Annotated in this window: 39 protein-coding genes and 1 other annotated feature; of the genes, 22 read left to right on the top strand and 17 right to left on the bottom strand. The window is 43.4% G+C overall.

What is annotated here, in order from left to right; translation table 11 throughout:
- Positions 1 to 510 precede the first annotated feature (510 nt).
- From GVJ38_RS10400 to GVJ38_RS10420, 5 genes are all read left to right on the top strand, one after another.
- On the top strand, positions 511 to 1,200 hold the full coding sequence (locus GVJ38_RS10400; protein ID WP_159723098.1) for a response regulator transcription factor: 690 nt from the start codon (positions 511 to 513) through the stop codon (positions 1,198 to 1,200).
- Positions 1,190 to 2,365, top strand: a complete 1,176-nt coding sequence (locus GVJ38_RS10405) for a sensor histidine kinase (RefSeq protein ID WP_159723099.1) — start codon at positions 1,190 to 1,192, stop codon at positions 2,363 to 2,365. Before GVJ38_RS10400 ends, GVJ38_RS10405 begins: the two co-directional genes overlap by 11 nt.
- A 53-nt stretch (positions 2,366 to 2,418) precedes the next feature.
- Positions 2,419 to 2,630 (top strand) — a binding site (T-box leader).
- A gap of 48 nt (positions 2,631 to 2,678) precedes the next feature.
- Positions 2,679 to 3,959, top strand: a complete 1,281-nt coding sequence (gene serS, locus GVJ38_RS10410; protein WP_159723100.1) for a serine--tRNA ligase — start codon at positions 2,679 to 2,681, stop codon at positions 3,957 to 3,959.
- A gap of 202 nt (positions 3,960 to 4,161) precedes the next feature.
- Positions 4,162 to 4,665, top strand: coding sequence for a VanZ family protein (locus tag GVJ38_RS10415; RefSeq protein ID WP_159723101.1), 504 nt, complete (start codon positions 4,162 to 4,164; stop codon positions 4,663 to 4,665).
- Between the two features lie 66 nt (positions 4,666 to 4,731).
- Positions 4,732 to 5,274: a VanZ family protein gene (locus GVJ38_RS10420; RefSeq protein WP_159723102.1), complete on the top strand. Its 543-nt coding sequence runs from the start codon at positions 4,732 to 4,734 to the stop codon at positions 5,272 to 5,274.
- Positions 5,275 to 5,314: 40 nt separating this feature from the next.
- On the opposite strand, the gene guaB is transcribed toward GVJ38_RS10420, so the two are convergent.
- Entirely contained in the window at positions 5,315 to 6,799 is a 1,485-nt protein-coding gene (gene guaB, locus GVJ38_RS10425; RefSeq protein ID WP_159723103.1) for an IMP dehydrogenase, read from the bottom strand.
- 95 nt (positions 6,800 to 6,894) lie between these two features.
- Entirely contained in the window at positions 6,895 to 7,359 is a 465-nt protein-coding gene (locus GVJ38_RS10430) for a MerR family transcriptional regulator (RefSeq protein WP_235032869.1), read from the bottom strand.
- Positions 7,360 to 7,502: 143 nt separating this feature from the next.
- On the opposite strand from GVJ38_RS10430, the gene GVJ38_RS10435 reads away from it, so the two are divergent.
- Positions 7,503 to 8,975: an MDR family MFS transporter gene (locus GVJ38_RS10435; protein WP_159723104.1), complete on the top strand. Its 1,473-nt coding sequence runs from the start codon at positions 7,503 to 7,505 to the stop codon at positions 8,973 to 8,975.
- Complete coding sequence (locus tag GVJ38_RS10440) at positions 8,972 to 9,676, top strand: DUF4811 domain-containing protein (RefSeq protein ID WP_159723105.1); 705 nt, start codon at positions 8,972 to 8,974, stop codon at positions 9,674 to 9,676. Before GVJ38_RS10435 ends, GVJ38_RS10440 begins: the two co-directional genes overlap by 4 nt.
- Positions 9,677 to 9,786: 110 nt before the next feature.
- Here GVJ38_RS10440 and GVJ38_RS10445 read toward each other — a convergent pair whose 3' ends face one another.
- From GVJ38_RS10445 to rpmH, 13 genes are all read right to left on the bottom strand, one after another.
- Positions 9,787 to 10,515 (bottom strand): DUF1129 domain-containing protein, encoded by a 729-nt coding sequence (locus GVJ38_RS10445; RefSeq protein WP_159723106.1) that lies wholly within the window; start codon positions 10,513 to 10,515, stop codon positions 9,787 to 9,789.
- Between the two features lie 16 nt (positions 10,516 to 10,531).
- Positions 10,532 to 11,635, bottom strand: a complete 1,104-nt coding sequence (ychF, locus tag GVJ38_RS10450; protein WP_159723107.1) for a redox-regulated ATPase YchF — start codon at positions 11,633 to 11,635, stop codon at positions 10,532 to 10,534.
- Between the two features lie 2 nt (positions 11,636 to 11,637).
- A complete protein-coding gene (locus GVJ38_RS10455; protein ID WP_159723108.1) occupies positions 11,638 to 11,826 on the bottom strand; it encodes a DUF951 domain-containing protein in 189 nt (62 codons plus the stop codon).
- Between the two features lie 12 nt (positions 11,827 to 11,838).
- Positions 11,839 to 12,726 (bottom strand): ParB/RepB/Spo0J family partition protein, encoded by an 888-nt coding sequence (locus GVJ38_RS10460; RefSeq protein WP_159723109.1) that lies wholly within the window; start codon positions 12,724 to 12,726, stop codon positions 11,839 to 11,841.
- Positions 12,713 to 13,480, bottom strand: a complete 768-nt coding sequence (locus tag GVJ38_RS10465; protein WP_159723110.1) for a ParA family protein — start codon at positions 13,478 to 13,480, stop codon at positions 12,713 to 12,715. Before GVJ38_RS10465 ends, GVJ38_RS10460 begins: the two co-directional genes overlap by 14 nt.
- A gap of 48 nt (positions 13,481 to 13,528) precedes the next feature.
- Complete coding sequence (rsmG, locus tag GVJ38_RS10470) at positions 13,529 to 14,242, bottom strand: 16S rRNA (guanine(527)-N(7))-methyltransferase RsmG (protein ID WP_159723111.1); 714 nt, start codon at positions 14,240 to 14,242, stop codon at positions 13,529 to 13,531.
- Between the two features lie 603 nt (positions 14,243 to 14,845).
- Positions 14,846 to 15,607 carry a C39 family peptidase gene (locus tag GVJ38_RS10475; protein WP_159723112.1) on the bottom strand — a complete coding sequence of 254 codons (762 nt, stop codon included), beginning with the start codon at positions 15,605 to 15,607 and terminating at the stop codon, positions 14,846 to 14,848.
- 54 nt (positions 15,608 to 15,661) lie between these two features.
- Positions 15,662 to 17,554: a tRNA uridine-5-carboxymethylaminomethyl(34) synthesis enzyme MnmG gene (gene mnmG, locus GVJ38_RS10480; protein ID WP_159723113.1), complete on the bottom strand. Its 1,893-nt coding sequence runs from the start codon at positions 17,552 to 17,554 to the stop codon at positions 15,662 to 15,664.
- An 18-nt stretch (positions 17,555 to 17,572) separates the two neighbouring features.
- The gene (mnmE, locus tag GVJ38_RS10485) at positions 17,573 to 18,964 is read right to left on the bottom strand and encodes a tRNA uridine-5-carboxymethylaminomethyl(34) synthesis GTPase MnmE (RefSeq protein WP_159723114.1); all 1,392 of its coding nucleotides are present in this window, start codon (positions 18,962 to 18,964) and stop codon (positions 17,573 to 17,575) included.
- 364 nt (positions 18,965 to 19,328) lie between these two features.
- Positions 19,329 to 20,126, bottom strand: coding sequence for an RNA-binding cell elongation regulator Jag/EloR (gene jag, locus GVJ38_RS10490; RefSeq protein WP_159723115.1), 798 nt, complete (start codon positions 20,124 to 20,126; stop codon positions 19,329 to 19,331).
- Positions 20,127 to 20,140: 14 nt separating this feature from the next.
- Complete coding sequence (locus GVJ38_RS10495; RefSeq protein WP_159723116.1) at positions 20,141 to 20,962, bottom strand: YidC/Oxa1 family membrane protein insertase; 822 nt, start codon at positions 20,960 to 20,962, stop codon at positions 20,141 to 20,143.
- A 15-nt stretch (positions 20,963 to 20,977) separates the two neighbouring features.
- Positions 20,978 to 21,316: a ribonuclease P protein component gene (rnpA, locus tag GVJ38_RS10500; RefSeq protein WP_159723117.1), complete on the bottom strand. Its 339-nt coding sequence runs from the start codon at positions 21,314 to 21,316 to the stop codon at positions 20,978 to 20,980.
- Between the two features lie 253 nt (positions 21,317 to 21,569).
- Positions 21,570 to 21,704, bottom strand: a complete 135-nt coding sequence (gene rpmH, locus GVJ38_RS10505; protein WP_159723118.1) for a 50S ribosomal protein L34 — start codon at positions 21,702 to 21,704, stop codon at positions 21,570 to 21,572.
- A 502-nt stretch (positions 21,705 to 22,206) separates the two neighbouring features.
- Between rpmH and dnaA the strand changes: the two genes are divergently transcribed.
- The 14 genes from dnaA (at position 22,207) to GVJ38_RS10575 (ending at position 38,950) form a co-directional block, all read left to right on the top strand.
- Positions 22,207 to 23,544 carry a chromosomal replication initiator protein DnaA gene (gene dnaA / locus GVJ38_RS10510; RefSeq protein ID WP_159723119.1) on the top strand — a complete coding sequence of 446 codons (1,338 nt, stop codon included), beginning with the start codon at positions 22,207 to 22,209 and terminating at the stop codon, positions 23,542 to 23,544.
- A 160-nt stretch (positions 23,545 to 23,704) separates the two neighbouring features.
- Positions 23,705 to 24,835: a DNA polymerase III subunit beta gene (dnaN, locus tag GVJ38_RS10515; protein ID WP_159723120.1), complete on the top strand. Its 1,131-nt coding sequence runs from the start codon at positions 23,705 to 23,707 to the stop codon at positions 24,833 to 24,835.
- Between the two features lie 183 nt (positions 24,836 to 25,018).
- The gene (yaaA, locus tag GVJ38_RS10520; RefSeq protein WP_159723121.1) at positions 25,019 to 25,261 is read left to right on the top strand and encodes a S4 domain-containing protein YaaA; all 243 of its coding nucleotides are present in this window, start codon (positions 25,019 to 25,021) and stop codon (positions 25,259 to 25,261) included.
- Positions 25,248 to 26,369, top strand: coding sequence for a DNA replication/repair protein RecF (gene recF, locus GVJ38_RS10525; RefSeq protein ID WP_159723122.1), 1,122 nt, complete (start codon positions 25,248 to 25,250; stop codon positions 26,367 to 26,369). The genes yaaA and recF overlap by 14 nt, the downstream gene beginning before the upstream one ends.
- Positions 26,366 to 28,315 carry a DNA topoisomerase (ATP-hydrolyzing) subunit B gene (gene gyrB, locus GVJ38_RS10530; RefSeq protein ID WP_159723123.1) on the top strand — a complete coding sequence of 650 codons (1,950 nt, stop codon included), beginning with the start codon at positions 26,366 to 26,368 and terminating at the stop codon, positions 28,313 to 28,315. The genes recF and gyrB overlap by 4 nt, the downstream gene beginning before the upstream one ends.
- Positions 28,316 to 28,330: 15 nt before the next feature.
- Complete coding sequence (gene gyrA / locus GVJ38_RS10535) at positions 28,331 to 30,808, top strand: DNA gyrase subunit A (RefSeq protein WP_442896051.1); 2,478 nt, start codon at positions 28,331 to 28,333, stop codon at positions 30,806 to 30,808.
- A gap of 361 nt (positions 30,809 to 31,169) precedes the next feature.
- Complete coding sequence (gene rpsF / locus GVJ38_RS10540; RefSeq protein WP_159723124.1) at positions 31,170 to 31,472, top strand: 30S ribosomal protein S6; 303 nt, start codon at positions 31,170 to 31,172, stop codon at positions 31,470 to 31,472.
- Between the two features lie 43 nt (positions 31,473 to 31,515).
- On the top strand, positions 31,516 to 32,025 hold the full coding sequence (ssb, locus tag GVJ38_RS10545) for a single-stranded DNA-binding protein (RefSeq protein ID WP_159723125.1): 510 nt from the start codon (positions 31,516 to 31,518) through the stop codon (positions 32,023 to 32,025).
- Positions 32,026 to 32,043: 18 nt separating this feature from the next.
- Positions 32,044 to 32,277, top strand: coding sequence for a 30S ribosomal protein S18 (rpsR, locus tag GVJ38_RS10550; protein ID WP_159723126.1), 234 nt, complete (start codon positions 32,044 to 32,046; stop codon positions 32,275 to 32,277).
- A 285-nt stretch (positions 32,278 to 32,562) separates the two neighbouring features.
- The gene (locus GVJ38_RS10555) at positions 32,563 to 34,527 is read left to right on the top strand and encodes a DHH family phosphoesterase (protein ID WP_159723127.1); all 1,965 of its coding nucleotides are present in this window, start codon (positions 32,563 to 32,565) and stop codon (positions 34,525 to 34,527) included.
- Position 34,528: 1 nt separating this feature from the next.
- Positions 34,529 to 34,981, top strand: coding sequence for a 50S ribosomal protein L9 (gene rplI, locus GVJ38_RS10560; protein ID WP_159723128.1), 453 nt, complete (start codon positions 34,529 to 34,531; stop codon positions 34,979 to 34,981).
- A 90-nt stretch (positions 34,982 to 35,071) separates the two neighbouring features.
- Positions 35,072 to 36,433 (top strand): replicative DNA helicase, encoded by a 1,362-nt coding sequence (dnaB, locus tag GVJ38_RS10565; protein WP_159723129.1) that lies wholly within the window; start codon positions 35,072 to 35,074, stop codon positions 36,431 to 36,433.
- Between the two features lie 171 nt (positions 36,434 to 36,604).
- Entirely contained in the window at positions 36,605 to 37,897 is a 1,293-nt protein-coding gene (locus GVJ38_RS10570; RefSeq protein ID WP_159723130.1) for an adenylosuccinate synthase, read from the top strand.
- A gap of 186 nt (positions 37,898 to 38,083) precedes the next feature.
- Positions 38,084 to 38,950 carry a DegV family protein gene (locus GVJ38_RS10575; RefSeq protein WP_159723131.1) on the top strand — a complete coding sequence of 289 codons (867 nt, stop codon included), beginning with the start codon at positions 38,084 to 38,086 and terminating at the stop codon, positions 38,948 to 38,950.
- 30 nt (positions 38,951 to 38,980) lie between these two features.
- Here the strand turns inward: GVJ38_RS10575 and GVJ38_RS10580 are convergent, their stop codons facing one another.
- Positions 38,981 to 39,868 carry a LysR family transcriptional regulator gene (locus tag GVJ38_RS10580; RefSeq protein WP_159723132.1) on the bottom strand — a complete coding sequence of 296 codons (888 nt, stop codon included), beginning with the start codon at positions 39,866 to 39,868 and terminating at the stop codon, positions 38,981 to 38,983.
- A 251-nt stretch (positions 39,869 to 40,119) separates the two neighbouring features.
- Positions 40,120 to 41,748: an ABC-F family ATP-binding cassette domain-containing protein gene (locus tag GVJ38_RS10585; RefSeq protein WP_159723133.1), complete on the bottom strand. Its 1,629-nt coding sequence runs from the start codon at positions 41,746 to 41,748 to the stop codon at positions 40,120 to 40,122.
- A 154-nt stretch (positions 41,749 to 41,902) separates the two neighbouring features.
- Here GVJ38_RS10585 and GVJ38_RS10590 point away from each other — a divergent pair, with 154 nt between their 5' ends.
- Complete coding sequence (locus GVJ38_RS10590) at positions 41,903 to 42,280, top strand: PTS sugar transporter subunit IIA (protein ID WP_159723134.1); 378 nt, start codon at positions 41,903 to 41,905, stop codon at positions 42,278 to 42,280.
- Positions 42,281 to 42,450: the final 170 nt, after the last annotated feature.

The raw sequence follows: 42,450 nt of genomic DNA on the forward strand, positions 1-42,450 counted from the left end.
GAAACGCCCTACACATTTGGTTCGTCTTATTTCGTTCAGTTTTCAAAGGTCTACATGGTGTTTCGTGTTGCATCAGCAACTTTTACATCTTATCAGCTTTCCAGCTGAAAGTCAACAACTTTTTTAATTTCTTTTTTGAAGTTGTTTGAAGTGTTTGATGCGACTTTGTTAGAATACCTAATCTCAAGCTATTTGTCAATAACTTTTTTTAAGTTTTTTCTAAGCTCCCAAGTGAAGCAAAGCTCGCTTGGAACATGAAATAATATACCAGTTTTCGCGGGGCTCGTCAACGGAATTTCGCGATTTTTATGCACTCTTTTTCAGATGCGATGTATAAAAATGTATACCGGTTATTTCATTCGTTTTTATCGGAATAGATAGCTCTATCACCTGGCTTTGTTGCATTATTTTTCGTCTTTTTATCTTGCTTCTATTTAATGCTCTTTTTCGCCATCTGATCGAATCTTTGGTAGAATGAGGTTAACACAGTACAATGGGAGGAATTTGACTATGAAAATTCTAGTTGCAGATGACGATAAAGAAATCGTTGAACTATTGAACATTTATTTACACAATGAAGGCTATGAAGTCTTGAAAGCGTATGACGGCAAAGAAGCACTAAGCAAATTGCGGACCGCTTCAGACATCGACCTGTTGATCTTAGATATCATGATGCCTGTGATGGACGGGATGCAAGTGGTCAAAGAATTACGCAAAGAATCACAGATCCCGATCATCATGTTGACGGCTAAAACGACCGATATGGATAAAATCAAAGGACTCGTTGCCGGAGCTGACGACTACGTCACTAAACCGTTCAATCCGCTGGAAGTCATGGCGCGCGTCAAATCATTGCTCCGCCGCACGCAAATGCAAGTCGCGGAAGAACAACCAGATATTTTAGAGATCCAGTCTCTCATCATCAACAAAGACTCCCATGAAGTCAAGACAGTGGATGGCAAAGAGATCCAATTGACTGCATTGGAATTTGGAATCTTATATTTACTAGCAAGCCACCCGAATCGCGTTTTTAGTGCAGATGAAATTTTCGAACGCGTTTGGAAACAAGAAAGTATCGTCTCAGCTAAAACCGTCATGGTCCACGTTTCGCATTTACGTGACAAGATCGAAGAAGCGACTGACGGCGAAAAAGTGATCCAAACCGTTTGGGGAGTGGGTTATAAGATCGATGCAAAATAAACCTGCACCTCCAGAAAAACGTAAGCGGATCATCTTGACGTCAAAAGAGATCAGCGAGCTGATTGCCGAAGCCATCATCACGATCATCATTTTATTACTATTGAACGTCGCGATCATGGTAGTCTTATCGCAAATGTTGAACAACTCGCCTGATCTCAGTGAAGCGATCTACCGCTCGAAAAATATCTTTGCGAGTAGTCTTAATAGTGATTTTTTTTGGAGCGGCCGCAACTTTTTGTTCCCCTTCTTTTTCATTATTGATATTTTGATCGTCTGCTGGCGTCTGATTCGCCGTTACCGTCAAATGCAGTTACAACACATCATCCACGAACTGCATTATATCGCCAGTGGTAATTATGATTATCGGATCCCGTTTGAACTGCGCGGCGACCTCAGCAAAGTCGTCGATTCCATCAACGGCTTAGTCGACAGTACCGTAGCTGCGATTGAAGATGAACGAGCGATCGAAAAATCCAAAGATGAACTGATCACAAACGTCAGCCACGATATTCGCACGCCACTGACTTCGATCATTGGCTACTTGGGGCTGATTGAAGACGGTCAGACCCACAGTGAAGCGGAAATGAAAAAATACACCCACATCGCGTACACCAAAGCCAAACAGATGAAAGCATTAGTCGAAGATCTGTTTGAATACACCAAGGTCCGTCAACCTTCCGTTCCCATCAATATGGTCTCCTTTGATATGGTGCAATTATTGGAACAGCTGGCCGCAGATTATGAACTAGAAGCTAGCAAAAAAAACCTGCAGATTATGATCGAGACGCAAGAAACGACGCTTACGATGGACGGTGATACGGAAAAATTGGTCCGCGTCTTCAATAACTTGATCACAAACGCGTTAAAATACGGCGAAGGAGCCACCAAGATCGTGATCGAACTAGAAAAAAGTCAGACTGAAGCGATCATCACCGTTAAAAATGATGGCCGCCCGATCCCGCGCGAATCATTGGACCAACTGTTTGACCGTTTTTACCGGGCGGATCAATCTCGCTCACAAGAGATCAGCGGGACTGGGCTGGGACTTGCAATCTCGCAAAACATCGTCAATCTCCACGGCGGTTATATTTATGCGCAATCCAATCCGAAGTGGACGTCGTTTATTATCCACTTACCACTTAAAAATAACGTCGTTTCACATTAAGCCAGTTATCAGTTGACTTTTCATTTCAGCCTTTGTTATACTGTGATCAATTAAATGATGAACGCAGGAAACCAAGTACTTGCAGTCGATCTTGCAGAGAGTTGATGGTCGGTGAGAATCAACAGACGGTGTAGGGAAATCCAGTTTCATGATCTGTGTCTTTTGAAAGAAAGACCGGCCAGCAACCGATATCTGTTTTAATCAAGGGCAGCGCTTGCGCTGAACTTGGGTGGTACCGCGAATAACGCACCGTTTCGTCCCAAGAATTCAAGGGATGAGACGGTGCTTTTTTATATTTGAAGGAGGAAGAACGATGTTAGATGTAAAAATGATCCGGAACAATTTTGAAGACGTCCAAGAAAAATTAGCAACGCGCGGTGTCAAAGCGGCTGTCTTGCAAGAATTTTTGGAATTGGATGAACAACGCCGCCAGTTACTGGTGAAAGCCGAAGAATTGAAAAAAACGCGGAATGAAGTTTCTGGTGAGATCGCCAAAATGAAACGGGAAAAAATGAACGCCGATGACAAGATCGTCGAAATGAAAAAAGTCGGCGAACAGATCAAAGAATATGATGAAAAAGTGGCGGAGATCGACGAAAAATTAACTGGGATCGCGACGACTTTACCAAACTTGCCTCATGAAGATGTACCGATCGGAGAAGATGAAGACGACAATGTTGAGATGCGCCGCTGGGGTGCGGTCCGTAAATTCGACTTTGAACCAAAACCGCATTGGGAAATCGCGGAAAATCTAGGTATTTTAGATTTCGAACGAGGAGCTAAAGTCGCCGGCAGCCGATTTGTTTATTACAAAGGTCTCGGTGCGCGCCTTGAACGGGCCGTTTACAACTTCATGTTGGATCAACACGTCTATGAAGATGGTTATACAGAAATGATCACGCCTTATTTAGTTAATGACCAAGCGATGTTTGGTACCGGACAATTTCCAAAATTCAAAGCGGATGTCTTCCAAGTGCGCGATCGCGATCTGACGTTGATCCCGACTGCCGAAGTGCCTTTGACCAACTACTACGCGCAAGAGATCTTAGACGGCAAGGACTTACCGATTTATTTAACGGCGATGTCGCCTTGTTTCCGGTCTGAAGCAGGTTCTGCAGGTCGTGACACTCGCGGCTTGATCCGGATGCACCAATTCCATAAAGTCGAAATGGTAAAATTCAGTGATAAAGAACATTCTTATGAAGAATTAGAAAAAATGACTGGAAACGCTGAAAACATTTTACAAAAGTTGGATCTACCTTACCGGGTAATCACGTTGAGTACTGGCGATATGGGCTTTTCAGCTGCTAAAACATATGACGTGGAAGTCTGGATCCCTGCTCAAGATACGTATCGTGAAATCAGCTCTTGTTCAAACTGTGAAGATTTCCAAGCGCGGCGGGCGATGATCCGTTACCGCGATGAAAACAATAAGATCCAATATGCTCACACTTTGAATGGTTCTGGCCTAGCAGTTGGTCGGACAGTGACTGCGATCTTAGAAAATTACCAAAACGAAGACGGCTCTGTGACGATCCCCGATGTCTTAGTCCCTTATATGGGCAATACGAAAGTGATCAAAAAAGAAAAATAAGCTAGAAACTCAGGAAGGTCTAGTATGACCTTCCTTTTTTACAGCAAATAGATTGAACTAATCTACTCTAAATAATTTTATTCGTCACTTATTACTATTTCATAATTGATCAATGCTAATAAATCAGTCGCTAGTCGGATTTATTACGTAGGATTTTCATTTATGATCAAGTTAACAACTCGAATCATTTAGGAGAAATGACATGACAAAAAATTCAGGCTGGCTGTTACTTAGTCTGTATCTTGGGACACTCGTTTGGATTTTACTATTTAAATTTTCGATTTCACTGTCAGATCTGTCTGCACTTCATAATCAGTCTCGAAGTCTCAATTTGATTCCCTTTAGCCAATCAGGAATTGTCAACCATACACTCGATTGGAGTGAAATCATTGCGAATGTCATCATCTTTTTGCCATTTGGTTTACTCTTAAGGGCAATTTCTAATCTATCTATTACTAAAAGCGTTAGCCTCATTTTTGGTTTCAGTTTAGTGATTGAAATGTTGCAATTTGTTTTTTCACTAGGTGCTACTGATGTGACAGATTTATTGATGAATACTTTAGGTGGTATCTTGGGATTAGGTTTGTATGCTAGCTTAGCTCATTTTATTCCCACAAAAAGACTAAATCAGTGGTTGATTTATACGGGAACGCTCCTGTTCGCGATCGCGTTTGGTCTATTGGTCTTTTTGCTAGTAGTCAATTAACAAGTTTCTAAAAAACTCTCTGAGGATAAATTAACTAAAGCATAAGCAGCGGAAGGAATTAGTTTGATGCGTAAAAATGGCCTTTTAATCTACTGGAGTTTATATTTAATATTATTAGCTTGGTTCTCTTTAGGACATTTGTCTTTTTCAATCATCGACCTACTGCAACTACGGCAATTAGATCATTCTCTAAATCTAATTCCTTTTGAACATTTACCGCTCCGAAATCAACAAATTGATATTCAATTATTGATTTATAAAATAATCCTTCTCTTTCCACTAGGAATTGGTTTAAAGATAACATTTGACAACAAACAACACTTACTTAAGGATCTTAAAGTAGTATTTTTAGTTAGTTTGATGCTTGAAATTTTAGACTATGGGCTCGGACTTGGCAATTTTGATAGTACGACTGTCCTTATCTATACATTAGGTAGTTTTTTAGGAATTATGTTCTATCAAGTTATGCACTGTCTTTTACCGCGCCAACGATTAAATTCACTACTGACCAAGGGCGGTATTTGGGGATTTGGTAGTTTAACAGGTTTCATTATCACTCTTTTTATTTTTAATAGTCCATTGTATCGTTTTTTAAGTAACCTTATTTAAAAAAAGCGCCTTGACGAGCAATTCGTCAAGGCGCTTTTTCTTATTGTTCCACTGAATAGTTTGGCGCTTCTTTGGTGATTTGAACATCGTGAGGATGCGATTCCCGCAACCCGTTGCCACTCATTTGGACGAATTGCGCATTGTCACGTAATTCTTGTAAGTTGGCAGCACCGACATAGCCCATCCCAGCTTTCAAGCCACCGATCATTTGGAAAATGATGTCGGCTGCACTGCCTTTATAAGCGACCCGGCCTTCGATCCCTTCTGGAACTAATTTATTGGCTTCATTGACGCCACTTTGGAAATAGCGATCACTAGAACCTTTTTCCATCGCACCAAGTGAGCCCATACCACGATATGTTTTGAAGCGGCGACCTTGATAAATCTCAAATTCACCTGGTGATTCATCGGTCCCGGCCAACATTGAACCTAGCATGACCACATAGCCACCTGCTGCTAACGCTTTGACGATATCACCTGAATATTTGATCCCGCCATCTGCGATAATGCCTTTACCATATTGGCGTGCGACAGAAGCCGCGTCATAGATCGCTGTTAATTGAGGAACGCCCACACCGGCAACTACACGAGTCGTACAAATCGAACCAGGTCCGATCCCGACTTTGACTACATCGACTCCGGCATCGTATAACGCTTTAGCACCTTCTGCGGTCGCTACATTCCCCGCGATCAAGGTCGCTTCTTTAAAGGTATCGCGGATCTCACGAATCTTGCGCAAGACACCTGCGCTGTGACCATGAGCCGTATCGATCACGATCGCATCAGCTCCCGCTTCAAGTAATGCTTCCGTCCGTTCAAACGTATCACTGGTGACACCGACTGCTGCAGCTACTAACAACCGACCATGTTCATCTTTAGCTGCATTGGGGAACTCAATCACTTTTTCAATATCTTTAATCGTGATCAAACCGCTCAAACGACCTTCGCTATCCACGATCGGTAATTTTTCGATCTTATGTTGTTGTAAGATTTTTTCCGCATCTTTCAACGAAGTCCCGACTGGTGCCGTGACGAGATTTTCTTTGGTCATCACATCATAGATCGGCATTTGGAAATCAGTCACAAATCGCATGTCACGGTTAGTGATAATCCCGATCAATTTCCGTTCTTCTAATGAATCGACGATTGGTACACCACTGATGCGGTAACGGCTCATCAAATCTTCCGCCTCTTGGACTTTATGTTCTGGCGTTAAGAAAAACGGATCGATGATCACGCCGCTTTCAGAACGTTTGACTTTACGAACTTCGTCTGCTTGGGAGGCGACACTCATATTTTTATGGATAACACCAAGACCGCCTTGACGCGCCATCGCGATCGCCATTTTGCTATCGGTCACCGTATCCATGCTGGCACTCATAATGGGAATATTCAATTTCAAATTCTTTGCAAGCTGAACACTCATATCGACTTCATTTGGCAAGACGTGACTTTCTGCCGGGATCAGCAAAACATCATCGAACGTTAACCCTTTTTTTGCAAATTTCGTTTCCCAATTAGACATTGTTCGTAACCACTCCTTGGCTTTATTTTTAATTATGAAATTAACAGATGGCTTTCATGAAGTCAATCATTTATTCTTGAATCCTCATGCTCCCTTTAGTTTCCGTTTAGATTTAGTGTTTCGATCGTATCATTTGGCTTACCGACTTGAAACGTCACCTGTCCACTCGCTTCATCTTTGACCAAAAATAGTTGCCCCTCACAATCAAAATCAGCCAGCTGCAAAACCGTATAGCGATCCTCCACCGTTTGGATTCCTTTAAAGACTTGACGCAAAAGCTGTTTCGCTTCGTGGAAACTTTTTTGTTGCGCCGTCGCTTTTTCCACCGCCGTTCCTAATGTATACCCTTCATCTAAAAAGCGTTTGATCAATTCGACTTTCAAGACGATCGGCAGCCGATATTTCCGGTTGCCGCCGTCTTGTTGCAATGAATCGATGTAGCCTTTTTCTTCCCAATACCGCAATTGCCGCGGCGAAACATCAGTCATTTTACTCAACTCACTGATTCCAACCAATAGATCGTCACTTTGCAGTAGCTGCTTCATCATCTCTTTACTCACGGCAATCTCCCCTCTATGTTTGCCTTGATTATACTTTACCTAACGGATGTGTCAAGTAAGTTGACAAACTTCACGAACAGGCGTAGAGTAACACTCGGACATTTTATTTCAGAAATTTTCATTAATAGAGAGGACGTGAGATCGTGAGTCACCAACAATCGGTCGATATTTACGGCAAACCGTACAACCGTTCCTTACTAGTCTTAGTCTTACTAGTCGGAACGTTTTGTACCGTTTTGAACCAAACCTTATTAACAACAGCTTTTCCAACTTTGATGAAGACGTTTGATATTTCAGCGTCGAGTGTGCAATGGTTGACGACTGGCTTCTTACTCGTCAACGGGATCATGATCCCGATCAGTGCTTGGCTGATCAATAAATTCAGTTCCAAAAAATTGTATTTGACTGCGATGTCGATCTTTTTGATCGGAACGATTACGTGTTTTGTCGCACCAAGCTTTGCTGTGCTTTTGATCGGACGGCTCGTCCAAGCAGCAGGTGTCGGGATCTCCATGCCATTATTACAAAACATCATGCTTTCGATCTTTCCACCAGAAAAACGCGGATCCGCAATGGGGATGGCCGGGATCGTTATCGGGCTAGCACCAGCATTAGGCCCCACCTTATCTGGTTGGATCATTGACCATTACACGTGGCGAGATTTGTTCGGGATGGTCATTCCCATCGTCATTTTAGTCTTAGTCTTAGCTATCTTCTTAATGAAGAGCGTTATCAAACTTTCGAACCCTAGCATCGACATTTTATCCGCCATCTTATCTACCATCGGTTTTGGTGGGTTACTATATGGCTTTTCTAGTGTTGGGGATGCCGGCTGGGGCAGTGCCAAAGTCCTAGGCTTTTTAGTAGTCGGGGTCGTGTTCATCGCCATTTTTGCTTGGCGGCAATTACATTTGGAACACCCTTTCTTAGAACTGCGGGTCTTTAAATCTTCTACCTTTACGATCGCTGCTGTCTTATCAGGGGTCGTCAATATGGCGATGGTGGGCGCTGAAATGGTCCTACCATTATATATCCAAAATATTCGTGGCGAATCTGCCTTCCATTCCGGCCTGATGTTACTTCCGGGAGCCTTGATCACCGGGATGATGATGCCGATCACCGGGGCGATCTTTGATAAACACGGCGCCAAACGATTAGCAATCAATGGGATGCTGATCTTGACTGCCGCAACATTACCATTCGCCTTTTTGACTAAAGATACGCCGATTCCGATGATCGTCATTTTATATGCGATCCGGATGTTTGGGATCTCTATGGTCATGATGCCCGTTACCACTTCCGGGATGAACGCATTACCAATGAACTTGATCAGTCACGGGACTGCCGTCAACAACACTTTCCGGCAAGTCGCTAGTTCGATCGGGACCGCGATTTTGATCAGCGTGTTGACGAACGTGACCAAAGATAATCTACCAAGTTCTGGATTACTTAAAACATTGCCTTTACACTATAAAGACCAAGCGATCAATGCCACCCTGTCCGGTTACCATGCCGCCTTTTACACGGCCGTCGCCTTTGGTTTAGTAGGCTTTATCATCACCTTTTTCTTGAAACAAAAAGAAAGTCTCTCAGCTGAAGGAGGGATGAGCAAATGATCTTTATCATCATGATCTTAAGCCTGTTGATCTTTTCGTTACTGAACGTCTTTGCGAAAAAACGCTGGCAAACCGGTGTCTCATTGCTTTTTATCGCCTTGTTTCTCATCAGTTTAGCACTCGTAGTAGCCAATGATCATTACCACTTCGGGATGAAAAAACAAACTGAGACGACGACGCAAACGTTAGTTTCTAGCACACCGAATGCCCAAGCAAAACTTTTATTGTATCAGCCACTAGGAAACGGTACCGAAAAAGTTTATCTTTATCGGACCAATGAAAGTCAAAAAAAACCGCAACCAACTGGCACGGATCACGTTTCAAACCGCGTCGTTAAAAACAGCGCGCAAAATGAATTGACGACTAAAAAAACTTATTGGGTCTACAAAAACGATGCTATGAAGTTATGGTTCAACTGGTCGAGCAACAAGCAGTTTATCAGTGAAAAAAATACGTTTCATGTGACTGATGACTGGCTTGTCTTGAGTACGACCCAAGCGAAAAAATTAGCCAAACTCGTGGCCCAAAACAAACCACAAATGGAAAGCCAAGCTAAAGCGTTCGTCGCTGAAAAGGTCAAAGCTGCCATGCTGCAAAATCCAACACTTGACGATAGCGCAAAGCAACAAGTCGTTCAACAAGCCACGGCTGAATTTCAACAGCAAGCTATGGCGAAGCTCGTAGCTGAAGTAACCAAGTAAGACAAGCTGAAGCTAGACCGTTTTAGACTTTGGATGCTCAAAAAAAGCGTTAGTCCATACCTCAACAAAGAGGCGGACTAACGCTTTTTAAATTTGGTCAAGTAGATCGGCTATTTCTTTTTAGCAGTTGGTTGCGGGGTCCGTGGTGGAGCAGCCAGACTGCTGACGATATTGAACCGTTTTTTCAAATAGTAACGGCCTCCTAACGCGATTAGCGATAAGACGGCTAAGACGAATGGATCAATGATCGGATTCAACGTCCGCGGTAAAAGAGCCGCCCCGTTGAAGACTAAGAGCCAGACTAAAGTCACACAGGCGATCATCACCATTGATTTCCACGTCTTAGGCTTTTGCGAACGATCCGCGCCGGGATATTCAAACCGGTAGATGAACAAATACATCATGTAAAAGACGAGGCCACCTAGTGCGGAAGCCACTAACAATGCCGTCAGCCCATAACTAGCGGCTTGTGTACCTTTGGGGATGAACATTGCCATTACACCTGAGATCAAGCCTAACATTCCAAAGATCAATAAGAAATTATCTAACCACATCAGTGAAGCAGTCGTAGTGCGTTTTTGTTCGACTGGCTTATTGACGATCGCATCGGTCCGCTCAGAAACAGTCCCGTATAATTGGCGAGCCGTCTTACCGACTTTTTGTTCTTCCACCAATGTCGGCAACATCTCGTGTAAAGTGACTACTTTTTCCGTTTCCGTCAAATTCGCCGCTTCTAACGCTTTATTCAGATCAAAGATATATTGTTCATTTTTTTTCGTCAGCTGACTCCGCAACTGAGCATTTTCGTTTTGCATTGCTTGCAGTTTTTCTGCTTCCATCTCGCTACCCTCTTTTCTACACGTTAAATCTAAATAGCATGACGTCGCCATCTTGCACGACGTAATCTTTACCTTCCAACCGAACGCGGCCAGCTTCTTTCGCCGCATGCATGCTACCGTATTTATCTAGATCTTCAAATGAGACCGTCTCCGCGCGGATAAACCCTCGTTCAAAATCAGTGTGGATGATCCCAGCTGCTTGGGGTGCTTTCATCCCTTTTCTAAAGGTCCAAGCCCGTACTTCTTGCTCACCAGCAGTGAAGTAAGTCGCTAAACCTAATAGATCATAGGCGGCCCGGATCAATTGATCAAGCCCTGATTCTTCGATGCCCATCGCTTCTAAAAATTCTTTTTTATCCGCTTCATCATCTAATTCAGCGATTTCTTCTTCTGCTTCAGCACAGATCACGATCACTTCGGAATGTTCACTAGCTGCAAAATTCCGAACCGTTTGCACGTAGGCATTGTCATCTGGATCAGCAACAGTGTCTTCATCGACGTTTGCTACATACAAGACTGGTTTACTCGTCAATAGGAACAAGCCTTTGACGATTTTTTGCTCTTCTTCATCAAATTCGATTGAACGAGCTGATTTACCCGCTTCTAAAGTCGGTTGTAATTTGTCTAAAACCGCTAGTTCGGCCACCGCCGCTTTGTCTTTAGTCTTAGCGACTTTTGCCACGCGAGTGTAGCGTTTGTTGATCGTTTCTAGATCGGCTAAAATCAATTCTAGATTGATGGTTTCGATATCATCTAAAGGATCGATCCGACCTTCGACGTGGGTGATATTTTCATCATCAAAACACCGCACCACATGACAGATCGCATCGACTTGGCGGATATGGCTCAAAAATTGATTTCCTAAGCCTTCCCCTTTACTAGCACCTTTGACGATCCCCGCAATATCAGTAAATTCAAACGTCGTCGGCACCGTTTTTTTCGGTTTCACGAGTTCAGTCAATCGCTGCAAGCGCCAATCAGGTACTTCCACCATTCCGACATTCGGATCGATCGTCGCAAACGGATAGTTCGCGGCTTCGGCTCCCGCTTTAGTGATTGCATTAAACAAAGTCGATTTACCAACGTTTGGCAAACCCACGATTCCGGCAGTTAAGGCCATCTTTACTTCAACTCTTTCTTTTCCAGGATTTTTTTCATTTTCTTTTCAAATTCACGGCGCGGCAACATCACGATATGACCGCAGCCTAAACATTTGATCTTGATATCAGCGCCCATGCGGATGATCTCCCAACGATTCGTCTGGCAAGCATGGGGCTTTTTCATTTCGATAATATCACCTAAATCATACATCGTCCAAACCTCCTAAGCTTCATCGAACTGGATGTTTAAAATATCTAAGATCCGCGTCAGATCTTGCGGCGACAAATACTCGATCTCGATCTTGCCTTTGCCGTCTTTTTCAACGATCTCAACGCCTGTTCCAAATTTATCCATCAAGCGATCTTCACTTTCTCGCAAATAATACGGTTTTTCTTTCGTCAAACGCGGGGCTTTTTTCTTTTCTTTTTTGCCTTCGTTATATTCAGTCACAATCTGTTCTAACTGGCGCACGGTGAGATTTTCTTTCACGGCACGATTGGCTAGTTTTAAAATCTGATCTTTCTTTTTCAAACCTAACAGCGTCCGGGCTTGGCCCATGGAAAGTCGTTCGTCTTGGACCATCTCTTTAACTAGCTTTGGCAATGTCAACAACCGCAAGTAATTAGCGATATAAGGTCGACTTTTCCCGAGACGCGCTGCTACATCAGCTTGGGTCAATTTGAGATTTTTCATCAGCATCTCGTAAGCTTCGGCTTCTTCTAGCGGATTCAAATCTTCCCGCTGTAAATTTTCTAATACGGCAATCTGCATCATTGCTTCTTCATCAAAGTCACGAATGATGGCGGGGATCGTTTCTTTCCCAGCTAATTTAGAAGCGCGAAACCGACGTTCACCGGCGATCAGTTCATAGCCTTTAACGGCTGATTTTCGTACGATGATCGGCTGGAAGACACCGGATTGTTCGATCGAATGGGCTAATTCTTGCAGCGACGCTTCATCAAATGATTTCCGTGGCTGATAGGGATTGGGACGCAGTTCACTTAACGGCAGCTCAATGACTTGATCGTTTTTGGCATCGACTTCTTCGATCTCTGAAAGATCTTGGAACAACGCATCGATCCCACGACCTAAACCTTTACTTTTGCTCACGCGCTAACACTTCCTTTGCTAAAGCTTGGTAGACTTCCGCACCTTTTGATCGTGGATCATAATCGATGATTGGCATGCCGTGACTTGGTGCTTCTGACAAGCGAACGTTCCGTGGGATGATCGTATCGTAGACTTTTTCGCGGAAATATTTTCGGACTTCGGCGACGACTTCGGCCCCTAGGTTAGTCCGCGCGTCATACATCGTCAGCAACACGCCTTCGATCTCAAGTTCAGGATTAAAATGCTTTTGAACGAGGCGAACCGTATTCAACAATTGACTCAACCCTTCTAACGCATAATACTCACATTGGACAGGGATCAAGATCGCATCACTAGCGGTAAAGGCATTGATCGTCAAATGACCTAATGACGGCGGACAATCGATCAAAATAAAATCGTAGTCTGCAGTTACTTCCGCGATCGCACTTTTCAACCGTGATTCCCGTGCCATCATCGACGTCAATTCGATCTCCGCTCCAGCTAACTGTAACGTCGCCGGTACGATGTCTAAATTCTCGCGACTCGTCGGTAAGACCGCCTCTTGAATCGGCAACTCGTTGACTAACACGTCGTAAATGTCTTTTACCACATCTGGTTTTCTGACCCCGAGGCCGCTGGTCGCATTTCCTTGAGCATCGCTATCGATCAGTAGAACTTTTTTTCCTATGTAGGCTAAACAAGCGCCTAAATTAACGGTGGTCGTGGTTTTGCCCACCCCGCCTTTTTGATTTGCAACAGAGATGATCCGTGCCATGGTAGCTCCTCCTCCTAGTAAGGTGAAAATTTTGCTGCTGCCGGCCGTTTAGTTCAACGGCTGTTTATTCGGTGTCCCGGGTTTACGCGGGTACTTTTTCGGTGTATCTTTCGTTTTTTGGATCGTGACGATCTGGCGCAAGTCACCATTTGGCAATGAGACATCCGTCAAAGTAGCTAATTTCCCACCTAACAACGCGATCGCAGGCTTGGCTTCGGCTACTTCTTCTTCACTTTTGGCAGCTTTCAAGGCAAAAAAGCGACCGCCTTTTTTCACTAGCGGCAAACACAATTCCGTCAACACGTTCAACCGCGCGACTGCCCGGGCGGTCACGAAATCAAATTGACCACGAAAAGCTGGGTTTTGGCCAAAAGATTCTGCCCGATCATGATAAAAATGAACGCCAGTCAAGCCAAGCGACGTTTGCAACTGCTGCAAAAAGCCGATCCGTTTATTCAACGAATCCACGATCGTCACGTCTAGTTCGGGAAATAAGATCTTGAGCGGCAGACTCGGAAAACCGGCTCCAGCTCCGACATCACATAGCTGACCTTGACCGGTGAATTCCGGTAAAAAAGCTAGCGTCACTGAATCATAAAAATGTTTCAAGTACACCTCTTCTTTTGCCGTGATTGCGGTCAGATTCATTTTTTGGTTCCACTTCACCAAGAGTTGATAATAAAGCGCAAATTGTTCCAGCTGCTGCTTTGTCAAATCAAAGCCATGTTCAGCTAATTGCGCGCGAAATTCTTCTGGCTGCATAATGAGTCCTCTCTTTACGTGAAACAGCGATTGTTTCACAAACTAAGGTCTACTTTAACGCAAAAAGTAACAACTTGCAATGCTATCTGCGGGATTCCAAGCGGCCTTAAAAAAAACTATAACCGGCTCCTTGCTGCTTTGTCAGTGACCTTCGCTTTGGCTCCGGTTTGCGCTGCTCGACAAAGAGGGTTTTATTAGTATTATTACGATCTGTTATTATTAGTGCCTCGGTTTTGCGTGCATTCATTTTCCATGCACTCAAAATGAGGGGACGGCTTGTTCATTTGCTAGCTCGTACACTTAGATAAACGAATTATTTACCTCAAAATGAACCTTCCCGTTTAAATTCTCATCAAATTCTTTGATTCTAATTTCAAGGCAAATACGAAAATTTTTGCCAGTTGCTGCTCTGACTGCGGACTACGCAAAAAAGTTAGGCTTTCGTCGAAGTAGTGGGCAAAATCGAAAACTTTTTCAACCCTCAAAAAACAAGGTGGAGAAACAAAGCCTTTTTTAGCTTTAACTTCCCCTTATTTCCAAAGATAAAGCTAAAAAAGACGAGCAGCTGAACTACTCGCCGTTTTATGTTTCACGTGAAACATATTACGTTGCTTTTTGCAGATACAATGCTTGTTCATCCATTTGCTCATACATCTTTTTAAAGGTAGCCCAAGCGACTCCGCGATTTTTTTCACCATATGGATCGTTGACATACACGATCTTTTGTTGCCGATCAAAACCCGTCACGACCGCAGCATGGATCTGATCCGTGACATACAGATCGCCATTATCAGTAGGCCAAAGCCTGAAATCTGCATCAGCCGGCACTTTGAAATCAATGGTCGCGATCACCCAAACCGGTGTTTTAGCTGCGACGAGTGCGATCAAATGTTCAAAATCTAACTGCTGCCGGCTCGCTAGTACTTGATACCCTGTCGGAACGTTTTGCAACGCGACTTGCTGGATCGGTTCCACGCCGACGCCCATCGCTGCATTGCCACCGGTGATATCCCCGACAAACCCTTGCCGAGGATCACCGTATTTGCCAGTAGTTGTCGTCAGAGGTTGATAGGCTAATTGTTCGGCTAACATATTTTTATTCGTCTTGACACCATAGTAGCGCAACAGCATGGAAAGCGCCGTAATCTCACAACCATTGCCTAGCGCATCCCCGTCATTTTGATTTTCGATAGGGACATCTAACAAGACTTGCTGGGTGAAACGACCTTTGACCACTTCCGCCCAACTGATCGTTGCCGCAAATTCTTGTTTCAGCTCATGGTACACCTTCGTGGGAGCCGCTAACAGCCAGGCACCGCAACCTAATAAGACTGCCAGCACCACGAGCCAGCCTTTTTTCTTCACTCGGATCTCCTGCCTTTCCTAGACTGAGTTTAACAAGAAATCCTTAACCTGAGCTTAAGCTTCGACCTTTGCGATCTTGCCTTGTTCGATGTAGACCATCAAAATACTGATATCAGCGGGATTGACACCACTGATCCGACTTGCTTGAGCAATCGTTTCTGGTTGGATCTTTTGCAATTTTTGGCGGGCTTCTGTTGCTAGACCATTGATCGCTTCATAATCGATTTGAGCCGGGATCTTTTTAGCTTCCATTCGTTTTAATTTATCTACTTTTTCTAACGCTTTTTTGATGTAACCTTCATACTTGATCTGGATCTCCGCTTGTTCGATCTCTTTTTCCGTTAATTCAGGATCAGCGGGAATAAACTGCAATAGATCTTGATAGGTGATCTCGGGCCGTCTCAAAAAGTCCGCTGCCAAGACACCATCTTTTAAAGCGGGACTGCCTTTCGTTTCTAAGAACGCTTGGACTGCAGGTGTTGGTTTGATCCGAATCCCTTTTAAGCGAGTGATCTCTGCTTCGATGTGGGCTTTTTTAGCCAAATACTGTTGGTAACGTTCTTCTGGCACTAAGCCGATTCGATAGCCGGCTTCTGTCAACCGCAGATCAGCATTGTCATGTCGCAAAATCAACCGATACTCCGCACGTGAAGTCAACAAACGGTAAGGCTCATTCGTTCCTTTGGTCACTAAATCATCGATCATCACACCGATATAGCCATCGCTGCGTTTTAAGATCAGCGGGTCTTGCCCTTGGATCTTCAAAGCCGCGTTGATGCCGGCGATCAATCCTTGACCGGCCGCTTCTTCATAGCCGCTCGTCCCATTCGTTTGACCAGCCGTATAAAGGTTTTCGATCACTTTCGTCTCTAAAGTCGGCCGCAATTGATGGGGTGCGATCATGTCATATTCGATCGCATAACCCGTCCGCATCATCTCAGCTTGTTCCAAACCTTCGATCGAATGTAACACGTCGTTTTGCACATCTTCTGGCAGCGAAGTTGACAAACCTTGGACATAGACTTCTTCTGTATGTAAGCCTTCCGGTTCTAAAAATAGTTGATGACGGTCTTTATCGGCAAACCGAACGATCTTGTCTTCGATCGAAGGACAATAACGAGCGCCTACCCCATCCACGATCCCGGTAAACATCGGCGCCCGATGCAAGTTTTCACGAATAATGGCGTGACTGTCAGGATTCGTATACGTCAACCAACAAGGGATCTGATGCGTGTTGTATTGACTATCCGGCGTTTGGTAACTGAAATGATTCGGTGTTTCATCTCCCGGTTGGATCTCGGTTTTACTATAATCAATCGAGCCTGATTTCACACGAGGTGGCGTTCCCGTTTTGAACCGATGGATCTCAAAGCCTAGTTCTTTCAAATTATCCGCTAATTTGACGGCCGGTTGAGAATTATTCGGACCAGAAGAGTATTTCAACTCCCCGATGATGATCTCGCCCCGCAAAGCCGTTCCGGCCGTGATGATGACCGCTTTACCGCGATAGATCGCGCCCGTTGACGTCACTACTCCGCGACATGCGCCCGCTTCAACTACCAGTCGATCCACGACGCCTTGTTTTAATGTCAGATTGGCTTCTTTTTCGATCGTATGTTTCATCTCTTGCGCATACGCATGTTTATCTGCTTGAGCTCGTAGCGCGCGAACAGCGGGACCTTTGCCCGTATTCAACATCCGCATTTGGATGTAAGTCTGATCAATATTTTTCCCCATCTCGCCACCTAATGCATCGATTTCCCGCACGACGACCCCTTTTGCGGGACCCCCGATGGACGGGTTACACGGCATAAAAGCGACCATATCTAAATTCAATGTGATCAATACGGTCTTTTGCCCCATTCTGGCAGCCGCCAGTGCCGCTTCTGAACCGGCATGTCCGGCTCCGACAACGATCACATCATAATTTCCTGCTTCGTATTCCATGGCTCTACTCCTTTGAGTTTATTTTCCTAAACAAAATTGGCTGAACAATTGCGTGATCAATTCATCTTGGACACTGTCGCCGACAATCTCACCTAAATAATCCCAACAACGCGTCATGTCGATCTGCACCAGATCAACCGGCATCCCGGCTTCGATCCCTGTTTTGACATCATTTAAAGCTTGACCTGCTTTTTCCAATAACGCGATATGCCGTGTGTTTGAGACATACGTTGCATCTTTTTCACCGGTTTGACCGCCAAAAAATAAAGCGGCGATCGCTTGTTCCAGTTGGTCTAAGCCAGCATTTTGAAGAACTGAGATGGCAAATAGCTGGTCAGCTCCAACCAATTTGGCTAGTTCCGCTTGGTCTAACTTTGCAGACAAGTCCGTTTTATTCAATAAAATGATCCGTTTCAAGCCGCTCGTTGCAGCTAAAAGATCACGGTCTTCTTTAGTCAAAGGTTCACTTTGATTTAAGACTAATAAGATCAGATCGGCTTCACCTAATGCTTTGCGGCTCCGCTCGACACCGATTTTTTCCACTAAATCTTCCGTATCGCGAATTCCGGCTGTGTCAATCAATTTCAGTGGGACCCCCCGCACATTGACATACTCTTCGATTACATCACGAGTCGTACCGGCAATATCTGTCACGATCGCTTTTTCTTCATGCAGCAGATAATTCAACAAACTCGACTTGCCGACATTTGGCCGGCCGATGATCGCCGTGCTCAATCCTTCACGTAAAATCTTGCCTTGTTGCGCATTTAATAACAACGTATCGATCTGGCGGCTGACAAAATCAGCCTTTTCCAATAACAGCTGCGTCGTCAATTCTTCCACATCATCGTATTCAGGATAATCAATATTGACTTCCACTTGAGCCAGTGTTTCTAAGATCGTCTGACGCAATTTTCGGATCAATTGTGAAAGATTGCCATCCAATTGATTCAACGCGACATTCATCGCTTTATCCGTCTTAGCGCGGATCAGATCCATCACCGCTTCGGCTTGGGAAAGATCCACTCGGCCGTTTAAAAAGGCCCGTTTAGTAAATTCACCTGGTTCAGCTAGCCGAGCTCCTTCTCGCAGTAGCAACTGCAGCAATTGATTGACCACTACGATCCCGCCGTGACAATTGATCTCCACGACATCTTCCCGGGTAAACGTTTTCGGTGCCCGCATCACGCTTGCCATCACTTCATCAATGACTTGGTTGGTCGCTGGATCGACGATGTGTCCGTAATGAATCGTGTGGCTGGGAACCTCAGCTAAGGCTTTCCCTTTAAAGACCGCACTTGCGATCTTGACCGCTTGATCACCGCTCATGCGAACGATACTGATCGCGCCTTCACCCGGCGGCGTAGAGATCGCCGCAATCGTATCAAATTCTAATGTAATTTCAGCCATAAATCCGTTCCACTCCTTTTCAAGACACAAAAAAAGTGCCCACTCCACCTGTTAATAAGCTGGGTTAGCACTTTGACTGCTAGTTTAAAAATTCTGTCGTTAGATTAGCATACTCACGGTCGTATTTCAAGCTGAACTGCTCAAATGCCGACTGGTACTTAACACTTTTTTAACTGCCGCTACGAACCGAGGTATCTGTAAACACAAAAAAACCCCCGCCAAATCGAGGGTTACTATCAAAGTCGGAACCACTTAGATCGTCTACTTTGATAAGAATGATTTCTAACCAAATATACTTGCTTTTACCCGCTTTGTCAATCCACGGCTCAAATAAAAAACCGCGTCAGAACGACACGGTAAACGGTTAAAAATATTTTTTTTGAGGTTCGACAACGAGGTAACGGTAAGGCTCTTCGCCTTCAGAATGCGTTTTGACATAGTCGTCAGAACTCAAAACAGAATGGATCATTTTACGTTCAAAAGCCGGCATCGGTTCCAGAAAAACTGGCCGTCCAGTCTCTTTGACTTTTTCAGCTGTGCGTTTAGCTAGCCGAGTCAATACTTCTTCGCGTTTTTGGCGGTAATTGCCGACATTGACGACGACCGATAATTTATTTTTAGCTACGCGATGAATGAAGACTTGAGCTAAATACTGCAAAGCATTTAAGATCTTCCCGTGCTTGCCGATCAAGATCCCTTGTTTGTCCGTTTCCAAATGCAATACGGTCAGCCGCTCGGTGCGATCGATTTTGACTAGTGCTGGCACGCCCATCTCTTGGGTGATCTTCGTCAAATAAAGCGCTAGTTCTTTGATCGCAGCTTCATCAGTTAGTTCAGTTGCTTCATGGTCGGCAGTGGCAATCCTATCAGCAGCTGGTGCGACTGTTTCAGCTGGCGGTGCTGCTTTTTCAACCGGTACTTCGACGGTTACAACTTCAGCTGGCTCAGCCACCACATCGGCGACTGTTTCTTCCACCGCTTCACTGATATCTTCTGCTACAGTCGGTTCGATTGAGACCCGAGCATTTTTTTTACCGACTCCCAAGAAACCTTTTTTTCCTTCATTCAAGATCTCGATTTTTACTTCATCTTTTTTTAACGCTAACGCACGTAACCCTTTTTTGATCGCTTCATCGATCGTTGGACCTTCATAAACAGGCATTTGGACTGACCTCCTTATTTTTTACGTTTTTTATTCGGATGTTTCGCTCTTTCCAACGCACGTTCTTTTTCCCGTAGTCGTTGTTGTTCTGCACGCCGCTCTTGTCTGATCTTAAATGGGTTGTTGATCAAAAGCGTTTGAACGACTTGGAACGCATTTGAGATCACCCAGTATAAGGATAAGCCACTGGCAAGATTTAACGCCATGACAAAGATCATTACCGGCATCGCGAAGTTCATGATCTTCGTAGATGGATTGGACTCCAACTGACTCATGCTGGATAGATACGTGCTAGCAAAGGTGAACAACGCCGCTAAGATCGGTAAGATAAAATACGGATCAGCTTGGCTGAGGTTCAACCATAAAAAGTGGCCTTGTCGTAGCTCAGGTACCCGCAAGATTGCTTGGTACAACGCCATCATGACTGGCATTTGGACAAGTAGCGGTAAACAGCCAGCATACGGATTGACGTTGTTAGCCGCGTAAAGCTTCTTCGTCTCTGCTTGCAGCTTTTCTTGCGTCTCGCGATCTTTTGAAGCGTAGCGTTTTTGCAATGCTTTGAGCTGAGGTTGCAGATCTTGCGTCTTGCGCATGCTTTTTGTTTGGAAATGCATCAGCGGCATCAAAATGATCCGGATGATGATGGTGAAAAGGATGATCCCGATCCCCACATTACCAAATGACAAGCCTTTGATTGCTTCGCCAAAATAAAACACGACATACCGATCCCAAAAACCATTACTACTTTGGGTAACGTCACTGGTCCCACAAGCTGACAACAAGACAACTAAACTCAACAGTCCCGCCAGCAATACTATTCGATTGTATTTCTTCACTTAATAAAATCCCTTCTACCTAATTATTTTCGCTAATTTTAACACATGTGTTAGATTCGAACGTATTTCAGCGTACGAAAGTTCACTCGTTTGCGGCCGCGCGATCACAATGAAATCGACATGCGGATCGATCTGGGGTTTGATGTCTTTCAATACCGCCCGGATCAAACGCTTGACGCGATTGCGCATCACCGCATTTCCGACTTTTTTCCCAACTGAGATCCCGACTCTGAAATGGAATTGTTCAGACGGCGGCAAGCGATACACGACGAACTTCCGATTCGCAAAGGAAGACCCTTCTTGAAAAACCGTTTGAAATTCCCGCTCTTTTTTAATTCGATATGCTTTTTTCATCCAGCTTCCTTCGTTTCTATTAATCTATACTCCCCAATCATACCATATTTCAAAACGAGGAATCAGCTATTTTGTGAAGAAAAACGCGTTGGCGCACAACCTGTTAAGCCGCAACACTAAAATTTTGGCAAGAACGTTCTCATCGCCTGACTTTATCCGTAGTTCTTCCAATAAAAAAAGCGATCTGCCCCGCTCAATCGACGAGTCAGATCGCTGCTATAAACAAATAAAAAAACCACTGATCGGCAGTGGCTTAAGCTGAAAGGACTTTTCTTCCTTTACGACGACGGCTAGCTAAGACGCGACGGCCGTTTTTTGTGCTCATACGTTTACGGAAACCGTGAACTTTTGAATGTTTACGTTTATTTGGTTGATACGTTCTTTTCATTTATTCCACCTCCAAGTGATTAACGTAGATAGACATACTTTAGTAGTATAACGACTCTACCTAGGTTTTGTCAATCAGAAAAAAAGGAATTTTGCAAGAGATTGTCCACATTTTCTGGGGATAACCATTCACAGATTGGGGATAACTTTGCGAGCGATTTTTTTATTCACGATTTTTCGACAGCTTTTTCCCCGAAAATTTTCAACGTTAACAAGTTATACACAAGGTGGATAAGTTATGTGGATATTCTCGCTACTTTCGATTACCTCAAGCTTACTGCCTTCTAGATTTTTGTGGAAATACTTGGGAATAACTCACTTTTTCCTCACTCTTTGATCCGTTCGATTAACCGACTGTATACAGCAATGTATAAATATACAATTCATTTGTGAACACTTGTGGAAACTTTTTTATTTTCTTTTTTTGCGCTCGCCCTGTGGAAAACTTTCAAAAAAAATGCTACAGTGTTTTTACCTAACTTTATAAATAGGAGGCGTCATATTTGACCTCAAAAGAAGAGCTTTGGCGAGAGCTAACAAAGACCTATAAAAAAAACCTCACCGCTGTCAGTTATGACACGTGGATCCGCGTCGCTAAACCGTTGACTTTGGAAAACGGCAACTTGACGATCGAAGTCCCCAGTGAGTTGCAAAAAAATTATTGGGAAAAAAATCTAGCCTCAAAAGTGTTAGAGATTGGCTTTCAAGTAACGGGACAAGACATCACGCCGATCTTTGTTACACCGGATGAACAACCAGCAGAAACGCTTGATTTAAAAGAAGCCCCAAAAGAAGCGGCTCTACCTGAGAAAAAAAATAAAAAAGCGTTGCTGAATCCCCGCTATACGTTTGAGACATTTGTCATCGGGAAAGGCAACCAGATGGCGCACGCCGCTGCTTTAGCCGTCGCAGAAGAGCCCGGTTCCCTTTACAATCCGCTTTTTTTCTATGGTGGTGTCGGTTTAGGGAAAACCCACTTGATGCATGCGATCGGAAACGAGATGCTGAGCTTAAATCCCAGCGCGCGCGTTCGGTATGTCTCCAGTGAAACCTTTGTCAATGATTACATCAATTCGATCCAAAATAGCGAGACGGAGCAGTTTCGACAAGAATACCGCAACGTTGATCTCTTATTAGTCGATGATATTCAATTTTTCGGTGACAAACCCGGAACACAAGAAGAATTTTTCCATACGTTTGAAAGTCTGTATAACGAAAACAAGCAGATCGTTTTGACCAGTGATCGTTTACCAAATGAGATCCCAAAACTCCAAGAGCGACTCGTTTCGCGTTTTGCTTGGGGCTTATCCGTTGATATCACACCGCCCGATCTAGAAACCCGGACCGCGATCTTACGGAAAAAAGCGCAAGCTGAAAATTTAGAGATCCCAGATGACACCTTGAGTTATATCGCCGGCCAGATCGACTCTAATATCCGCGAACTAGAAGGAGCATTAGTCCGGGTGCAAGCTTTTGCGACCACTAACAAGACTGATATCACCACTAGTTTAGCCGCCGATGCCTTGAAATCATTGAAGAGTCTCGGCAATTCTCAGCTGACGATTGAGCAGATCCAAGAAGTCGTCGCGAAATATTACCACCTACAAGTCAAAGACCTCAAAGGGAAAAAACGCGTCAAAATGATCGTCGTCCCACGCCAGATCGCGATGTATTTGGCCCGCGAGTTGACGGACAGTTCACTGCCGAAGATCGGCAAAGCATTTGGCGGTAAAGATCACACGACAGTCATGCATGCCTGTGATAAAATAGAACACCTCGTCAAAAGCGATAGTGAGATCAAAGATAATATCGCGGAGATCAAAAATCTGCTGTTAACCTGATTGTGGAAAAGTCCGAAAAAATCTGTTGACTTTTCCACACGATTTCCACAAGTGGAAAAGTCGAGTTTATCGCTTGTTTTTTAGTTTTCCACATGATTAACAGGCCCTACTATTACTACTGACTTATTAATAAACTAAATCAATAAAAAGGAGTTTCCCTATGAAATTTACAATTAACCGTGCTCGCTTCATTCAAGAATTACAAACTGTACAACGTGCTATCTCCACCAAAACGACGATCCCGATCTTGACTGGGGTCAAAATCGTCTTAACGGCTGAAGGTTTAAACTTAACCGGTAGCAACGCAGACATCTCCATCGAAACTTTTTTAACTGCTGATGATGAAAAAGCGGCGTTAACGATCGAATCGACAGGACAAGTCGTTTTACAAGCGCGTTTTTTTAGTGAAGTCATTCGGCGTTTACCTGAAACGACCTTCACGCTAGAAGTTTTAGACAGTTATCAGGTGTTGATCACATCAGGCGCAGCCGAATTTACCGTCAATGGCTTAGACGCTGAAAATTATCCTCATTTACCTGTGATCGAAGAACAAAATCAATTGAGCTTACCTGTCCATGTATTGACGAAATTAATCAGTGAAACTGTCTTTTCCGTTTCGCAACATGAAAGTCGTCCGATCTTGACCGGGGTTCATTTCATGTTGAAAGGTTCGGATCTGTTAGCCGTAGCGACAGATTCCCATCGCTTGAGCCAACGCATGATCCCGATCGAACAAGCGGGTAGTGAATTTGATATCGTGATTCCAGGAAAAAGTTTGACGGAACTTGCGCGTTCATTGACAGATGAAGAAGAAGAAGTGGAGATTTCCATCATGGAAAACCAAGTCTTGTTCAAAACGAAAAATATGTATTTCTACTCGCGCTTGTTAGAAGGGAACTACCCGGATACGAACCGCTTGATCCCAACTAGCTTCAATACAGAGATCACTTTTTCGGTGCCGACATTTTTAGCTGCCATTGAACGGGCGTCGTTGTTGTCGCATGAAGGACGTAACAATATCGTTCGGTTAGCGATCGAAGCAGATACTGTCACCCTTTACGGAAATTCTCCTGAGATCGGAAAAGTCGAAGAAGAGTTGATCTATGAAGCAGTGACTGGTGATCCGTTAGAGATTTCCTTTAACCCGGATTACATGAAAGATGCTTTACGAGCTTTTGGCGATATGACGATCACCATCAAATTCATCTCGGCGATCCGGCCGTTCACTTTAGAACCAAGCGTTGGTGAAAATGCCTTTATCCAATTGATTACACCGGTTCGAACGAATTAAAATGATTCATTTTAGAGAAAAAGGTCTTAAAATCGATTTTAAGACCTTTTTCTTGTTTTCTAACAAAAATATCGAAACGGACTAAAACTTCTTAAATCGAAAATCTAACGGGAAAATTTGTTTTCTAGTTGAAAAAAGGGTATAATAAGAGGGTGTTTCTAAGTTGAAAATGAGGGATGCCAATTGAAACAAACGATCTATTTAGCAACTGAATATATGACGCTGGGTCAACTGTTAAAAGAGATCAATCTGATCTCTAGCGGAGGACAAGCGAAATGGTTTTTAGCCGAACAAACAGTCTTTGTCGATGGGGAATTAGAAAATCGTCGGGGTCGCAAACTTTATCCCGGTATGATGATTGAGATCCCAGAGGTAGGCACTTTTTTTATGGCAAAAAATAAGGAAAACAGCGATGCAGCTGAATAGCTTAAGCTTAAAAAATTACCGTAATTACGCGGATTTAACGTTGGAATTTCCCAACCAGTTAAATATCTTTTTAGGTGAGAATGCCCAAGGAAAGACCAATTTGTTAGAAAGTATCTATGTCTTAGCGTTGACGCGCAGCCACCGAACGAGTTCGGAACAAGAATTGATCGGTTGGGATGCTGATTTTGCGCAATTAAAAGGGCAGTTGACCCGCAAGACGAGTCGGGTGACGTTAGAACTTTTATTGACGAAAAAGGGCCGTAAGTCAAAGGTCAATCATATCGAACAAAAGCGTTTGAGTAGCTACATCGGACAATTGAATGTGATTTTGTTCGCGCCAGAAGATCTTTCACTAGTCAAAGGCAGTCCCCAGATGCGGCGACGGTTCATCGATATGGAACTCGGTCAGATCAATCCGGTTTATTTATATGACTTAGGGCAGTATCAAAAAGTCTTGAAGCAGCGGAATCTGTATTTGAAACAGCTGGCGGAAAAGAAGCAGACTGATGAACTGTATTTGGATATCTTGACGGAGCAGTTAGTGGAATTTGGCAGCAAAGTCTTAGTCAATCGCTTGAAGTTCATCAAACGCTTGGAATATTGGTCAAATACGTTACATCAACGGATCACGGATCATAAAGAAGCATTAGCGATCCACTATGCCGCTAGTTTTAAACTTCCGGCTGAAGATCTCGAAAGTGTCCAAGTTGCGTTTAGTCAAGAATTACAAAAAAATCGGAAACGCGAACTCTTTAAAGGCACGACTTTTTTAGGGCCGCACCGAGATGATTTGTTATTTTTCGTCAATGAAAAAAATGTTCAGACTTATGGCTCGCAAGGTCAGCAGCGGACGACGGCGTTAAGCATCAAACTCGCTGAGATCGATTTGATGAAAGAAGAGACGGGAGAATACCCGATTTTATTATTAGATGATGTGATGAGTGAACTGGATGACAATCGCCAGATCCACTTGTTAGAAGCGATCGAAGACAAAGTCCAAACGTTTTTAACGACGACGACCCTCGATCACGTCAAAGGAAAGATGACAGTCCATCCTGACATCTTTTACGTCCACAAAGGACAGATAGAAAGGAACGAAACTGAATGACAGAAGAAGAAAAGAGTTTACAAGAACGGGCTCAAGAATATGATGCCAGTCAGATTCAAGTACTAGAAGGTTTAGAAGCGGTAAGAAAGCGTCCTGGGATGTATATCGGTTCAACTAGTACAGAAGGTCTGCATCATTTGGTTTGGGAGATCGTCGACAATTCTATCGATGAAGCGTTGGCTGGTTTTGCTAAAAGTATCCATGTCATCGTTGAAAAAGACGACAGTATCACCGTTAGCGATGACGGTCGGGGGATCCCGGTCGATATCCAAGCTAAAACGGGTCGCCCAGCGGTTGAGACGGTCTATACGATCTTACATGCCGGCGGGAAATTCGGCGGTGGCGGCTATAAAGTTTCCGGTGGTCTTCACGGGGTCGGCGCTTCGGTAGTCAATGCGCTTTCGACTAAACTAGAAGTCCGCGTCTTTAAAAATGGCAAAGTCTATTATCAAGAATACCACCGTGGTGCAGTCGTCGATGATTTAAAAGTTATCGGTGATACTGACAAACATGGGACGACGGTCCATTTCATCCCTGATCCTGAGATCTTTACGGAAACGACGGAATTCAATTTTGAAAAACTAGCAACTCGCGTTCGAGAATTAGCCTTTTTGAATCGGGGCTTGAAGATCTCGATTGAAGATAAACGCCCCGCAGAACCAGTCTTGCGGGAATATCATTACGAAGGCGGGATCAAAAGTTATGTTGAGCATTTAAATGCTAACAAAGCGGTCTTATTTGACGAACCAGTCTATGTAGAAGGTGAGCAACAAGATATCACGGTGGAAGTCGCGATGCAATATACGGACGGTTACCATACGAATATTTTGAGTTTTGCTAACAATATCCATACGTATGAAGGTGGGACCCATGAATCTGGGTTCAAAACGGCATTGACGCGGGTGATCAATGACTATGCTCGTAAACAAAAGTTGATGAAAGAAAACGAAGAGAATCTTTCCGGTGAAGATGTCCGGGAAGGCTTGACTGCTGTAATCTCTATCAAACATCCCGAACCGCAATTTGAAGGCCAAACGAAAACGAAACTTGGGAATTCAGAAGTTCGGACAGTCACGGATCGCCTATTTTCGGAAAGTCTATTGAAGTTTCTGATGGAAAATCCTAATGTCGGTCGTCAAATCGTTGAAAAAGGGATGCTCGCTTCAAAAGCGCGCCAAGCAGCTAAACGAGCACGGGAAATGACTCGCCGCAAAAGTGCATTAGAGATCAGTAATTTGCCCGGAAAATTGGCGGATTGTTCCTCTAATGATCCAGAAAGATGCGAACTGTTCATCGTCGAAGGAGATTCGGCCGGTGGTTCAGCTAAACAAGGCCGTAACCGGGAATTTCAAGCGATCTTACCGATTCGCGGCAAGATTTTGAACGTGGAAAAAGCCTCGATGGACAAAATTTTAGCCAATGAAGAGATCCGGTCATTGTTTACAGCGATGGGGACTGGGTTTGGCGCTGATTTTGATGTATCAAAAGCTCGTTACCATAAACTAGTCATCATGACCGATGCCGATGTCGATGGCGCCCATATTCGGACGTTGCTGTTGACGCTGTTTTATCGGTATATGCGGCCGATCGTGGAAGCTGGTTATGTGTATATCGCGCAGCCACCGATCTACGGGATCAAACAAGGCAAAAATATCACCTATATCCAACCTGGTAAAAACGCCGAACAAGACTTAAAAGACAAAATGGCGGCATTACCTAAGTCGCCTAAACCGAATGTCCAACGGTATAAAGGGCTTGGGGAAATGGATGATCATCAATTGTGGGAAACGACGATGGACCCTGAAAATCGGGTGATGGCACGGGTCACAGTCGATGATGCGATCGAAGCCGATCAAGTTTTTGAAATGCTGATGGGAGATCGAGTCGAACCACGGCGAGCGTTTATTGAAGAAAATGCGCATTATGTTAAAAATCTAGATATTTAGTGAGGGGGATCGATTTTGGAAGATCGGAGAGAAAATGTTCATGACGTCAATCTAACCAGTGAAATGCGAGAATCCTTCATTGATTATGCGATGAGTGTTATTGTAGCGCGGGCATTACCAGATGTGCGGGATGGCTTGAAACCTGTGCATCGCCGGATTTTATACGGGATGAATGAATTAGGGGTCACACCTGATAAACCCCATAAAAAATCGGCCCGGATCGTCGGGGATGTCATGGGGAAATACCATCCCCATGGCGATAGTGCGATCTATGAATCGATGGTTCGGATGGCACAACCGTTTAGTTATCGGTATATGCTAGTCGATGGTCACGGAAACTTTGGCTCGGTCGATGGTGACGGAGCTGCTGCGATGCGGTATACCGAAGCGCGTTTGAGTAAGATCGCGATGGAAATGCTACGAGATATCAATAAAGATACAGTGGATTACCACGGCAACTACGATGACAGCGAGCAAGAGCCTGATGTTTTGCCGGCGCGTTTTCCCAATTTACTCGTTAATGGCGCAACGGGAATCGCGGTGGGAATGGCGACAAATATCCCACCTCATAACTTAAATGAAGTGATTGCCGGGATCGATCTACTGATGAAAAATCCTGAAGCGACCACGCAAGATTTGCTGGAAGTTATTCCCGGACCTGACTTCCCGACTGGTGGTCTAGTCATGGGGAAATCAGGCATTCGACGCGCTTATGAGACGGGGAAAGGCTCGATCACAGTTCGGGCTCGCATCGAGATCGAAGAGCAAAAAAATGGCAAAGAACGGATTTTAGTCACAGAATTGCCTTATATGGTCAACAAAGCGAAATTAATCGAACGGATCTCTGAATTACACCGTGATAAACGAGTGGAAGGGATCACCGATCTGCGTGATGAATCGTCACGTGAAGGGATGCGAATCGTGATCGATGTCCGCCGCGATGTCAGTGCTTCGGTTATTTTGAATAATCTGTACAAAATGACAGCGTTGCAAACCTCTTTTAGTTTCAACATGTTGGCGATTGAAAATGGTGTGCCGAAGATTTTGACTCTGAAACAGATTTTAGAAAATTATATCGCCCATCAAAAACATGTCATCACTAGACGGACGATCTTCGATAAGAAAAAAGCTGAAGCCAGAGCTCACATTTTAGAAGGTCTACGGATCGCGTTAGATCACATTGATGAGATCATTCGCATCATTCGAGGGTCTGAATCCGATGATGTCGCTAAAACGACGTTGATGGAGCAATTCAAATTGTCTGATCGACAAGCACAAGCCATCTTAGATATGCGTTTGCGGCGGTTGACTGGTTTGGAACGGGAAAAGATCGAGCATGAATACCAAGAACTATTGAAATTCATCCAAGATATGGAAGATATTTTGGCTCGGCCTGAACGAGTGGAAGAAATCATTCAAACCGAATTAGGCGAAATTGCTGCTAAATTTGGCGATGCTCGCCGGACGGAACTCTTGATCGGTGAAGTCTTGAGTCTTGAAGATGAAGATCTGATCGAAGAAGAAGATGTCGTGATCACCTTGACGAATAACGGTTATATCAAACGCGTGGCGGCCAGTGAATTTAGAGCACAGCGCCGTGGCGGTCGTGGCGTGCAAGGAATGGGCATCCATGATGATGATTTCGTTAAGAGTTTGACTGCTTGTTCGACTCATGACACGTTGTTGTTCTTTACGAATACTGGACGGGTTTATCGGGCAAAAGGCTATGAGATTCCTGAATATGGCCGAACAGCAAAAGGGATCCCAATCATCAATTTATTGGGGATCGATTCTAGTGAAACGATCCAAGCGATTATCGGTGTTACCGGGCAAGCCGAAGCGGGCCACTATTTGTTCTTTGTGACGAAAAATGGAACGGTCAAACGCACGAGTGTAACGGCCTTTTCAAATATCCGTAGCAACGGACTAATCGCAATCAGTCTAAAAGCAGAAGATGAATTGGTGAATGTCGTGATGACTAATGGCGAAGAGCATTTGATTCTAGGAACGCATCTAGGCTACTCTGTGACCTTTAAAGAGACGGATGTCAGAGATATGGGACGAACAGCGAGCGGCGTGCGAGGCGTGCGTTTACGGCCGTCTGATTACGTTGTCGGAGCTGCAGTCTTGAAACCTGATCAAGAAGTCTTAGTCATTACCGAAAACGGCTATGGCAAGCGGACTAAAGCGGCTGAATATCCTGTTAAAGGCCGAGGCGGAAAAGGGATCAAAACAGCTAATATCACCGCGAAAAATGGTCCATTAGCTGGCCTGACGACTGTCAATGGCGACGAAGATATCTTACTGATCACAAACCGTGGTGTCATCATCCGCTTCAATGTTGCCAGTGTTTCCCAAACGGGGCGCGCAACATTAGGCGTTCGTTTGATGAAGATGGAAAATGATTCCAAAGTTGTCACTATGGCGATCGTTGAAGAAACAGTAGTCGATGAACCAGCAGAAGACCTGTCATCGACTGAACCAACTGAATAATCAAATGAGGCTGGGAGTGATCCCAGTCTTTTTTTGACTAAGGGAACACAAGGCTAAAAAGGTCTAGCTTCACGAACTAGCACTGAAGAAATAAGCTGAAGACTTATGGCAAAAAATGCCCTGTTGCTCCATTTGTTTTTTAGGAGCTGAGGAAGTTCATTTAGCTTTTCTTACTCGGTTAAGATCAGACGGAGGTAAAATAGAGCTAAAGTGCGTATCTTAGATTAGTAGCAAAGAAACGATTGATTTTTAACGTTCAATGATGTATAATGAAAAATTGTGAGTAGTCTATTAATTTTAGATCGCTCTCCTTGCTCTTAGCAATCTAAGAGCCTTATAGTCCACAGGGAGGTGAAAATCAATGAGTCAAAACACGAAGTATGAAATCACATACATCATTCGTCCGAACATTGATGAAGAAGCAAAAACTGCTTTAGTAGAACGTTTCGATACGATCTTGAAAGATAACGGAGCTGAAGTTATCGATTCTAAAGATTGGGAAAAACGCCGTTTCGCATATGAAATGAACGATTTCCGTGAAGGTATCTACCATATCGTCAATGTGACTGCGCCAGCTGATGCTAGTGCAATCAATGAATTTGATCGTCTTGCTAAGATCAATGATGATATCATTCGTCATATGATCGTTAAGATTGAACAATAATTGTTTCACGTGAAACAATTGACGAGAAAGGAGCTGGCTTCAATTGATTAACAATGTTGTCTTAGTTGGCCGTTTAACCAAAGATCCTGATTTGCGATACACTTCCAATGGTACAGCGGTTGCGACGTTTACCTTAGCGGTTAATCGTAACTTTACCAATCAAAGTGGAAACCGTGAAGCAGATTTTATCAATTGCGTCATTTGGCGTAAATCAGCCGAAACGTTGGCAAATTATGCTCGCAAAGGAACTCTTTTAGGGGTAACTGGGCGGATTCAAACTCGGAATTATGAGAATCAACAAGGTCAACGTGTTTACGTGACTGAAGTGGTAGCGGATAATTTCCAATTGCTTGAATCGCGTAATGTAAGTGAACAGCGTCAACACAGTGAGAACAGCGGAGAGTCAAATTTCCAAAGCTCAAACAATTTCAACAACAACAACTTTGATCAATCTTCTCAGTCAGCAAAAAATACGATGCCTGACTTCGATCGAGATTCAGATCCATTCAGTGGGTCCTCAATCGACATTTCAGATGATGATTTACCATTCTAATCTAGGAGGGAAAACGAAATGGCACAACAAAGAAGAGGCCGCAAACGTCGTAAAGTCGACTATATTGCAGCAAATCATATCGAATACATCGATTATAAAGATATCGAATTGTTAAAACGATTCATTTCAGAACGAGGCAAAATTTTACCTCGTCGTGTAACAGGTACTAGTGCTAAAAACCAACGTAAATTGACTGTTGCAGTCAAACGCGCTCGGATCATGGGCTTACTACCTTTCGTATCTGAAGAATAAAATCATAAAAGTAGATGGTCGAACTTTCGATTATCTGCTTTTTTTGTCGACTGATTTAATCAATCTCGATAGTTAAACAGTCGATCAAAAAAGCTGAAAACAAAATAACCTTCTCCTGCTTTACTGATACAATCAAGTGAGATAAACAACAGATTCAATTGTCATCTAGGTGAGCCGTTAGCAGTGAGGGCTAATGAGGGGGAGCGTTTGTTTCACGTGAAACAAGAATTAAATTCGCTTGCTAGGGCTGGGTATGCTAAAATTGCTTTAGCAGGAGGAAAATAAATGAATAAGAAGATTAAACATCTGCTGCCAATCGTTTTGTTTTTTATTTTGTTGTTGGTACAACTAGCGGTTATTTTTATTATCCGGATTCATTTTATAACAGCATTAGTCGTCGCTGTGATTGATTGTTTGTTTTTAGCCCAAATGATCGTTCAGCGTCACCGGCTCCAGATCAGTAACCGGCATAAGATCCAACAAGCGTCACGGATCGCCGAACATTCATTAGAATTTGTTTCCGTCGATATGCCAGTTGGGGTGATCGTGTGGCAAGCTGATTTTAGCTTTGCGTGGACGAACCCTTACATCGCAGATCAAGTGGCGGATCTCCAACTGGAAGATCAGCAAGACATGATCAATGAATTGATCCAGCGAGCAGGAAAGAACAAATCGATTTATCGGATCGGCGATGTCTTATATCAGTTTCAATTGAATTTAGAAAAGCAAATCGTTTATTTTATCGATATTACAAAAGAGATCGAATTAGATGAAAAAGAACAGCAACAACAGACGGTAATCGGTTTTGTTTCCGTTGATAATTATGATGATGCCATCGACCGGCGCGATGATAAAGAGATCTCTTATTTAAATTCGTTTATCACGACCATTATTTCTGACTGGATGGATTCTTATCATGTCTTTTACAAACGGATCAATGCGGAACGCTTTTTCTTCTTTGCTCGTCATGAAGATTTGGAAAAGATGATCCAGTATAAGTTTGATTTGTTGGAGCAGATCCGAACCGCAGCGGAAAAAGAAAATATCCCAATCACGATCAGTATGGGGATCGGCTATGGGGATCAAGCATTAGAACTAGTCGGTGAGACCGCGCAAAATAATCTAGACCTTGCCTTGATTCGTGGTGGTGACCAAGTGGTGGTCAAAGATGCTCGTGAAAAGGCCAAACCAGTTTTTTACGGCGGAAACTCAGCTAGTACCGTCAAGCGGACACGGGTGCGTTCACGTGCGATGTCTACCGCTTTAAAAAAAGCGTTTAAAGAGACCGGCGATGTGTATATCATGGGGCATCGTTTTCCAGATATGGATGCGATTGGTTCAGCATTCGGCGTCGCTTGTTTAGCGCGTTTTCATGAAAAAAAAGCGTATGTAGTCATTAATGAACAAGAGACGATTCCTGATGTAGATCGCTGCTTAGCGGTGATCCACAAAGATGAAGAGTTAAAAGATTTATTAATCTCGCCAGAAGTTGCCATCAAGCAACTGCAGCCGAATGATCTATTAGTGATGGTGGATTATCATCGGCCGTCACTTTCGATCTCCCAAGCATTATATGATCAATTTGATAATATCGTGATCATCGATCATCATCGTCGCGGGGAAGAATTTCCGACTAAACCGTTACTGACGTATATCGAATCCTCGGCTTCCTCAGCTTCTGAATTAGTGAGTGAGTTGATCCAATTTGAAAGCAATAGTCGTCAGAAGATGACGAAAATGGTAGCTACATTATTGTTAGCGGGGACCACGGTCGATACGAAAAACTTTGCTGTTCGGACTACGGCGCGGACATTTGATGTCGCAAGTTATTTAAAAACTTGTGGGGCGGATGCTTCTTTAGTACAATACTTATTGAGTACTGATATCCAGTCGTATTTAGAGATCAGCAAGCTGGTAGGCGAAAGTGAATATATTTCTAAAGATATCGTCATCGCAAGCGGCAGTGATGAAAAAGAATATGATAGCGTGACCGCCGCGAAAACAGCTGACACCTTGCTTTCAATGGTGGATATCAATGCAGCTTTTGTGATCATCAAGCGTAATGATGGTGTGATTGCTATCAGTGCCCGCAGTTCGGGAAAGATCAATGTCCAAACGATCATGGAAGCATTAGGCGGTGGCGGGCATTTTACGAATGCAGCTGTTCAGCTGAAAGATCTAACAATCGCACAAGCGCGCCAAAAATTGCTTGCCGCGATCCATAATCAATTGTCGGAAGGAGTCAATTAAAATGAAAGTTATTTTTTTACAAGATGTTAAAGGTAAAGGTAAAAAAGGGGACGTCAAAGAAGTTCCAACTGGTTATGCGCAAAATTATTTGTTAAAAAATAATTTTGCTAAAGAGGCTAATAAAGGAAGCATCTCAGAACTCCAAGCTCAAAAAAAAGCTCAGGCTAAAAAAGAAGCTGAAATTTTAGCTGAAGCCAAAGAACTAAAAACATTTTTGGAAAAAGAAGAAACAGTCGTGGAATTAAAAGCCAAAGCAGGTGAAGATGGTCGTTTGTTTGGTTCAATCCCTTCTAAACAGATCGCAGAAGGATTAAAGAAACAATACGATTTGAAGTTAGATAAACGTAAAATTGAGTTAGCCAATCCGATCCGTTCGATGGGGTATACGAAAGTGCCCGTTAAGTTGCATCCGGAAGTTATCGCGACGATCAAAGTCCACGTTAGTGAAGAATAGATTAAAGGCTGAGGCAAATGCCTCGGCCTTTATTGTATTTTGGTTCGGGATTTTGTAAAATAAGTGGACGGAAAAGGAGCGAGAGCCAGCATGAATGAACTATTACAAGATCGAGTGCCGCCGCAAAATATCGAAGCAGAACAATCGACGTTAGGCGCCATTTTGTTAGATGTCGACGCGTTGATCACTGCCCGAGAATACATAGAACCGCAAGACTTTTATCGCCGTAGCCACCAAGTGATCTTTCAAGCGATGATTTATTTGAATGATCGCAACGAAGCCATTGATGTGGTAACGGTCAAAGAGCAGCTGGAGCAAGATAATCTATTAGAAGACGCCGGTGGCTTGAGTTATTTGTCTGAACTAGCTATAACTGTTCCGACTGCTGCAAATGTCTCGTATTATGCGAAGATCGTAGAAGAAAAAGCCTTGCTGCGGAATTTGATCCAAACTGCTACCAATATCGTCACTACCGGTTATGAGCAAGACGGTGACGTTGAGAGCATTTTAGATACGGCTGAACGTGAGATCATGGAAGTCTCAGAAAAACGTAACAAGAGCGGTTTTTTGGCCATTAGTGATGTCTTGAATACCGCGATTGAAAATATCGATCAGCTGGCACGCAACAATGAGGCGATCACCGGTTTACCCACGGGCTATGTCGCGTTGGATAAAATGACAGCTGGCTTGCAAGCTGAAGAGTTGATCATTTTAGCTGCGCGGCCCGCTGTCGGAAAAACGGCATTTGCTTTAAATATCGCGCAAAATGTCGGGACAAAAACGGATAAATCCGTTGCCATTTTCAGTTTAGAGATGGGGGCGGAATCTCTAGTCAATCGAATGCTGTGTGCAGAAGGTTCGATCGAAGCGAGTCATTTGCGAACCGGTCAGCTATCGGAAGAAGAATGGCAAAATCTGATCGTGGCCATGGGGAGTTTGTCGCGAGCAAATATTTTTATTGATGATACACCAGGGATCAAAGTTTCAGAGATTCGAGCGAAATGTCATAAATTAGCCAAAGAAAAAGGCAATCTCGGCTTGATTTTGATCGATTATTTGCAATTGATCGAAGGGACTGGTCGTGAGAATCGGCAACAAGAAGTGTCTGAGATCTCGCGCCAACTAAAAAAATTAGCCAAAGAGTTAAAAGTTCCGATCATCGCGTTATCTCAACTTTCGCGGGGCGTGGAGCAACGGCAAGATAAACGACCGGTTTTAAGTGATATTCGGGAATCAGGTTCGATCGAACAAGATGCCGATATCGTAGCGTTTTTGTATCGCGATGATTATTATGAACGTGAAGGCGAAGAAGAGGAAGAGTCAGCTTCTAATCGGAACGTGATCGAAGTCATCATCGAAAAAAACCGAAGCGGTGCCCGAGGAACGGTCGAATTGTTGTTCATCAAAGAATACAACAAATTTTCTTCTTTGACACCACGGGATGAATTTTAAAGAGAGTTTTCGGCTCTCTTTTTTATTTTGCACCTTTTTTAAAATAATGTTCGTGATCTGCTGTGATTTCGATAAAAATAATTATGATTATTCGAATTTCATTTGAAAGCAGCCCACGGACCTGATACAATGGTTCAGGATTATAAATAATAAATTAAACGAGGTGTTCAGATGTCATCTGTAGTAGTGGTAGGTACCCAGTGGGGCGATGAAGGAAAAGGAAAGATTACCGACTTCCTCAGTGAAAATGCTGAAGTGATCGCACGCTATCAAGGTGGAGACAATGCCGGGCATACGATCAAGTTTGATGATGTGACGTACAAATTACACTTGATTCCTTCAGGGATTTTTTACAAAGATAAAATCAGTGTGATCGGAAATGGTGTCGTGGTCAATCCGAAGTCTTTAGTCAATGAATTGGCTTACCTTCACGAAAAAGGCGTTGCCACTGATAATTTACGGATCTCTGATCGCGCGCATGTGATCTTGCCGTATCACATCAAATTAGACCAATTGCAAGAAGATGCGAAAGGTGAAAATAAAATCGGAACGACGATCAAAGGCATCGGACCAGCTTATATGGATAAGGCGGCTCGAGTTGGGATTCGGATCGCGGATCTATTGGATAAAGAGATTTTTGAAGAGCGCTTGAAGATCAATTTAGCCGATAAAAACCGTCAATTTACGAAAATGTATGACAGTGAACCGTTGAATTTTGCGGATATTTTTGAAGAATACTATGCCTATGGTCAAGAGATCAAACAATACGTGACGGATACTTCCGTTATTTTGAATGATGCATTAGATGAAGGCAAACGAGTTTTATTTGAAGGAGCGCAAGGTGTCATGTTAGATATCGACCAAGGGACTTATCCGTTTGTGACTTCTTCTAATCCAGTCGCTGGCGGTGTTACGATTGGTAGTGGCGTGGGACCTTCTAAGATCAATAAAGTCGTTGGTGTTTGTAAAGCCTATACTTCACGTGTTGGTGATGGTCCTTTCCCAACTGAACTATTTGACGAAGTTGGAGATCAAATTCGAGAAGTCGGTCATGAATATGGAACGACTACCGGCCGGCCGCGTCGGGTTGGTTGGTTTGATTCAGTCGTGATGCGCCATTCAAAACGCGTGTCAGGAATCACGAATCTATCTTTGAATTCCATCGATGTGTTAAGTGGCTTGCAGACGGTTAAGATCTGTACCGCGTATGAATTAGATGGGGAACTGATCTATCATTATCCAGCTAGCTTGAAAGAGTTGAATCGTTGCAAACCAGTCTATGAAGAACTTCCTGGCTGGCAAGAAGACATCACCGGTTGTAAAACATTAGCCGACTTACCGGAAAATGCGCGGAATTATGTTCGTCGCGTTTCTGAATTAGTCGGTGTCCGGATCTCAACTTTTTCAGTTGGACCAGATCGGACTCAAACGAATATTTTGGAAAGTGTTTGGGCCCAGATCTAAACAATCACAAAGAGCGTTGAACAGAAAAAGTGCTGTTCAACGTTTTTTTGTAGCATACCCCAATAAATAGGGTAGTGTCAGTTCTAAAATTGCGGAGTTTGTCCAGCTTTTCTAGTCAAAGGTGACGACAATTGTGACATTATCGAGTAAAATAGAAGAGAAATGGGAGAGCTTGGAGGGTAAAAAATGTATCAGATTTTAACGGATTCATGTTGTGATATTCCGTATCAAGTCTTAAAAGAAAACCAGGTCGATTTTATTTCGATGCATGTCGATGTGGCCGGAAAAGAATTGGTCGATGATTTAGGTAAAGATTTTGTGATCGATGATTTTTATGAAGAGATCAAACAAGGTGCGATGCCAACGACTTCACAAGTCAATGTTGGACGCTATGTCGAATTTTTCAAACAATATGCGAGTCAACAAGTACCAGTGCTATATATTTGTTTTTCATCAGGTTTGAGCGGCTCTTATCAAAGTGCGATCCAAGCTGTTGAACTTGTGAAAGAAGAGCTACCGGAAGCCCAGATCCACGTCTTTGATTCACTGGCAGCTAGTGGCGGCGAAGGGCTGATGGTTTATGAAGCGGCTAAACGCCAACAAGCTGGAATGAGTCTAGCCGATCAATTGACTTGGCTAGAAGAAAATCGCCTGACCTATCAACATTGGGTGACAGTTGATGATTTGAATCATTTGCAGCGCGGCGGTCGAATCTCGAAAACGAGCGCTGTTTTAGGTGGTTTAATGAACATCAAACCAATCATTTACGTTGATCCAGCGGGGAAATTAGAAGTGACGGAAAAAGTTCGCGGGCGCAAAAAAGCGTTGCAGCTCTTAGCAGATCGGATTGTAACCGCGACGCAAGAACCTAGTGAACAATCGATTTTCATTACGAATAGTGCAGCTAAAGCAGAAGCTGAGGAATTAAAGACATTGATCGAACAAAAGATCCAACCAAAAGAGATCCGGATCTTCCCCTTAGGACCTACGATTGCCAGTCATACTGGGTTAGGGTGTGTGGCAGTCTTTACGCGTGGAAAGCGGCGGGATTAAAAATAAGGTTGAGCTGTTCCAGGCTCAACCTTATTTTTTTTGCGATAGTTGTCGGATCAACTGACTGATTTTTTTGCGGTAGACAGAATCTAAAACTTGTTGGCGCTGCACTAATGAGATCAAAAAACTGACTTGTGGTGAATCTTCAATCGGTAATGTCACGAGATGATCATCGGGATTGATTGCCAGTTCAGCTAAAAAACCGATCCCGACGTTTTCTTTGATCATCCCTTTTAAAATATTCAAATCATTGTTTTGATAGATGATCTTAGGTGTAAAATGTGCTTGTTGCGCAAAATTTTGAAAAGCAGCAGGATGCACATAATGTTCATTTAACAAGACGAATTGCTCCGCTTGTAATTCATTAAAAGCCACACTTTTACGGCTGGCAAGCGGATGATCAGGACTCGTTACGATCATGAAGCGTTTTTCCACCAATAGCTCACTGATCAAAGAATCATCACGAATCGGTTCCGTGGAGCCTAAGAGTGCTAGATCGATCTTTCCGCGTCGTAACAGGGTAAATAAATCCCGTGATCCGCCATCTACTAAATGGATATGGCTCATCAGGTCGTGCTTGAATAAATAAGCGGACAGTTTCGGGAAATAATAATTTCCGATGATTGGCGGCAAGCCAAATTCGATCGTTTCTTCTTTCAGCCTTCCGATCTCAGCTTTTGCAATCTGAAGTTCATTGAGAAGTGCTTTGCTGTGCAGATTTAAAATTTTGCCCGCTGGTGTGATGATGACCGCTTTATGGGAACGATCGCGGTAGATCAATTCGGCACCAAATTCAGTTTCTAAACGTTTGATGGCATACGTCACAGTTGGCTGACTGACGTGAAAAGCTTGAGCGACTTTTGTAAAACTTTTTTCCTGGACTAACCGTTGAAAATATTCGAGATCGCGTACATTCATCAAAAGATCCTCCTGTTTTCCACTTGTGGATAAAACTGATTTAATCAAGCAACTAAGTCAGTGAATAGCAGTACTTTATCATATAAAAAATAATTATCCTACTTAAATGACTCATCTAGTCAGCTAGGAAGTCACCGCAAATAAAAAAATCGATCCGCAGTCAGCAGATCGATTTTTTAGTTTACGCTTAAAATTCACGTCGCAGTTCGCTAGTTGAGATAGAAACGAGAGTATTTAACTAGAGGCGTGGTTTAATTTCCAACTAATAAGTGGCTTAATTTTTGTTGGACATCAGGATTTTCTAAAAATTCATCATAGGTCGTTTCGCTGCGGTCCACTACGCCATTTTCTGTCAACGCAATGATTCGGTTAGCGATCGTTTGAATAAATTGATGGTCATGAGAAGCAAATAATAATGAGCCTTTATAGGCGATCAAACCATCATTTAAAGCTGAGATCGATTCGAGATCCAAGTGATTGGTGGGATCGTCTAAAACTAAAACATTCGCTTTTGACAACATCAATTTTGACAACATACAACGAACTTTTTCGCCTCCGGACAAGACATTGACTGGCTTCAAGACTTCATCACCAGAAAAGAGCATCCGTCCTAAGAAACTCCGTAAAAACGTATTGTCATCTTCTTCTTTGCTGGCGTATTGCCGTAACCAGTCTAAGATCGTCAACGAATTATTGAATTCACTAGAAGGATCTTTAGGCATATACGCTTGGCTTGTCGTCACGCCCCAGCGAACAGTTCCGGTATCCGGAGTCAATTCTCCGGTGATCACTTTGAATAAAGTTGTCGTCACGATATCACTTTCAGCGATAAATGCTACTTTGTCGTCTTTGTTCAGTGTGAAGGAAACATTTTCCAAGATCTTTTTACCATCGAGGGTGACACTGACATTTTCGACTTGCAACAAATCATTGCCGATCTCGCGTTCTGGTTTGAATTGGACGAATGGGTAGCGTCGAGACGAAGGTTGGATATCATCCAAGGTGATCTTATCTAACATTTTTTTTCGCGAAGTGGCTTGTTTTGATTTTGAGGCATTCGCAGAAAAACGCGCGATAAATTCTTGTAACTCTTTGATCTTTTCTTCTTTTTTGGCGTTAGAGTCTGCCGTTAATTTCGCAGCTAACTGACTGGATTCTAACCAAAAGTCGTAATTTCCCACATATAATTTGATCTTACCAAAATCAAGATCGGCCATGTGAGTACACACTTTATTTAAAAAGTGCCGGTCATGGGAGACGACGATTACGGTATTTTCAAAGTTGATCAAAAATTCTTCCAACCAATTGATAGATTGGATATCTAATCCATTGGTGGGCTCGTCTAGAAGTAAGACGTCGGGTTTGCCAAAGAGTGACTGGGCTAGCAAGACTTTGATTTTTTGACCCGCAGTTAACTCACTCATTTTTTGCTGGTGCAATTCTTCAGGAATGTTCAAACCTTGCAATAAGACGGCCGCTTCTGGCTCAGCTTCCCAGCCATTCAATTCTGCGAACTCGCCTTCTAGTTCTGCTGCTTTGATCCCATCTTCATCGGAAAAATCTTCTTTCATATAGATGGCGTCTTTTTCTTTCATGACTTCATAAAGCCGCGCATGCCCCATGATGACAGTCTCGATGACGGTATGATCTTCATAATCAAAATGATTTTGTTTTAAAGTTGCTAACCGTTCATTTGGACCTAATGTCACATTTCCAGTCGTTGGTTGGATCTCACCTGCTAAAATTTTTAAAAAAGTTGATTTCCCGGCACCATTCGCACCGATCAAGCCATAACAGTTTCCGGGCGTAAATTTGATATTTACATCATCAAATAACTTACGATCAGAAAATTGTAAACTGACATCACTTACTGTAATCAATGAATTTCCTCGCTTTTTTCTTATTTTGTCTGCTGCATTTAAATGACAAATCTCTTTGCATTATAAAGGCGACTAACCAAACTTTCAAGGAAATGACTATCAATTTACTTGTCTTTTAAAATAAGTTAGACTAAATGCGAAAGGACGTGGGGATATGATTGGGATTATTATAGCGGGACATGATGATTTTGCGAAGGCTTTAGCTGATACCGCGCAAGCAATCATGGGACAACAAGCCGCGTTAGAAACGATTGGTGTAAGAGCGAAACAAGAAGATCTGGCTGTTGTTTTTCAAACGGCCTTGGAAAAAGTAAAACAGAACAATACGGAAATCTTATGGCTCGTTGATATTTTCGGTGGAACGCCCTTTCATTATGCTAGCCGGCTCGTCGTGAAAGATGCACAACAACACCTTGTAACAGGCGCGAACTTGCCAATGGTCTTGCAGGCACTGGCCAACCGTGAAGAAGGGGCTGCTGAGCTAGCTGCAGAATTAGAAAGAGAAAGTAAGACGGCGATTCGGAGCATGTAGCGAGAAAATTAAAAAAGTGGAAGGACCTTTTCAGGCCCTTCCACTCAGACTGTAGACAAAAGATTCATAGAAGGTGTAGAAATCCAATTTCTACGCCTTTTTTGTACACTCTACTATATGTAAGTTCAAAAAAAGCCAAAAAAATAAAGGCCTACTGCCTTTTGTATAAC

The organism is Enterococcus sp. CSURQ0835 (genome assembly GCF_902706605.1).
Lineage (GTDB): Bacteria > Bacillota > Bacilli > Lactobacillales > Enterococcaceae > Enterococcus_A.

Excerpts from the sequence above, each read along its gene's own strand:
- GVJ38_RS10400 (WP_159723098.1), top strand. The coding sequence starts at position 511 with ATGAAAATTCTAGTTGCAGATGACGATAAAGAAATCGTTGAACTATTG.
- GVJ38_RS10405 (WP_159723099.1), top strand. The coding sequence starts at position 1,190 with ATGCAAAATAAACCTGCACCTCCAGAAAAACGTAAGCGGATCATCTTG.
- serS (WP_159723100.1), top strand. The coding sequence starts at position 2,679 with ATGTTAGATGTAAAAATGATCCGGAACAATTTTGAAGACGTCCAAGAA.
- GVJ38_RS10415 (WP_159723101.1), top strand. The coding sequence starts at position 4,162 with ATGACAAAAAATTCAGGCTGGCTGTTACTTAGTCTGTATCTTGGGACA.
- GVJ38_RS10420 (WP_159723102.1), top strand. The coding sequence starts at position 4,732 with ATGCGTAAAAATGGCCTTTTAATCTACTGGAGTTTATATTTAATATTA.
- guaB (WP_159723103.1), bottom strand. The coding sequence starts at position 6,799 with ATGTCTAATTGGGAAACGAAATTTGCAAAAAAAGGGTTAACGTTCGAT.
- GVJ38_RS10440 (WP_159723105.1), top strand. The coding sequence starts at position 8,972 with ATGATCTTTATCATCATGATCTTAAGCCTGTTGATCTTTTCGTTACTG.
- GVJ38_RS10445 (WP_159723106.1), bottom strand. The coding sequence starts at position 10,515 with ATGGAAGCAGAAAAACTGCAAGCAATGCAAAACGAAAATGCTCAGTTG.
- ychF (WP_159723107.1), bottom strand. The coding sequence starts at position 11,635 with ATGGCCTTAACTGCCGGAATCGTGGGTTTGCCAAACGTTGGTAAATCG.
- GVJ38_RS10455 (WP_159723108.1), bottom strand. The coding sequence starts at position 11,826 with ATGTATGATTTAGGTGATATTATCGAAATGAAAAAGCCCCATGCTTGC.
- GVJ38_RS10465 (WP_159723110.1), bottom strand. The coding sequence starts at position 13,480 with ATGGCACGGATCATCTCTGTTGCAAATCAAAAAGGCGGGGTGGGCAAA.
- rsmG (WP_159723111.1), bottom strand. The coding sequence starts at position 14,242 with ATGCAGCCAGAAGAATTTCGCGCGCAATTAGCTGAACATGGCTTTGAT.
- mnmG (WP_159723113.1), bottom strand. The coding sequence starts at position 17,554 with ATGGAATACGAAGCAGGAAATTATGATGTGATCGTTGTCGGAGCCGGA.
- mnmE (WP_159723114.1), bottom strand. The coding sequence starts at position 18,964 with ATGGCTGAAATTACATTAGAATTTGATACGATTGCGGCGATCTCTACG.
- jag (WP_159723115.1), bottom strand. The coding sequence starts at position 20,126 with ATGCCTGTTTATGAAGGTCCAACGATCGATGAAGCGATCAAAAAAGGG.
- rnpA (WP_159723117.1), bottom strand. The coding sequence starts at position 21,316 with ATGAAAAAAGCATATCGAATTAAAAAAGAGCGGGAATTTCAAACGGTT.
- rpmH (WP_159723118.1), bottom strand. The coding sequence starts at position 21,704 with ATGAAAAGAACGTATCAACCAAATAAACGTAAACATTCAAAAGTTCAC.
- dnaN (WP_159723120.1), top strand. The coding sequence starts at position 23,705 with ATGAAATTTACAATTAACCGTGCTCGCTTCATTCAAGAATTACAAACT.
- recF (WP_159723122.1), top strand. The coding sequence starts at position 25,248 with ATGCAGCTGAATAGCTTAAGCTTAAAAAATTACCGTAATTACGCGGAT.
- gyrB (WP_159723123.1), top strand. The coding sequence starts at position 26,366 with ATGACAGAAGAAGAAAAGAGTTTACAAGAACGGGCTCAAGAATATGAT.
- rpsF (WP_159723124.1), top strand. The coding sequence starts at position 31,170 with ATGAGTCAAAACACGAAGTATGAAATCACATACATCATTCGTCCGAAC.
- rpsR (WP_159723126.1), top strand. The coding sequence starts at position 32,044 with ATGGCACAACAAAGAAGAGGCCGCAAACGTCGTAAAGTCGACTATATT.
- GVJ38_RS10555 (WP_159723127.1), top strand. The coding sequence starts at position 32,563 with ATGAATAAGAAGATTAAACATCTGCTGCCAATCGTTTTGTTTTTTATT.
- rplI (WP_159723128.1), top strand. The coding sequence starts at position 34,529 with ATGAAAGTTATTTTTTTACAAGATGTTAAAGGTAAAGGTAAAAAAGGG.
- dnaB (WP_159723129.1), top strand. The coding sequence starts at position 35,072 with ATGAATGAACTATTACAAGATCGAGTGCCGCCGCAAAATATCGAAGCA.
- GVJ38_RS10570 (WP_159723130.1), top strand. The coding sequence starts at position 36,605 with ATGTCATCTGTAGTAGTGGTAGGTACCCAGTGGGGCGATGAAGGAAAA.
- GVJ38_RS10575 (WP_159723131.1), top strand. The coding sequence starts at position 38,084 with ATGTATCAGATTTTAACGGATTCATGTTGTGATATTCCGTATCAAGTC.
- GVJ38_RS10580 (WP_159723132.1), bottom strand. The coding sequence starts at position 39,868 with ATGAATGTACGCGATCTCGAATATTTTCAACGGTTAGTCCAGGAAAAA.
- GVJ38_RS10590 (WP_159723134.1), top strand. The coding sequence starts at position 41,903 with ATGATTGGGATTATTATAGCGGGACATGATGATTTTGCGAAGGCTTTA.